Source organism: Hominisplanchenecus murintestinalis, from assembly GCF_943193015.1.
Classification (GTDB): Bacteria; Bacillota; Clostridia; order Lachnospirales; family Lachnospiraceae; genus Hominisplanchenecus_A; species Hominisplanchenecus_A murintestinalis.
The window spans coordinates 57,672-115,342 of sequence record NZ_CALPCM010000003.1 but is presented as its reverse complement, the minus strand read 5'-3'; the positions used below and the strand labels follow the sequence as shown (position 1 = coordinate 115,342).

51 protein-coding genes (2 of these 51 cut by a window edge) are annotated in these 57,671 nt (G+C 46.9%); 4 read left to right on the top strand and 47 right to left on the bottom strand.

What is annotated here, in order from left to right:
• The 5 genes from infB to rimP form a co-directional block, all read right to left on the bottom strand.
• Positions 1-2,525 carry the 5' portion of a translation initiation factor IF-2 gene (gene infB, locus NFR99_RS02395; RefSeq protein WP_251352529.1) on the bottom strand. 478 nt of this gene lie to the left of the window's left edge, so the window shows 2,525 of its 3,003 coding nt (coding positions 1-2,525); it begins with the start codon at positions 2,523-2,525; its stop codon lies beyond the left edge, outside the window.
• Positions 2,526-2,530: 5 nt separating this feature from the next.
• A complete protein-coding gene (locus NFR99_RS02390; protein WP_120482374.1) occupies positions 2,531-2,857 on the bottom strand; it encodes a L7Ae/L30e/S12e/Gadd45 family ribosomal protein in 327 nt (108 codons plus the stop codon).
• On the bottom strand, positions 2,838-3,116 hold the full coding sequence (gene rnpM, locus NFR99_RS02385) for an RNase P modulator RnpM (protein ID WP_251352526.1): 279 nt from the start codon (positions 3,114-3,116) through the stop codon (positions 2,838-2,840). Before rnpM ends, NFR99_RS02390 begins: the two co-directional genes overlap by 20 nt.
• Positions 3,117-3,177: 61 nt before the next feature.
• Positions 3,178-4,353, bottom strand: coding sequence for a transcription termination factor NusA (nusA, locus tag NFR99_RS02380; protein WP_120482378.1), 1,176 nt, complete (start codon positions 4,351-4,353; stop codon positions 3,178-3,180).
• Positions 4,354-4,382: 29 nt separating this feature from the next.
• Positions 4,383-4,850 carry a ribosome maturation factor RimP gene (gene rimP / locus NFR99_RS02375; protein ID WP_135974413.1) on the bottom strand — a complete coding sequence of 156 codons (468 nt, stop codon included), beginning with the start codon at positions 4,848-4,850 and terminating at the stop codon, positions 4,383-4,385.
• Positions 4,851-5,206: 356 nt separating this feature from the next.
• On the opposite strand from rimP, the gene NFR99_RS02370 reads away from it, so the two are divergent.
• Together NFR99_RS02370 and asnA are read left to right on the top strand one after the other, a co-directional pair.
• Positions 5,207-5,347, top strand: a complete 141-nt coding sequence (locus NFR99_RS02370) for a hypothetical protein (protein ID WP_158604814.1) — start codon at positions 5,207-5,209, stop codon at positions 5,345-5,347.
• A gap of 248 nt (positions 5,348-5,595) precedes the next feature.
• Entirely contained in the window at positions 5,596-6,606 is a 1,011-nt protein-coding gene (gene asnA / locus NFR99_RS02365) for an aspartate--ammonia ligase (RefSeq protein ID WP_120482382.1), read from the top strand.
• Positions 6,607-6,835: 229 nt separating this feature from the next.
• Here the strand turns inward: asnA and NFR99_RS02360 are convergent, their stop codons facing one another.
• The 3 genes from NFR99_RS02360 to NFR99_RS02350 are packed head-to-tail and all read right to left on the bottom strand — an operon-like array spanning position 6,836 to position 11,102.
• Positions 6,836-9,025 carry a DNA topoisomerase III gene (locus tag NFR99_RS02360; protein ID WP_251352524.1) on the bottom strand — a complete coding sequence of 730 codons (2,190 nt, stop codon included), beginning with the start codon at positions 9,023-9,025 and terminating at the stop codon, positions 6,836-6,838.
• A gap of 46 nt (positions 9,026-9,071) precedes the next feature.
• A complete protein-coding gene (locus tag NFR99_RS02355; RefSeq protein WP_120482386.1) occupies positions 9,072-9,698 on the bottom strand; it encodes a DUF4317 family protein in 627 nt (208 codons plus the stop codon).
• A 9-nt stretch (positions 9,699-9,707) separates the two neighbouring features.
• Positions 9,708-11,102, bottom strand: coding sequence for a DUF2130 domain-containing protein (locus tag NFR99_RS02350; protein ID WP_251352522.1), 1,395 nt, complete (start codon positions 11,100-11,102; stop codon positions 9,708-9,710).
• 231 nt (positions 11,103-11,333) lie between these two features.
• Between NFR99_RS02350 and NFR99_RS02345 the strand changes: the two genes are divergently transcribed.
• A complete protein-coding gene (locus NFR99_RS02345; protein ID WP_251352520.1) occupies positions 11,334-12,206 on the top strand; it encodes a shikimate dehydrogenase in 873 nt (290 codons plus the stop codon).
• A 63-nt stretch (positions 12,207-12,269) separates the two neighbouring features.
• On the opposite strand, the gene galE is transcribed toward NFR99_RS02345, so the two are convergent.
• The 8 genes from galE to NFR99_RS02305 form a co-directional block, all read right to left on the bottom strand.
• A complete protein-coding gene (galE, locus tag NFR99_RS02340) occupies positions 12,270-13,289 on the bottom strand; it encodes a UDP-glucose 4-epimerase GalE (protein WP_251352518.1) in 1,020 nt (339 codons plus the stop codon).
• A 65-nt stretch (positions 13,290-13,354) separates the two neighbouring features.
• On the bottom strand, positions 13,355-14,470 hold the full coding sequence (locus tag NFR99_RS02335; RefSeq protein ID WP_120482395.1) for a phosphotransferase enzyme family protein: 1,116 nt from the start codon (positions 14,468-14,470) through the stop codon (positions 13,355-13,357).
• A 1-nt stretch (position 14,471) separates the two neighbouring features.
• The gene (locus NFR99_RS02330) at positions 14,472-15,401 is read right to left on the bottom strand and encodes a nucleotidyltransferase family protein (protein WP_120482397.1); all 930 of its coding nucleotides are present in this window, start codon (positions 15,399-15,401) and stop codon (positions 14,472-14,474) included.
• A gap of 100 nt (positions 15,402-15,501) precedes the next feature.
• A complete protein-coding gene (gnpA, locus tag NFR99_RS02325; RefSeq protein WP_135974419.1) occupies positions 15,502-17,658 on the bottom strand; it encodes a 1,3-beta-galactosyl-N-acetylhexosamine phosphorylase in 2,157 nt (718 codons plus the stop codon).
• A gap of 29 nt (positions 17,659-17,687) precedes the next feature.
• On the bottom strand, positions 17,688-17,867 hold the full coding sequence (locus tag NFR99_RS02320; protein WP_120482400.1) for a DUF6903 family protein: 180 nt from the start codon (positions 17,865-17,867) through the stop codon (positions 17,688-17,690).
• Between the two features lie 12 nt (positions 17,868-17,879).
• A complete protein-coding gene (locus tag NFR99_RS02315) occupies positions 17,880-18,773 on the bottom strand; it encodes a carbohydrate ABC transporter permease (protein WP_120482402.1) in 894 nt (297 codons plus the stop codon).
• Positions 18,774-18,785: 12 nt separating this feature from the next.
• Positions 18,786-19,670, bottom strand: coding sequence for a carbohydrate ABC transporter permease (locus tag NFR99_RS02310; RefSeq protein WP_120482404.1), 885 nt, complete (start codon positions 19,668-19,670; stop codon positions 18,786-18,788).
• Between the two features lie 123 nt (positions 19,671-19,793).
• A complete protein-coding gene (locus NFR99_RS02305) occupies positions 19,794-21,248 on the bottom strand; it encodes a carbohydrate ABC transporter substrate-binding protein (protein WP_120482406.1) in 1,455 nt (484 codons plus the stop codon).
• Positions 21,249-21,600: 352 nt separating this feature from the next.
• Here NFR99_RS02305 and NFR99_RS02300 point away from each other — a divergent pair, with 352 nt between their 5' ends.
• Complete coding sequence (locus NFR99_RS02300; RefSeq protein WP_120482408.1) at positions 21,601-22,431, top strand: AraC family transcriptional regulator; 831 nt, start codon at positions 21,601-21,603, stop codon at positions 22,429-22,431.
• A 90-nt stretch (positions 22,432-22,521) separates the two neighbouring features.
• Here NFR99_RS02300 and ftsZ read toward each other — a convergent pair whose 3' ends face one another.
• The 31 genes from ftsZ to NFR99_RS02145 form a co-directional block, all read right to left on the bottom strand.
• The gene (ftsZ, locus tag NFR99_RS02295) at positions 22,522-23,688 is read right to left on the bottom strand and encodes a cell division protein FtsZ (protein ID WP_120482410.1); all 1,167 of its coding nucleotides are present in this window, start codon (positions 23,686-23,688) and stop codon (positions 22,522-22,524) included.
• A gap of 264 nt (positions 23,689-23,952) precedes the next feature.
• A complete protein-coding gene (locus tag NFR99_RS02290; RefSeq protein ID WP_251352517.1) occupies positions 23,953-25,089 on the bottom strand; it encodes a cell division protein FtsQ/DivIB in 1,137 nt (378 codons plus the stop codon).
• Between the two features lie 33 nt (positions 25,090-25,122).
• Positions 25,123-26,379, bottom strand: coding sequence for a UDP-N-acetylglucosamine 1-carboxyvinyltransferase (gene murA, locus NFR99_RS02285; protein ID WP_334301686.1), 1,257 nt, complete (start codon positions 26,377-26,379; stop codon positions 25,123-25,125).
• 46 nt (positions 26,380-26,425) lie between these two features.
• Positions 26,426-27,469, bottom strand: coding sequence for an FtsW/RodA/SpoVE family cell cycle protein (locus tag NFR99_RS02280; protein ID WP_120482501.1), 1,044 nt, complete (start codon positions 27,467-27,469; stop codon positions 26,426-26,428).
• Positions 27,470-27,576: 107 nt separating this feature from the next.
• Complete coding sequence (gene murD / locus NFR99_RS02275; protein ID WP_251352513.1) at positions 27,577-28,932, bottom strand: UDP-N-acetylmuramoyl-L-alanine--D-glutamate ligase; 1,356 nt, start codon at positions 28,930-28,932, stop codon at positions 27,577-27,579.
• Between the two features lie 22 nt (positions 28,933-28,954).
• On the bottom strand, positions 28,955-29,923 hold the full coding sequence (gene mraY / locus NFR99_RS02270) for a phospho-N-acetylmuramoyl-pentapeptide-transferase (protein WP_120482418.1): 969 nt from the start codon (positions 29,921-29,923) through the stop codon (positions 28,955-28,957).
• Between the two features lie 82 nt (positions 29,924-30,005).
• Positions 30,006-31,814 carry a peptidoglycan D,D-transpeptidase FtsI family protein gene (locus tag NFR99_RS02265; RefSeq protein WP_199735678.1) on the bottom strand — a complete coding sequence of 603 codons (1,809 nt, stop codon included), beginning with the start codon at positions 31,812-31,814 and terminating at the stop codon, positions 30,006-30,008.
• A gap of 67 nt (positions 31,815-31,881) precedes the next feature.
• Positions 31,882-34,242 (bottom strand): peptidoglycan D,D-transpeptidase FtsI family protein, encoded by a 2,361-nt coding sequence (locus NFR99_RS02260; protein WP_251352511.1) that lies wholly within the window; start codon positions 34,240-34,242, stop codon positions 31,882-31,884.
• A gap of 11 nt (positions 34,243-34,253) precedes the next feature.
• Positions 34,254-34,745, bottom strand: a complete 492-nt coding sequence (locus tag NFR99_RS02255) for a cell division protein FtsL (protein WP_135974425.1) — start codon at positions 34,743-34,745, stop codon at positions 34,254-34,256.
• 37 nt (positions 34,746-34,782) lie between these two features.
• Positions 34,783-35,733, bottom strand: coding sequence for a 16S rRNA (cytosine(1402)-N(4))-methyltransferase RsmH (rsmH, locus tag NFR99_RS02250; RefSeq protein ID WP_251352509.1), 951 nt, complete (start codon positions 35,731-35,733; stop codon positions 34,783-34,785).
• A 15-nt stretch (positions 35,734-35,748) separates the two neighbouring features.
• Positions 35,749-36,180, bottom strand: a complete 432-nt coding sequence (mraZ, locus tag NFR99_RS02245) for a division/cell wall cluster transcriptional repressor MraZ (RefSeq protein WP_120482426.1) — start codon at positions 36,178-36,180, stop codon at positions 35,749-35,751.
• Positions 36,181-36,371: 191 nt separating this feature from the next.
• Positions 36,372-36,524 carry a hypothetical protein gene (locus tag NFR99_RS02240; protein WP_160216366.1) on the bottom strand — a complete coding sequence of 51 codons (153 nt, stop codon included), beginning with the start codon at positions 36,522-36,524 and terminating at the stop codon, positions 36,372-36,374.
• The gene (gene lgt, locus NFR99_RS02235) at positions 36,511-37,398 is read right to left on the bottom strand and encodes a prolipoprotein diacylglyceryl transferase (protein ID WP_120482428.1); all 888 of its coding nucleotides are present in this window, start codon (positions 37,396-37,398) and stop codon (positions 36,511-36,513) included. Before lgt ends, NFR99_RS02240 begins: the two co-directional genes overlap by 14 nt.
• A 14-nt stretch (positions 37,399-37,412) precedes the next feature.
• Positions 37,413-38,510: a redox-regulated ATPase YchF gene (ychF, locus tag NFR99_RS02230; RefSeq protein WP_120482430.1), complete on the bottom strand. Its 1,098-nt coding sequence runs from the start codon at positions 38,508-38,510 to the stop codon at positions 37,413-37,415.
• Positions 38,511-38,693: 183 nt separating this feature from the next.
• A complete protein-coding gene (locus NFR99_RS02225) occupies positions 38,694-39,371 on the bottom strand; it encodes a thiamine diphosphokinase (protein WP_251352508.1) in 678 nt (225 codons plus the stop codon).
• On the bottom strand, positions 39,368-40,027 hold the full coding sequence (gene rpe, locus NFR99_RS02220) for a ribulose-phosphate 3-epimerase (protein WP_251352506.1): 660 nt from the start codon (positions 40,025-40,027) through the stop codon (positions 39,368-39,370). The genes NFR99_RS02225 and rpe overlap by 4 nt, the downstream gene beginning before the upstream one ends.
• A complete protein-coding gene (gene rsgA / locus NFR99_RS02215; protein WP_120482437.1) occupies positions 40,024-40,908 on the bottom strand; it encodes a ribosome small subunit-dependent GTPase A in 885 nt (294 codons plus the stop codon). Before rsgA ends, rpe begins: the two co-directional genes overlap by 4 nt.
• A 31-nt stretch (positions 40,909-40,939) precedes the next feature.
• The gene (gene pknB, locus NFR99_RS02210; RefSeq protein ID WP_251352504.1) at positions 40,940-43,126 is read right to left on the bottom strand and encodes a Stk1 family PASTA domain-containing Ser/Thr kinase; all 2,187 of its coding nucleotides are present in this window, start codon (positions 43,124-43,126) and stop codon (positions 40,940-40,942) included.
• Positions 43,120-43,866, bottom strand: a complete 747-nt coding sequence (locus NFR99_RS02205; RefSeq protein WP_251352502.1) for a Stp1/IreP family PP2C-type Ser/Thr phosphatase — start codon at positions 43,864-43,866, stop codon at positions 43,120-43,122. Before NFR99_RS02205 ends, pknB begins: the two co-directional genes overlap by 7 nt.
• A 30-nt stretch (positions 43,867-43,896) precedes the next feature.
• Positions 43,897-44,940, bottom strand: a complete 1,044-nt coding sequence (rlmN, locus tag NFR99_RS02200) for a dual-specificity RNA methyltransferase RlmN (RefSeq protein ID WP_251352500.1) — start codon at positions 44,938-44,940, stop codon at positions 43,897-43,899.
• Positions 44,940-46,295, bottom strand: coding sequence for a 16S rRNA (cytosine(967)-C(5))-methyltransferase RsmB (rsmB, locus tag NFR99_RS02195; protein ID WP_120482446.1), 1,356 nt, complete (start codon positions 46,293-46,295; stop codon positions 44,940-44,942). The genes rlmN and rsmB overlap by 1 nt, the downstream gene beginning before the upstream one ends.
• Positions 46,288-47,025: a zinc metallopeptidase gene (locus NFR99_RS02190; protein WP_243126561.1), complete on the bottom strand. Its 738-nt coding sequence runs from the start codon at positions 47,023-47,025 to the stop codon at positions 46,288-46,290. The genes rsmB and NFR99_RS02190 overlap by 8 nt, the downstream gene beginning before the upstream one ends.
• The gene (fmt, locus tag NFR99_RS02185) at positions 47,016-47,948 is read right to left on the bottom strand and encodes a methionyl-tRNA formyltransferase (RefSeq protein WP_120482448.1); all 933 of its coding nucleotides are present in this window, start codon (positions 47,946-47,948) and stop codon (positions 47,016-47,018) included. Before fmt ends, NFR99_RS02190 begins: the two co-directional genes overlap by 10 nt.
• Positions 47,949-47,952: 4 nt before the next feature.
• A complete protein-coding gene (gene def, locus NFR99_RS02180) occupies positions 47,953-48,438 on the bottom strand; it encodes a peptide deformylase (RefSeq protein ID WP_120482450.1) in 486 nt (161 codons plus the stop codon).
• Positions 48,439-48,467: 29 nt separating this feature from the next.
• Positions 48,468-50,687: a replication restart helicase PriA gene (gene priA, locus NFR99_RS02175; protein WP_251352493.1), complete on the bottom strand. Its 2,220-nt coding sequence runs from the start codon at positions 50,685-50,687 to the stop codon at positions 48,468-48,470.
• A gap of 28 nt (positions 50,688-50,715) precedes the next feature.
• Positions 50,716-52,188, bottom strand: a complete 1,473-nt coding sequence (locus NFR99_RS02170; RefSeq protein WP_120482454.1) for a UDP-N-acetylmuramoyl-L-alanyl-D-glutamate--2,6-diaminopimelate ligase — start codon at positions 52,186-52,188, stop codon at positions 50,716-50,718.
• 126 nt (positions 52,189-52,314) lie between these two features.
• Positions 52,315-54,054, bottom strand: a complete 1,740-nt coding sequence (locus tag NFR99_RS02165) for an ATP-binding response regulator (protein WP_251352491.1) — start codon at positions 54,052-54,054, stop codon at positions 52,315-52,317.
• A 179-nt stretch (positions 54,055-54,233) separates the two neighbouring features.
• Entirely contained in the window at positions 54,234-54,461 is a 228-nt protein-coding gene (locus NFR99_RS02160; protein WP_135974442.1) for a hypothetical protein, read from the bottom strand.
• A 112-nt stretch (positions 54,462-54,573) separates the two neighbouring features.
• A complete protein-coding gene (locus tag NFR99_RS02155) occupies positions 54,574-55,674 on the bottom strand; it encodes an SGNH/GDSL hydrolase family protein (protein ID WP_135974444.1) in 1,101 nt (366 codons plus the stop codon).
• Positions 55,675-55,819: 145 nt separating this feature from the next.
• Entirely contained in the window at positions 55,820-56,590 is a 771-nt protein-coding gene (locus NFR99_RS02150; protein ID WP_251352482.1) for a formate/nitrite transporter family protein, read from the bottom strand.
• 91 nt (positions 56,591-56,681) lie between these two features.
• Positions 56,682-57,671, bottom strand: the 3' portion of a protein-coding gene (locus NFR99_RS02145) for a formate--tetrahydrofolate ligase (RefSeq protein WP_120482463.1). 696 nt of this gene lie beyond the right edge of the window; only the last 990 of its 1,686 coding nucleotides appear in the window; its start codon lies beyond the right edge, outside the window; it ends in the stop codon at positions 56,682-56,684.

The window sequence follows — 57,671 nt, the reverse complement described above, 5'->3', positions numbered from 1 at the left end:
TTGATAGCGCCTACGCCGCCGTGGATAATCTTAACAACTACTTCTTCATTGGACAGTTTCAAAAGGCTCTGTTTTACTGCTTCTACAGACCCCTGTACGTCTGCCTTCACAATAAGCCCCAGCTCTTTTAAGCTTCCTTCTTTAATCTGATTAAAAATATCATTCAGCGACAGAGATTTCGACTTCGTTTCTTCCAAAAGCTTCTCCCTGCCCTGGCTGATGAATGTCTCTGCAAAGCTTCTTGCCTCTTTCTCATTCGGCATAGCCACAAAGATTTCTCCTGCGTTCGGAACATCTGAAAGCCCCAGGATTTCTACCGGAGTCGAAGGTCCTGCCTCTTTCACTCTCCGTCCTTTATCATCCATCATAGCGCGTACTTTGCCATAACAGGAACCTGCCGCTACCGGATCGCCGATGCGCAGTGTGCCTTTCTGTACAAGAACAGTAGCCACCGGGCCTTTCCCCTTATCCAGCTCTGCCTCGATAATCAGGCCTCTTGCCGCCCGCTTCGGATTCGCTTTCAGCTCACTCACTTCTGCCGTCAGAAGAATCATCTCCAGCAGAGAGTCGATTCCCTCCTGCGTATGTGCCGATACAGGAACGAAAATCGTGCTTCCGCCCCAATCTTCCGGGACAAGCTCATGCTCAGCCAGTTCCTGTTTTACTCTCTCAATGTTTGCGCTCGGTTTATCAATTTTGTTAATTGCTACGATAATTTCCGTCCCTGCTGCCTTCGCATGGTTGATGGCCTCCACAGTCTGCGGCATCACGCCGTCGTCCGCCGCTACTACCAGGATCGCAATATCCGTCGCGTTTGCTCCGCGCATACGCATAGCGGTAAATGCTTCGTGCCCCGGTGTATCCAGAAACGTAATCTTCTGCCCGTTAACGCTTACCACATAAGCTCCAATATGCTGGGTGATGCCTCCGGCTTCTTTTGCAATGACATGCGTATTACGGATTGCATCCAGGAGAGACGTTTTACCATGATCTACATGCCCCATAACGCATACGACAGGCGGTCTGGAAACCATCTTTGCCTCATCTTCCTCGTCTTCCCTAAGGAGCTCTTCGATTACATCTACCTTTTCCTCCATTTCAGCGATGCAATTATATTCCAGTGCAATCTCTTCTGCCTTATCATAATCAATCTCATGGTTTACCGTAACCATGATACCTTCCAAAAACAGCTTTTTAATAATCGTAGACGCCGGAATTTTCATCTTTTCCGCCAGTTCCCCTATCGTCAGGCTCTCCGGCAGAATAATGGTCTTAATCTCATCCGCCTTTTTCTCCTGAGGAGCTGCCTTTACCGGCGGCTTGACATTATTCTTACCGTTCCGCCCGTTATTATTCCTCTGGTTCGGCCTGTTACCGCCCTGGGAACGGCCTCCTTTTTCAAAACGGTCAAACTTATCCACACGCTCTTTCGCTTTGTCGTTCCTTGTCCTGGACTCTTTCGTCAGCGGCTTCATCTCAAGCGGTGCCTGTGCGCTTCCCTGAGAACGGCTTCCCTGGCCGCGTCCTCCCTGGGAACGGCTTCCCTGCGGCCTGTCGCCCTGGAAACGGTTTCCCTGAGATCTGTCGCCCTGCGGACGCCCTCCCTGTGGCCTGTCGCCCTGGAAACGCCCTCCCTGCAGCCTGTCGCCCTGCGGACGCCCTCCCTGTGGCCTATCTCCCTGAGAACGCCCTCCCTGCGGCCTGTCGCCCTGGAAACGGTTTCCCTGAGATCTGTCGCCCTGGAAACGCCCTCCCTGCAGCCTGTCGCCCTGGGAACGGCTTCCCTGCGGTCTTGCCTGTGATCTGCCCTGAAATTCCTGTTTCCTTGTCCCTTGCCTGTTCTGAGATTCCTGGGGTTTTGTCCCCTGTCTATTTTGAGGTTCCTGAGTTCTCATTCCCTGCCTGTTCTGAGACTCCTGAGTTCTTGCCTCCTGTCTGTTCTGAGAAGCCTGGGCTCTCGCTCCCTGCCCTCCCTGAGTTTCCTGAGACTTCACTATCGGTTTATTCTGGGGTTCCTGCAGTTTTCCCATCGGTTTTCCCTGACTTTCCTGGAGGGAAACCACCGGCTTATTCTGGAGTTCCTGAGCCTTTTCTTCCGGCTTATTCTGCGGCTCCTGCAGTCTTGCGCCCTGCACGTCTTTAATCGGCATTTTAGCGCCCAAACCATCCTGCGTTTTCACCGTCCTTGCCGCCTGGCCATCCTGGGAACGTGCTCCTCTGCCCTGGGGACGCTCTCCCTGCCTTGGCCTTTGTCCCGTTCTTCCTATCCCTGTCCTGCTGTTCTGGGGATGAAATACCTGGGTAATATTTTTCTTCTTAGGCGCTGATGCCGTTCCTTCCGCTTTTACAGTCTCTTCTTCTTTTTCTGCTTTTCCAAATTTCTTTTTTACCAATTCTATCTGTTCGTTTTCAATCGAACTCATATGGCTTTTTACCTCTATTCCTTTTTCTGCCAGGAAATTAAGGATATCTTTATTCTGCTTCCCTAACTCCTTAGCCAATTCATGAACTCTTATTTTCGACATACCGACTACCTCCGTTCTATTGTATCATCAAGCTGCTTTTTCAACGCGCTGCCAAACCCCTCATCCAATACGGCAAGTGACGCACGGAACTCCTTGCCCATAGCGCTTCCAAGCTCTTCTTTCGTCCCAAATACATACAGCGGAACTTTGTAATACGTGCACATATTATGGAACTTTTTCTTCGTATTATCAGAAGCCTCCTCCGAAACGATTACAAGCCCTGCCTGCCCGGACTTCACAGCTTTTTCTGTAGAAAACTCGCCGCTCACAGTCCTGCCCGCCTTTGTAGCCAGCCCGACCAGAGATAAAACCTTATTTTGCCTCAATAGCATCAATCTCCTTTTTTAAACTTTCATAGACTTCCCGGGGAATACTCATTTTTAACGACCTCTCCAGGGCTTTGTTCTTTGCAGCTTTTTCAAAACATTCCCTGGAAAGACAAATGTATGCGCCTCTCCCGTTTTTCTTTCCTGTAGTATCCAAAACCACCTCTTCTTCCGTGGTTTTTAAAATGCGCAGCATTTCTTTCTTGCTCTTCATTTCCTGACATCCGATACATTTACGCATCGGAACTTTCCTTATCTGTCCCATGATCCACCCCTAAAGCTGTTCTTTTCCGGTTTCCTGCCTGTTCGAACACATGAGGCCTGCTTTACGGCATGTCTGCGTCTGCTGCATATGCTTCTCCATAGCCTTCTTCCTCGTATTCTGTCTCATAGTTTTCCGCATAGGCATCATCGTATCCATCCTCGTCATAATCATCTTCCATATAGAAATCATCGAAATCACCGGACTCCCTCGCCTGCGTCTCACTCTTAATATCAATCTTAAATCCTGTCAGACGCGCTGCCAGACGCGCATTCTGCCCCTCTTTTCCAATCGCAAGAGAAAGCTGGTAATCCGGCACCACTACTTTAGCCGTTTTCTCATCATCATCTGCTATAACTGAAATCACCTTAGCAGGGCTTAAAGCATTCTCAATCAAAATGGCGGCATTCTCGCTCCAGTTCAGAATGTCAATTTTCTCCCCCCGCAGCTCCTCTACAATCGCATTGACTCTTGCTCCGTTCATTCCCACACAGGCGCCGACCGGATCCACATCCGGATTGTTTGACCATACTGCCATCTTCGTTCTGCTTCCGGCCTCGCGCGCAATGCACTTAATTTCCACTGTGCCGTCTTTTACTTCCGTTACTTCTGATTCAAAAAGACGCTTTACCAGTTCCGGATGTGTTCTGGAGACCAGAACTTTCGGTCCTTTTGATGTATCTTTTACCTCTACTACGTACACTTTAATGCGCTCCGTAGGATGGAACACCTCGCCTTTCACCATTTCATTTTCATTCAAAACTGCATCCACTTTTCCCAGATTGATGCTCACATTTTTCCCAATATATCTCTGGACAACTCCGGTCACGATATCCTTTTCCTTACTATAATACTGGTTGTACAGAATCTTACGCTCCTCCTCGCGGATTTTCTGGAGAATTACATTTTTGGCATTCTGGGTAGCGATGCGCCCAAACTCTTTAGACTTAATCTCCACATTTACGATATCCCCAACTTCATATTTAGAATCCACCAGCTTCGCATTCGCAAGGCTGATTTCCATAATCGGGTCCTCTACCTGCTCCACAACTGTTTTTTCCGCATGAACATTGAATTCACAACTGTTTGGGTTAATAAATACCTTTACATTATCTGCTTTTCCGAAATGATTCTTACATGCCTGAAGCAGAGACTGCTCAATTGCCTCTAAAAGAGTATCTTTACTGATATTCTTTTCTTTCTCCAAAAGGGTCAACGCCTCCAACAACTCGTTATTCATGATTCTAATTTCCTCCTTACTATATTTTATCAAAAGTCAAATGCGAGCCTGACCAAAGCTACATTACTCCTGTCAAAAACCAGTTTTTCACCTTCTTCTACCTCCAGGGTGATACTACTCTTATCATAAGCATCCAGGATTCCCCGGAACTCTTTCTGTTTCTCAATGGCACGGTACGTACGCAGCTCTACTTCCTGCCCCATGTTTCTCACGAAATCTTTCTCTTTTTTAAGCGGTCTTCCAAGTCCCGGGGAGCTCACCTCAAGAATATATGCCCCTTCTATAAAATCCTCTTCATCCAGCTTATCGCTCAAGCTGCGGCTAATCACTTCACAGTCGTCTACGGTAATTCCTCCCGGCTTATCAATATAAGCCCTCAAATACCAATTACCGCCTTCCTTAACATATTCCACATCCACCAGTTCAAACCCTTTATCCTCCACAAACGGAGTAATAAGTTCCTCTGTTTTCTGCTCATAAACCTCTCTCTTTGACATTTTATCACCTCTCTATCCTAATGCTGCATGGAAAACCCGCCCGCTTTCCTGCTTTACAAAAATATGAGTGGACTCACGTCCACCCATACTCAAGTAACATATAACCATTGACTAGACTATAACACTTTCTTCCAGACAATGCAAGACATTTTTTTGTCGACATTTTTTTTGTGTGCTTCTTATATTTCAGCATTTTTTTTAGCTTTTCTTCATCGTACTTTTATGTTATAATAATCTAAACATCGGTTGACCATCTCTGCTTGTCGATAAACCGAAAATTTTGTCATACTGTTTTGCTTTACATTTCTGTAACATCATTGTAATATGTTTGTACCATGCATAGAGGAGAAGGAAGAATGAATGAAAATACGCTGCAGGAATTACTTACCGAAAACGCAAGATTGAAACAAGACAATGAAAAGCTTTGGAAAATCATCCACGTACAACAAGAAACAATCGACAAGTTATGGGCAAGCTGCCATGTAGTTTCCAAGTAATGACTCATTTACCTTTATATGACGCGAGTATCTATCATTTACTGTACATGAACAGCACAGCATTACCAAAGCGCAGGGCGGCCAAAAGACCGCCCATTTTTCATTTAGAAATTCCCTGAAATTTATCCAAAAGGCATACTTTTTAAATGCTGTTGCCCTGCTGTTACGCAAACACACTCTTGCAGTCCTTTCTCCCAGGTGTTATACTACTCCTCGTGAAATCATTTCTATCAGTAAAGGAGTATTTTATGAAAAATCTGATGATACCGGAAAATTATAAATCTGATCTGAACCTGCATGATACGCAGGTGGCGATTAAAACCGTGAAAGACTTCTTCCAGAAGACTCTTTCTGAACGCCTGAACCTGCTTCGGGTATCCGCGCCGTTATTTGTAACGCCGGATTCCGGGCTGAATGACAACTTAAACGGCGTGGAACGCCCCGTGAGCTTCGGCATCAGAGAGCAAAATGACGCCCAGGCTGAAATTGTTCATTCGCTGGCAAAGTGGAAACGCTACGCCCTGAAAAAATACGGTTTCACTTACGGAGAAGGGCTGTACACAGATATGAGCGCCATCCGCAGGGACGAGGACACCGACAATATCCATTCTATCTATGTAGACCAGTGGGATTGGGAAAAAATTATCAAAAAAGAAGAACGTACCGTGGAAACCCTGCAGAATGTGGTCCGCACAGTATACAAAGCTCTGAAAAAGACTGAAAAGTACATGTCTATCGAATATGATTACATAGAAGAAATCCTTCCGAAAGAAATCTTCTTTATCACTACCCAGGAGCTGGAGGATATGTATCCCGGCTGTACGCCGAAGGAACGTGAATACAAGATTGCAAAATTGAAAGGCGCCGTATTCATCATGCAGATCGGCGGCGCTCTGGCATCCGGTGAAAAGCATGACGGCCGCGCTCCTGACTATGACGATTGGACATTAAACGGAGATATCATCGTTTACTATCCGGTGCTGGATATCGCTCTGGAGCTGTCCTCTATGGGAATCCGTGTGGATGAAAATGCGCTGCTGCGCCAGCTGGAAACTGCAGGCTGCCCGGAACGCGCAGAACTTCCGTTCCAGAAAGCAGTCCTGAACCACGAAGTCCCCTACACCATCGGCGGCGGCATCGGCCAGTCCCGTATTTGTATGTTCTATCTTCGGAAAGCACACATCGGCGAAGTACAGGCTTCTCTGTGGCCGGAAGATGTGATGAAGGAAGCGCTGGCAAACGGAATACAGTTACTGTAAAAATATGTTATCGTGACAAAGATAAAAACTCTATATCCAAAATGAACAGGAATTTGCCGAAAGAGAATGCCCTTATCATTTTTCACAATTCCTTCAAAACTTCTACATAGGTTTTTCACATTTTATAGATATACTAATAATCGAACAAGGCGCATACCTTTTCAAAAATCTTTTTCATAACTCGCCGGGGCTTACAAAGCCCCGGCTCTCCCTTTATTTAGAGTTATTTTTATTTCAGATTTAATTTTGCAAAGGCATCTGCAAAAGCATTATTCATCGGCGCTTCTGCTTCTTTTTTCTGTTTATTCAGATAACGCTGAACATCTTTTTTATTCACGCCTGCCCCTTCTTTTTCACGGCGTGATTTAAACGCAGACAGTTTTTCTTTGTAGCCGCAGGCACAGATAAATGTCTCCTCTTCACCTTTTACAAACATCTCCATTTTCTTATGGCATTTCGGGCACCGGGCATTTGTGATTCGAGATACTGTCTCCCTGTGTCCGCATTCCCGATCCTGGCACACTAGCATTTTACTGTTCTTTCCATTGACTGCCAACATCCGTTTGCCGCACACCGGGCATTTTTTATTTGTCAGATTTTCATGACGGAACGTACCGTCCCCTGTTTTAATCTCTCCCACGATTTCCTGCGTATATTCCCTGATATTTCTCAAGAAATTCTCTTTCTTCATCGTGCCTTTCGCAATACCGGACAGTTTCATTTCCCAGGATGCCGTCAGCTCCGGCTTCTTCAAATCCTCCGGCACCAGCTCTAGAAGCTGCTTTGCCTTAGAAGTGATAAAAATGTCCTTGCCTCTTTTTTCCATCAAAAAAGTATGGAAAAGTTTATCAATAATGTCCGCCCGGGTTGCCACGGTTCCCAAGCCTCCTGTTTCCCCCAGGGTTTTGATTGCTTTCGCATCCCTTGACTCCATATATTTTACCGGGTTTTCCATGGCAGACAGAAGCGTTGCCTCATTAAATGGAGCAGGCGGCTTCGTTTTTCCGCTTGTCAGTTTTATGCTCTCAATCGGAAAGCTGCTTCCTTTTTTCATTTCCGGCAAAGTCTGTTCTCTGACGTCAGATTCTTCCTCATCCTCTTCATCCACAGGGCTTTCGTAAGCAGCCTTCCAGCCCTGGTTCTTTACAATTTTCCCTTTCGCGGTGAAAGTCTCTCCCCCCGACTCTCCATACATCGTGGTCTGTTCATACTCAAAGGGCGGATAAAGTACCGCCAGGAACCGCCGCACTGCTAAATCATAGATTCTGCGCTCATCCACTGTCATATGGTCAAGCTGTACAAATTGCTCCGTAGGAATAATAGCGTGATGGTCGCTGACCTTTTTATTATCTACAAAAGAACTGTTTGTTCGAATCGGTTTCATAGCCAGGCTCCCCGCCATCTTACGGTAAGGGCCTACAGCGCACGCCTGCAGGCGTTCCCTCAAAGTCTCAGCCACATCAGAGCTGATATAGCGTGAATCCGTACGCGGATAGGTGAGCACTTTGTGGTTTTCGTAAAGCCGCTGCATGATATTCAGAGTTTCTTTCGCAGAATACCCAAACCTCTTATTGGCGTCTCTCTGCAGCTCCGTTAAATCATACAGCCCTGGCGCATAAGACTTTTTCGCCGCTTTTTCTACCGACAGAATTGTCAGCTTCTGCCCTCCCAGCTTTTTGCGCAGTTCTTCCATGCGTTCTTTCTGAAAGGTACGGGTTCCCCGGCTTTTTCTGTCCTGCCATGTCCAGCTCACTTTTCCTGCCTGAAGGTTCATGCCAAAATATTCCTCCGGTTTAAACTTCCTGATTTCCTCTTCCCGCTTCGCAATCATAGCGAGCGTAGGAGTCTGTACACGCCCACAGGAAAGCTGTGCATTATATTTGCAGGTAAGGGCGCGGGTCGCGTTGATTCCCACCAGCCAGTCGGCTTCTGCCCTGGCTACGGCTGCCGCATAAAGGTTATTATACTCTTTCCCATCTTTCAAATGGGCAAAACCTTCCCGAATCGCTTTGTCTGTAACAGAGGAAATCCACAGCCGTTTCACGGGCTTTCTGCAGTCTGCCTTTTCCAAAATCCAGCGCGCCACCAGCTCGCCTTCCCGACCTGCGTCCGTTGCGATAACGATTTGTCCGATATCTTTTCGAAAAAGCTGCGTCTTTACATCTTTAAATTGCTTTGCCGTCTGCTTAATCACCACAAGCTGCATTTTTTGCGGAAGCATAGGCAGTGCCTCCAGATTCCACTGGGCATATTTTTTATCATATTCCTCCGGATCCGCCAGGGTCACCAGATGTCCCAGCGCCCAGGTGACAACATATTGCTGCCCTTCCATAGCGCCTGGCAGCTTTTTCTGGCAATGCAGCACTCTGGCGATATCTCTCGCCACAGAAGGCTTTTCTGCGATAACTAATGATTTCATAAAATTCTCCTCTCTTGTGCGGCCTCTCATCAGGAAACAGCATTTATCATTTTAAATACAAAATCTTTTCCATAAGCTCCCTGTGCAAATGTCCCGGATCTGCCTGATAAACAGCCACATGATTCCAATCGCTGCTCCTGTCTTTAAAAGACGGAAATAAAAATCCGCATTCCGGTCTTCCCGGTTCATAGTCGCCTGTCAGCGGACAGATGGCGCAAATCAGGTATTCATACACCTCCTCCGATTCCCCCATCCGCTCTTTATCCGCCGCCTTCACCGGCACATCGTAACGGTCATGAAACACAAATACCGCATAGTCCTCGTCTGCCCGGTATTCTCTGCCCACCAGTTCATAAAAAGCATCCATTAATGCGTCATTTTTCAAACCGCAGGATTTCACTGCCGTCAGAAGCCGCCAGATTTCTTTTGACTTTTCATTTTCTGCCGGAAAGCGGTATTCCTTTAACTGTTCATTTGTTTCTGAAAAAGGTATTGTTTTTGCAACCGCCAGATTTTTTTCCTTCTCAGACGCAGACAGTTTCAGGAAATTTGTGTTGAAGCTGCCGTCTATTTCCCCATCCTTATCCATATATGCCCCGGCAATCCGGGTAAAAGAAGTCCGCTTTGGCGTCATCCGCCTTGTAAGCTCCAGCATATCCTCTCTTTGAATCATGACCGTCTCCTATTCTTCCCCTCTCTTTTTCTCTTCAAGCTCGGCAAATTTAGCCGCCATTGTTGGATTTTTGCGTGTCAGCCGTTTAATGCTCAGCTCTTCCGCTTTATTATTTGCCAGACGTAGATTGTTCTCAGACGAAAGCAGCGCCTCTTTCGTTTTCTGCAAATGGTCTATTGTCTTATCAATCTCTTTAATTGCCGTCTGGAATTTCTCACTTGCCAGCCTGTAATTCCTGGCAAACTTCTCTTTAAAATCGTTCATATCATCTTCAAACCGTGAAATATCAATATTCTGGTTCCTGATGACGGCAAGCTCCTGCCTGTACTTCAGCGAGTTCAATGCCGCATTCCGAAGCAAAGTAATCATCGGAATGAAAAACTGGGGGCGTATCACATACATTTTCTGATAGCGGTGGGACATATCCACAATCCCGGAATTGTACAACTCATTATCCGCTTCCAGAAGCGATACCAACACCGCATATTCGCATCCTTTCTCTTTCCTGTCTTTATCCAGTTCTTTCAGGAAATCCTCATTCTTTTTCTTCGTTGCGGTTTCATCCATCTCATTTTTCATCTCAAACATCACCGAAATAAATTCTGTCCCATCAGGGTCTGCTTCCCGGTAAATGAAATCGCCCTTGCTCCCTGTCCTCGCATCATTATCCTTCTCAAAATACGCACTGGGAAACGCCGTGGCACGAAGCCTGTTAAACTCTATTTCACAGTGCTGTTCCAGGCTTTCCCCTACCATCTTTGTCGACTGGCGTGCCTTGAAATCCTTATAATAGCTAATCTGTTCTTCCTTCATCTCCAGCTGCTTCTCGTAGCTCTCTTTCAGAGACTGCTCTTTCAGCTGTCTCTCCGTTTCCTGATTCTCAATCTTGCTTTTCAGCTCATAAATCCTCTTCTCTTTACTTGCAATCTCTTTCTCCTTTTCCGAAACTGCCTCCGCTACCGCCAATTTTTTTGCACTGCTCTCTGACTCTATTTTTGCCCGCAGTTCGGCAATTTCCTTTTCCTTTTTAGAAACTGCTTCGGCCACTGCCAGTTTCTTTGCACTTCCCTCCGCTTCTATCTTTGCCTGAAGCCTGGCGATTTCGCTTTCTTTTTCTGAAAGCGCCTTCGCTACCTCCAGTTTTTTTGCCTCATTCTCAGCCTGTACTTTTTTCTCAAGTTCTACAATCTTCCTTTCCTGCTCTGCAAACTTTTCCTGCAAAGTCTTTTCCGTTTCCGCCTGCGCCAGCTTTACAGCCGCTTCCCTCTCCGTCTTAAACTGCGCCTCACGCTCGCGTATTTCTTTTCCAAACTCCTTATCCCTGACCTGTTTCACAATCGCGGCATAGCCCGACTCATCCACCTGAAATAACTCGCCGCATTTGGGACATTTAATTTCCTGCATAAAAATTCCTCCCTGTATCTTATCCCGTGTATCCTTTATACACGGCATCCTTTTATCACAATGTTTTCATTTTACCATACCCGCCTGAATTTTCCCATACAAAGTAAACATTTTATACACAAATAGTTACAGTTCAGTCTTTGGCTTCACTGTAACCATTCATATACTATCCATTGACACCCTGTCCCCGCTGCTTTAAAATATCTGTAAATACAGGAGGTAAAGCATACAATGGAAATCACAGGACATACAAAACTCACAGGGCTGCTCGGAAGCCCTGTATCCCACAGCATTTCGCCGCTGATGCACAACAAGGCTTTCGGGCTTCTGGGACTTGATTATTCTTATCTCTGTTTTGACGTAGGAGTAGATTCACTGGCTGACGCCGTACACGGGCTGCGCACCCTCGGCGCCAGGGGATGGAACTGCACTATGCCGGATAAACAACGCATGTGTGAACTGTGCGACAGCCTTTCCCCAGCCGCACAGATGATTAGAGCGGTAAACACTGTTGTCAACGAAAACGGTATCCTGATTGGGCATAACACGGACGGCATCGGCTATATGATGTCCGTAAAAGAAGCAGGATTCGATATCATCGGAAAAGAAATGACGCTTTTGGGGGCAGGAGGCGCCTCTACCGCCATCGCTGTACAAGCTGCCCTGGACGGTGTAAAAACCCTGAATATCTTTAACCGGAATGGACGCTCCTGGGAACATGCCGTCAGGCTGGCCGACACCATCAATGCAAATACATCTTGCCGCACCAGGCTTTATGACCTGGCAGATTCCTCATCCCTCGAAAAGTGCCTGCGTGAAAGCGCCATTCTCACAAACGGTACTTCCGTAGGCATGGCTCCCCACGAATCTGAATGTATCCTTTCAGACGGTTCCCTGCTCCACCCGGAATTAATCGTATCGGATATCATTTACAATCCCCGAAAAACGCGGCTGCTGCAGATGGCGCAAGCCAAAGGCTGCCCCACTTTTAACGGACTGTACATGCTGCTCTTCCAGGGCGCCGAAGCTTTTCGTCTGTGGACCGGAAAAGAAATGCCGATAAACGCAATCAAACAGGCTTATTTTACTCCTTCTAATTTCTAATCTACACCCAAAAACAGGGAACCGCTTCATACACAGAAGCAGTTCCCCATTTTTACCCATCCTTTATTTTGTATTGTATCCGTCCGGATTCTGGCTCTGCCATCTCCAGGAATCCTCACACATCTCCTCAATGCCATACTCTGCCTCCCAGCCGAGTTCAGCCTTCGCTTTTGCAGGATCTGCATAACAGGTAGCGATATCTCCCGGGCGGCGCTCCTTAACTTCATAAGGAAGCTTCTTTCCGCAGGCTTTCTCAAACGCATGAAGCACATCCAGTACGCTGTAGCCGTTTCCTGTTCCCAGATTATAGATATATACGTTCGGCTCATCCTGGAATTTCTGCAGCGCTTTCACATGTCCTCTTGCCAGGTCTACGACATGGATATAATCACGCACGCCTGTACCATCATGGGTATCGTAATTATTTCCGAATACACCCAGGCATTCCCTCTTTCCGACTGCCACCTGCGCAATGTACGGAACCAGATTGTTCGGGATTCCTTTCGGGTCTTCGCCGATGGTGCCGCTCTTATGTGCCCCAATCGGGTTGAAGTAACGAAGCAGTACCACATTCCACTCAGGATCTGAAATATGAAGATCTGTCAATACCTGCTCCAGCATTCCCTTTGTCTGTCCGTATGGGTTTGTAATCTGCCCCTTCGGACATTCCTCTGTAATCGGAATAAACGCCGGATCACCATAAACAGTAGCGGAAGAGCTGAAAATGATTTTCTTCACGCCGTGGTTTCTCATCACATCACAGAGATTAAATGTTCCGGTCATATTGTTGTGGTAATACTCCAAAGGCTTAGCCACGGACTCACCAACAGCTTTCAGGCCTGCAAAATGAATAACGGAATCAATATCCTCTTTATCGAAAATCTCATTCATTGCTTCTTTATCAAGAATGTCTGCTTTATAGAAAGTCACTTTCTTTCCGGTAATCTGCTCTACACGCTCCAGCGCTTTCTCGCTGGAATTATAGAGGTTGTCCAGCACGACTACTTCATATCCTGCATTCAGCAGCTCGATACATGTATGGCTTCCAATATACCCTGCACCGCCTGTAACTAAAATTGACATCTGAAATCCTCCTTTAAAACCATAATCGTTTACGTCTGTAACGTTCCATTTTTACTATAACGCACTTACGCATACTTAGCAACAATTTCTTTCATTGTCTCCCATTTTGCTTCCATATCGGCTACCAATTTGAACTGGGTTCTTGCACGGTCTAAGTTATGGTTTTCTCTGTGTATTTTGAAGTATACATCGCCCTCCAGATAATCCGTCAGGAAGCGCATGCCGCACTCATAAGTCATAACTTTTGCGCCCATCGGAAGCATCTCAATTTCTTTTGCCGTAAGGCTTCCCTTACATCCCTCAATAAATCCTTTTGTGTAAATATCAAACAAGTCCATGCTGCAGGTTACTTTGTCCAAATCTATCTCATCCTCAGCAGCAGTGCTTGCACCAAAACGGATGCTGTCACCAAAGTCATTAATAGCCAATCCCGGCATAACAGTATCCAAATCGATAACGCACAGACCCTTTCCTGTCGCCTTATCAATCATGATATTGTTGAGCTTCGTGTCGTTGTGGGTTACACGCAGAGGAAGTTCCCCTGCCGCCTGCAGATCTCCCAATATATTTGCTGTCTCTTCATGGTCAAGTACAAACTGGATTTCTTTCTGTACGGAAGCCGCCCTTCCCATCACATCGGCTGCCAGCACTTCTTTAAATCTGGCAAATCTCTTCTTTGTGTCATGGAATCCCTCAATAGTCTCATGAAGCGTCTCAGCCGGATAGTCAGCCAGAAGGCTCTGAAAATCTCCAAATGCCAGCGCACTCGCATAGAAATCTTCCGGTTTTTCTACTGCATCATAGCTGAATGCATCTTCAATAAAGACATAAACTCTCCAATATTCTCCGATGCTGTCCACATAAAAGTTCTTTCCATCTTTTGTCAGGATGATGTTTAACGTTTCCCTCTCCGGATTTCCGCCTTTCTCAATGATAATTTTACGAAGGTAAGAAGTTACATTTACAACGTTTTCCATCAGTTCTACCGGTTTTGTAAAAATCTCTTTATTCATGCGCTGAAGGATATAATATTTCGTAGAACCATCTTCCAGGCGGCAGGTCACACGGTATGTATCATTGATATGCCCGCTTCCATACGGCTCATAAGTTTCCACGGTGCCTTCTAAAGCAAACTGCTGAACTGCCTCTTCAATCGCTTTGCATTTCTCATTTCTCTCCATTTTACTTTTCCTCCCATAAGTGCTGTGGATATAACCCACTGTCTTTCAATCCCTTAATTGCGTTTACGACAAACTCTTTATCCTCTTTGTAGGTCACGCCGTACCACCGATCCGCAGATTCTAACACTTCTACAGTAGCTTTTCCTTCATCCAACAGCTCATTTACGACCGAGGGAAGGAAAAATTCACATTTCAGCGGATTAGAAGCCATATTTGCTTCAAGGAACTTTGGAAATCTCTCTTTCAGTTCTTTTAAAAGGCTTGCAGAAAATCCCCAGAGATTCATAGATACGATACTGCCCGCCGGAATTGTCGTCCAGGTTGCCCCTTCATCTTCTGTATAGGCTGCCGTTCCGTCGGCTCTGCGCTCAATGCGTGTACGCTCGTTGATATCCGTCAGGAAGTTCTTCTCATCCGTCACACATACTCCCCTTGCCACATGCCCGTTGTCAGTCAATGTATTTTCCAGGATATATCCCACCATTGCATAGCGGTATTTGTCGTCATCCTCATGGTTTGCCAGATAATCGTAAATCATCTGATATGCGTTCTTTCCGTAATAATCATCTGCATTGATTACAGCAAACGGACCATCGATAGCATTCAGGCAGCTCAGGATTGCATGTCCTGTTCCATATGGTTTCACACGTCCTTCCGGCACGGAATATCCCTCTGGCAGATTCGTCAGCTCCTGATATACATATTCTACCTCTATATGCTTCTGCATCCTGTCGCCAATCACCGCTTTAAAGTCCGCTTCATTTTCTTTCTTAATAATAAACACGACTTTCTCAAATCCTGCCCGGATAGCATCATAAATGGAAAAGTCAATGATAATATGCCCTTCATTATCAATCGGGTCAATCTGCTTAAGCCCCCCGTAACGGCTTCCCATGCCTGCCGCCATAATCACTAACACTGGTTTCTTCATTTTTTCCCCCTTCTTAACGCATTGCCGCGTCGTCTTTTCTGTCTCTTCTACAAAGGGCAGGAACCGCAGTCCCTGCCCCCTTGTGGCTATTCAGCCTACGCTACATCTCATACCATATGATTTCGTTTGCTTCCATCTTCAATTCAAAACTGGAACCGTCGCCACGATAGACCGTTGTCTCCTGCGGCTCATACGTATTATTGACTACACAGTATTTCCCGTTTTCCACATAAGCATGAACTTCTACATTGTAATTTGAGCTGAACCACTTATACAGATGCTCCTCATCATGGGAACTCCACAGGATAGACCGATACAACATACGGCTGTTTTCAAAGCTGTAAGGCAGACCGCACATATATACGGCGCGTCCTTTTCCAAATTCATTTACAGCCAGGCGTACTCTCTTGCCTTTCTGTACCAGGATCTTCGCTCCCTCCAGTGCATAAATGCTCTTTAAGTTCTCGCCAAAATCAATCTCATCGCTGCTGTCTTCTGTGATAAAGTGCTCATGACTCTCCCAATTATACTTATCATACCCAAGTGTGAAACCTGTCTCTTCCTCCACGCCCAGCACATTTGCAAGCTGGAAGAAGTGGCCGTTTGCCTGATGTGCCGTCGGTTCACCGATACCGATAAAGCCGCCGCCGTTATAGACAAATTTCCGAACAGCTGCTGAAATTTCAGGATTTACCCACCATTCACCGCCTGTATGGGCTGTATCTGCATCGCCTACATTAATGATAACATCAATGTCATCCAAAAGCTTTGCATCATCCAGAATATCCTGGAAACTGATAAACTTCACATCAAACGGAGCGCCGGAAAGCGCCTCTACAACTCCCGCGTAGAAATAGTTCTCTTTCTGATAAAGCGCATGATGTACCATATGATTTCCCCAGGCGCGCATCTTACCCCAGCAGTTCAATACAGCTACTTTCTTCACACAATAAGGAACACATCCCTTAATATTGTCATACAGCGTACGGAACTCATCTGTGACAGATTTTACGTAATCAATAAATTCTGGGAAATCCAGCGCAAGTTTTAAGTATCCGCCGTATCCGATACGGTCAATTGGCTTACGCAGGATAGCCCGCCTTGCAGTTACCCAGTTAATCTTTGCCTCTTTTACCGGGTCTCCCCCTTCATGAAACACGTCCGGGAAGAAATACGGGAGAAGGCGTCCTTCGGTATATTTCACGCCCTTGATATCACTAATTAACCGAAGCGTAGAGCCATTCCCTACACTGCCCACAATAGCATCCAGTCCGATTTCTTCAAATCCCTCCAGGAATGGTTCTGTCCCAATCCAGTGATCACCCAGGAACATCATAGCCTCTTTCCCGCATTCATGGGTAATGTCCACCATCTCCTTAGCAATCCTCCGAACCTCCCGGCGCTGGAATGCCTGGAAATCCTGGAACTCTTTTGTCGGAACACGGTACTGGTTGTTATAATAGCCCTGGTCAATGATAAACTCAGGCCGGAATTTATATCCAACCTCTTTCTCAAACTGCTCCAGAATATATGGGCTGACCGACGCGGAATACCCATACCAGTCTACATATTTTTCCCTTGCCATCTCATCAAACAACAAAGTGAATTGGTGAAAAAATGTAGTAAAACGAAGCACATTCACATATGGATGATCCTCAATAAATTTACGAAGCCGTTTCATCGTATAATCATGAGTTTTCGGCTGGCGCACATCAAACGTAATCTGATGCTCCACACCCTGCCAGTCATTTGTCACTGCATTGTACATATGCACCGGATCCCACATGATATATGCCAGGAAACTGACTGTATATTCATGAAAAGCCTCCGTCTGAATGGTAACATCACCATCTTCCTCAGAATAGCTCCACTTTTCCACAGGCACTACTTCGCCTGTAGTACGGTCCACGACTTCCCACCAGCGCCTGATATCATCTCTGCTGTTCGGCGTGAGCATATCAGGATAAAGTCCCTTCATCAGATGAATTTTCAGTACATCGCCATCTGCTGTATAGAACGGCGTCATGACATACACCTGCTGTATCTCCTCGGGATTTTCCAATGCCCACTGATTATCTTTTCTGGTGGTATAATAAGTGGAATAAATTTTAGCATCTACATCACAGAGTTCTTTTGGAAAATCTGTACCGTCACAATCGCGGATAGCATCTGCTCCCCATTCCTCCATTAGTTCCAGAGTCTGTGGAATTACATCTAAGTCGGTGGGTATCGTTACCCTGCCTTTCTGCTGGTTCATATAAAATCCTCCTGTATATGGTTTCCCATTTACTTATATTGTCTATTGTAAAGTCCAAGCAGGACAAGCAGACCTGCAAGCCCGGCTAACATCATCAAAAGTCCGGTAGGACCAATATTCCTCTGTCCCACAACAACCAGTGCAACACATGCAATGAACACAACTGCTGCGAGGATTCCAATTAAAAGGTTCTTTGAATATTCACTCATACCGCATCCTCCTTATCCTTTCAGTCCGCCCACTGTCATACCTTCTGTCAACTGTTTCTGAACGCACATGTATAAAATCAATGTCGGCAGCATAACGAGAACCAGACCTGCATACATCCTTCCGTACTGCACTGCCGATTTCTGGGCAGCCATCAGATTCATCAAACCTACCGGAAGCGTCTTAAGCGTCGGTTTTGTCAGCATCGTCATGGAAATAATGTACTCATTCCAGAATGACAGGAAGTTAAACAGGATAATGGTGATAATACTTGGCTTTGCCATCGGGAAAATGACCTGAATCATTGTCCTGAAGTATCCTGCTCCGTCCACATAAGCTGCTTCTTCATAATCCTTTGCCAGAGATTTAAAATATCCGGACAGCAGATAAATGGTAAACGGAAGCGCTGTAGACGCATAAATCAGCGCCAGTATAAACAAGTTGTTCAAAAAGAACCCATGTCCAAGCGTACTCTGAAGAAAACTGTCTGCGTCAACAAGCATCAGGAAAATCGGCACAACAATGTAGTTCACATTGATAAACAACCCTGCCATAAAAAGAACATTCCAGAATCTGCTGGTTTTAAATTTAAATCTTGCCAAAACATAAGCCGCCGGAAGCGAAATAATAATCAACAGCCCGATCCCGAGCGCCGTTACAATTACAGAATTCAGCATATAAGAACCCATGTCCGCTTCCTGCCATGCCTGGACGAAGTTTTCAAAATGCAGCCCATTCGGAAGTGTCCAGGGACTGCCATAAAACTGCTCATTCTCCTTAAGTGAAGCCATAAATACCCAGGCGATAGGAACGATAATCGTAATAGCCAGAATGATTAATACGACATAAATACCGATTTTTCCCGCCTTCGACGTCTGTTTGATTGCTCCTGTATCTTTCTTGCTCATTCCCATCCCCCCTTAAAATTCAATCTCTTCACGCTTCGTAACAGCATTGATGATGCCTGCCAGTGCAAAGGAGAATATAAACACGACAGAACCAATCGCCATACCGTATCCGTAAGAGGAATTCGTATATGCTTCCAGATACATATAACTCAGAAATACATGAGAAGAACCATTTGGATTTCCCTGTGTCATGGCCTTTACGAAAAGGAAGCTCATGTTAATCGTACTGATAATGAAGAACGTCAGCGTCGTCCTGATATTTGTCCACACCAGCGGAAGAGTCAGTGAGAAAAACTGTTTGATTTTTCCTGCGCCTTCCAGACTGGCAGACTCATAAATGCTCTCAGATACATTCGCCATACTTGCCATATACATAACCATGTAATATCCGATTGCCTGCCAGATCATAGCAATCACAAGACTGTACATAACAACTTTAGAACTTCCCAGCCACTGGATTTCCTCGCCTCTGAAAAGATTCAAAAAAGAATTCAGCAGTCCGACCTCCGGCCTGTAAATAGCCGAGAAGATTGCACTGATAACAACTACGGAGAGAATATTCGGGATATAGAAAATAATCCTGAAAAAATTCTGTCCTTTGATTTTCTCCCTTGTCAAAATGGCCGCAAAGATAAGCGCCAGGGAAAATGTCACAATCGTTACAAGCACAATCAGAAGCACCGTATTCTGGAATGAGTTGTAGAATTTATCACTCTTAAACAGCGTCTGAAAATTCTGCAGTCCTACAAAAGTTTTATCCGCCGTGTAACCGCCCCATTTATACATAGACATACGGAACACATCTATTGTAGGATAAATCATAAAAATCAAAAACAAAATCACTGCGGGGGCAAGGCAAGTGACTATAAATCTCCCTCTACCTTTCGTTCGTTGCATTAACCCATCTCCAATCTTTCCTGATATTGTGTTTAAAGAAAAGCGGCCAGTGCATAAAGAGTTTATCCACCGGCCGCCTTACCGCCTTACTTCTGCCTTAAGGGCAGACAGTACACTATTTCATTACTCTTTTAAAGCGCCTCTTAATGCATCGCTGTCAGTCTTAATCTGCTCAACCCATGCGTCCTTTGTTGTATCTCCGGTTACCAGAGAGTTTACTGGGTCAAAGAATGATGTACGAACAGTGATACCCTCAACCGGATCTGTTGTAGCAAATGCGTCCATAACTGCAACTGCGCCTGTATCATAGATGCTGTAGTACAGCTTAGCGTCGCCTTCCAGTTTGTCAGACATACCTACGATTGGCTGAATAGCATTAGATGCTGCAAAGATATCTGCTGCTGCATCTGAGTACAGGAATGCGATAAATGCTTTACCTGCATCCTGGTTCTCGGAACCTGCCGGCATCCAAACCTGCTCGAAGAATGTGTAAGAAGCTCTCTCACCGCCTTCTGTAACTGCCGGAAGTGCTGTGAAGCCCCACTCAAAGCCGTCTGCACGAGGTGCCTCAGCCATCTCGCCAATTACCCAGTTTCCGTTCGGCATAAAGATTGCCTTGTCATCCAGAACTAACTGCTGATTCATCTGGAAGTCATTGTCATTTGCCTGTGAAGGTGTGCTTGCATGTGTGTAAGAAGCAAGCTTCTCAATGATATCAAATACCTGTTTTGCACCGTCAGTATCCCATACGCCCTCGCCATATTTCAGAGCGCTGTTGAATGTATCGGTGTCAGTTGCCTCATGAAGCAGTGCATAGAAGAATGCATCAAAGTATCCGGTTGTCGGATATGTAAACAGCGCGATATCTTCTGCTTTTGCTTTCTCTCCCAGTTCCCACATCTCATCCCATGTCTGAGGAACTTCCCAGCCTTTGGTCTTCAGCAGGTTTGCATCATAGAACAGTCCGCATGGGCTGTAGAACATCGGCATCAGATACACATTACCATCGCCGTATGGCTGTGTGATGGTGTTCTCTGTGAATCCCGGGAGAATCTTATCCCCAACTTTTACGTCCTCACCCGGTACTGTCATCTCCAGAACGTCTGTCAGATTTACAAGGTTGTTGTCCTTTGTAAATGTCTCTGTAAGTGCTGATTCAGCGCCAACAGAACGGCAGATTACGTCAGGATAATTGCCGGCTTTCATATCCGGTGTGATAACATCCTCAAGCTGCTTGTCAACTGTTAACTCAACAGTAACGCCCGGGTTAGCTGCTTCGAAAGCTGCCTTTACATCTTCCCACATCTGAGCGCCGTATGCAGTCTCAACAGCTGCAACTTTTACGGTTCCGCTTAACTCTGAAGCCGGAGCTTCTGTATCTGCAGGAGCTTCTGTATCAGCTGCTTCCTCTGTATCTGCTGCTTCCGTGTCAGCCGGAGCCTCTGTGTCAGCCGGAGCTTCCGTCCCCTCTGTAGCAGCCGGAGCCTCTGTCTCTTTCTTGCCGCTGTCACCGCAGGCAACAAGACCGAAAGCCATAACTCCTGCCATTGTTAAGCAAAGTACCTTTTTCAGTTTCATAGCATATCCTCCTTTTAAAATGAGGGGACAGGATGTCCCCTTTGGTATATATATATACAATACTCATTTTTCTCCTGCATTTCTAGCCTTATTTTGCTTATTTTTTTATATATATTGCTGTTTTGCTATTTTTGTGGTATTATACAAACTATGAAACCTGCTTTCGGGATTAAGAACGCGTTTTCCGTCATTTCTTTTAATTTGGGAACGGTTTTTGAGTTTTTTTATAGACGCTTTACCCAATCCCGGCAGCAACGGCAGGATATCTGCTTTGACTTTTTCACTACGATAATGGACATATGTATTTTTTCACACGACAAGATTACTAATAACGAAGAAAGGAAACGCATCTATGGGAAACCTGAAATACCAGTTAAAACAGATTCCGGGCAGCAGCGCTATCGTACATCTTCTTTACGTTACTTCATCAAAATATGAGGGTGACTGGCCCAGCCTGAAACATTCCCATTATTTTACAGAACTGTTTTATGTAAGGGACGGAAGCGGAGAATTTGTTGTTGAAAACGTGTCCTTCTCTATCAAAAAGGATGACCTTATCATTGTCAATCCCAACATCCTCCACACCGAGGTATCCCTCGGCTCCCCTCCCCTCGAATATATCACCTTAGGTGTAGACGGCCTGAGCTTTTCTTTTTCTGACAACAGGGATTACATGGTATTTAACTGCCGGGAACAAAAAAATGACTTGCTCTTTTATTTCAATTCCATGCTTTTTGAACTCGAACGCAAAGAAACAGGCTATCAGGAAATATGTAAAGACATGCTGGATATTCTGACGATCCGTCTGCAGCGTCTTACAAATTCGCCTTTTGAAATCATGGTTTCCCAACGCCCCAACAGGGAATGTGCCAAAATTAAACGCTACATTGATTCCAATTATCAGGACAATATCACCCTGGACAGCCTGGCTGCAATGGCCCACCTGAACAAATATTACTTTGTCCACACATTTACAAAATGCTATGGGCTTTCCCCTATCAATTATCTGAACGAGCGGCGAATTGAAGTAAGCAAGGCTCTCCTTGCCAGCACCGACCACTGCATCGCAGAAATCGCACAATTATCGGGATTTTCCTCCCAGAGCTATTTCGCGCAAAGTTTCAAAAAGAGCAGCGGCATGACAGCCGGTGCATACCGCAAACTTGTAAAAAGGAAAGACTGAGGGAGAATCTGCTGCCCGCAGATTCCCCCGGCCTTTCCTTTTTATTTTATACCTCAAAACCACTGCAAAGGTGTCTATTTTTATACTTATCTATTTCCGCCTCAGGAAATCCGGTATCTGTATCTCTCTCACCGGAACATTGCTCTCCGGCGTCTTAAGCTTCCCAAGAGATGGATTCATCGGCTTAACTGTCGGATTTACTGCATTGTTCCTCTGGAATATACTTCCCGTCGGCGTCTCCGGAACTACTGCTTCTGCAAATTCCGCTACTTTTTTCTTTGGAGATGCCATGCTGCCTACAGATGGCTGCGTCGCCGTAGCGGAATCCAGTCCTGTAGCAATTACTGTGATACTTGCCTCGTCGGTGTATGTATCATCATACATCGCGCCGAAAATAATATTTGCTTCATCGCCTGCCAGCTCTTGTACATAGCTTGCCGCGTCGTTTGCATCCATAAGAGAAATATCTCCCGAAATATTAATGATTACATGAGACGCACCCTCAATCGTAGTCTCCAGAAGCGGGCTGGAAACTGCCTGCTTCACTGCTTCCAGCGCCTTATCGTCGCCTTTGGCATGTCCGATTCCGATATGGGCGATACCCTTTCCGGTCATAACTGTCTGTACATCTGCAAAATCAAGATTGATAAGCGCCGGAAGGTTAATCAAATCCGTAATGCCCTGTACTGCCTGCTGCAGTACTTCATCTGCTTTTTTCAAAGCCTCCGGCATGGTTGTCCTGCGGTCTACGATTTCAAGAAGTTTATCATTCGGAATCACAATCAGGGTATCTACATTCTCTTTCAGCTTTTCAATCCCTGAGAGCGCATTATTCATACGCGTCCTTGATTCGAAACGGAACGGCTTCGTCACTACGCCTACTGTAAGAATACCCATTTCTTTCGCAATACCTGCAACTACAGGCGCCGCCCCGGTTCCGGTTCCGCCTCCCATACCGCATGTGACGAATACCATGTCAGCCCCCTGGACTACCTGCTTAATATCCTCTGCGCTTTCTTCTGCAGCCTGCTCTCCGACCTGGGGACGTGCGCCCGCGCCCAGCCCCTTCGTCAGCTTCTCGCCTATTTGGATTGTCGTGGGAGCTTTGCAGAGAGCCAACGCTTGTTTATCTGTATTTACGCCGACAAACTCTACTCCTCCGATTGTCTCGTCTACCATCCTATTTACTGCATTGTTGCCTGCACCGCCAACGCCAATTACTATAATTTTTGCGGCTGATTCGGCTTCATTCGTCATTATTTCTAACAAGAGTATTTCCTCCTTCTCACATCTGTATCAAATCCAAAGCTGTCTACAGCTCGGGCAGTAGAGGCCCCGGCATGTCAAGAACCCGCAAAAAAGCGCGGGAATTAACCACATTTCCTATATCATATAAGTTTTTCAAAAATTAATCAAGTCTATTTTATAAATTCATGGAAAATTCAAATCTCTGTAATGATTTAATTGCTATCCGCATAGACTGTACATTGACGGCATAACTCCATGTAGACAGCAAATTATTTATTTCAAAATATACGCTCCTGTATACGGGTCAATATAACCATAACCATCCGTAATCACTTTCCCATCCTCATCCGTATATTGATAACCATCCACGTTTGGCGTCGTATTACCATTTTTATCCGTATAAATCGGAGTTCCATCTGCATCTGTAGAAAATGTTCCGTCCGATTCAGAATACGCTGCTCCTGTACCCACGTCCCCACTCTCGGTCTCACTCTCAGACTCTCTCTCTGTTTCTGCCTCGTCTTCTTCCGGTTTTTTCGGTTTTTCCACCTCCAGTGTCTCCTCAGTCTCTCCCTTTTTAAATGTGACAGTCTGTGAATCTGAAGAATATCCTTCCATATGCAGGACTCCCTCTTTCTGTTTTACCTTTTCATATACGGATTTCAAAACCATAAGCTTGTCCTCCATATCCATATTCTTCCCCAGCTTCACCCGCATATTCTCAAAATACAGCGTAATTTCCTGCTTTTTATCAAATTTAATTTCCTTCGGCACCAGCTCATTTTTATTCAAAATCTTCGTAATATCCACTACCGCATCAAAGACTTCCTGGTTTGCAGCCTCCTCAGCCGTCATACCTGACGCCTCCATGCTTTTTTCACTTCCTGTCTCTGCCTCTTCTTTCTTACTGTCTGTTTCCGGCACATTCCCTGCCCTGACAGGTATCTTCTCATATTTTATTGGCTTCGTAATCGTCACACCGGTAATTTTCGGAATATTTTCACGCAGCTTTTTCGAAACTTCTACAATCAGTCCATCCCTGTCAAAATATATATAATCTGTACCGTTTAGAAAATATCCCACCTCTGGTTTTTCATATACCCGTATTTCTACTTCAGACGGCGAAAGCATTTCCACCTCCACAGAACTGAGAAACGGAAGCTCTTCTTCCACCCTGGAATCATCTTTATATTTCCACATAAGATACAATGTATTTTTGCACAGTCCATCCTGCATCACAGCATTCTGGATATCTGTGGATGAATATATGGAATTTCCACTAATCTTCATATGGCGAACCCTAAAAAGCCCAAAAACCACAAGCGCCGCCAGCACGGCAATCCCTGCCAGCGCGCCTATGATTTTTCCTATTCTTCTTCGCTTTTTTCCATAGGTGGTTATCTCTTTCATTTCTTCCTCTTTCTGACGCGCTTCACAGCACGCCTATATCATCCGGATATCCGCCCCCAGCGCCCTCATATCACGGCAGATGTCCTCGTATCCTCTCTGGATGTAATGGCAGCCCTCTATCCGTGTCCTGCCTTCAGCTGCAGCTCCTGCAATCACAAGCGCCGCTCCGCCCCTCAGCTCCGGCGCCGCCACTGTCTCTCCATGCAGCCTGACAGTGCCTTGTATCCTTGCTTCCTGCCCGCAGATACTAATATCTGCTCCCATCTTTGCCAATTCCCCCGCTGTACGGAAGCGTGCCTCAAACACGCTCTCCTGGATTCGGCTCTCCCCGTCTGCCAGACAGAGCGCCGCCATCACCTGCGATTGAAGATCTGTAGGAAACCCGGGATGAGGCGCCGTCCGAAGCATCGGAAGAGCTTTCACGGCCGCTCTTGCGTCAACCCGCATTCCTTCCGGCATCCGCTCTATCCTGGCGCCCATCCGCTCTGCTGCTGAAATCACATTTTCCATCTGCTCCTGGGGAGCCTCACGCAGCATACATCTTCCTCTGGAAGCAATTGCCGCCATCAGGTAAGTTCCCGTCACAATCCTATCCGGCATCAACACAAACTCACTATCCGAAAGTTCCCTGACTCCGTCAATCCTTATCCGCTCCGTGCCCGCACCCCGGATTTTCGCTCCCATACCATTCAGAAAGCGGCATAGTTCGATGATTTCCGGTTCTCTTGCCCCTCCCCTGATTTCTGTCGTTCCCTCCGCCAGCACTGCCGCTAAAATGACATTTTCGGTAGCGCCGACACTTGGAAACCGCAGGGAAATCCGGCTTCCGCAAAGCCTGCTGCTCTTTCCGGCCAGGCATCCGCAGCCTTCCTGAATCTCCGCCCGCATCTGGTGCAGCGCATCCACATGCATATCAATGGGCCGTTCTCCAATCGTACATCCTCCGGGATAAGGAATCTCCGCTCTGCCTTCCCTTCCTAAAAGCGCCCCCAGAAAAATTACCGAGCAGCGCATTTTCTCCCCCAGTTCCTCCGGAACACATGGCTTATTCAGCCCTTTTGCATCAATACACAGTGTATTCCCACTCTGTGAGACGCTGCATCCCATTTCTTCCAGAATTTTTATCATATGCATAACATCCGAAATCCTCGGACAGTTATGCAGCACTGTCGTGCCTCTGTGCAGAACCACACCGGCCAGAATCGGCAATGCCGCATTTTTTGAGCCCTGAATCACGACTTCGCCATCCAGGGGATGACCGCCATAAATTTCTATACAAGCCAAATGCATTTCCTCCGATAAATCAGCCCTTATAAATTATATCTATGCAGTGATTCTACTTTTGCCACCGGCTCACTGAAAGTACCAGTCCCATCTCTGAGAGCAGGAACAGTACCGAAGTTCCGCCGTAGCTGATAAACGGAAGGGTAATGCCTGTATTCGGAATCGTGTTTGTCACCACGGCCACGTTCAGCATGACCTGGATTGCGATATGTCCCATCACTCCCGCCGCAACCAGCGCGCCAAACAAATCCGATGCATGGGTGGCAACCACCATGAACCGCCAAATTAATATCATGAATACCAAAACGAGTATGGCAGCGCCTGCCAGCCCCAATTCTTCACAGATAATTGAAAAAATCATATCATTCTGCGCTTCCGGTACAAATCCCAGCTTCTGGATGCTGCCCCCCATTCCCTTGCCGAACAGCCCTCCCGAGCCAATAGCATACAACCCTTGTATAGTCTGAAAACCTTTTTCAAAATTCTCAGGATTCCTCCATATTTGCAGCCGCTCCAGACGATAGGACTCCAGGCTCAGAAAAATCCCGATAAATCCCACTCCGCTACATCCCATCCATACAAATGGCAGATACTTCGGATTGGATACAAATCCCATAATTGCAGCAATTCCCAGGATAATAATCGCTGTACTCAGATTGTTTGTTCCTACCAGTCCCACAATCGGAAGTACCATCCCAAGCACAATTCCCAAAGACAGGATGCTGTTCTTCCTCTGCTTCTGACGGCTCACCATATATGCAAGGAACAGAATCACCGCGAGCTTCGCAAACTCCGAAGGCTGGAACGAAAGCGGTCCCAGAGCAAGCCATCGCTTCGAACCATTGTAGGAACTGCCAGCCACCAACACCAGGCTTGAAAGAGCCAGAGACACCAGATATCCCGGAACTGCCAGCCCCGCCAGCATATGGTAATCCACGCAGGATAGGACATACATTGCCGCCACCCCAAGCACTGTGGCAAAAAGCTGTTTCTTTAAATAGTAGGCAGAATCATCAAATTTGACCTGCCCATTATAGGCACTTGTGCTATAGAGCATGACAAGCCCGAATCCCACCAGAAACAATACAAGTATCATCAGTGTATAATCCAGCCTTTTGGCTGTTCTATCCACAGAACCACCCCTTCCGGCCCTCTGAAACAGCAGGCCGCCGGGAGCTTTGCCACCGATACGGCTGCTGCTATTTACAGATTCCTCACATACTCTTTAAATTTTCTCCCCCGCACCTCATAGCTTGGGAACATATCCCAGCTTGCACATGCCGGTGAAAGAAGCACTGCATCGCCGCTCTCTGCACGTTCTGCGCAGATTTTCACGGCCTCTTCGAGCGTATCTGCAAATAAAATATTATCAAAGCCGCAAGTTCTTGCCGCCCTGGCAATCTTCTCCCTGGTTTCTCCTAAAAGAACCAGATATTTCACTTTTCCGTCAAAGGATAAAATCCATTCATCATAAGAGGATTCCTTATCATACCCTCCGCCAATTAGAAACGTCGGGCGGTCCATTGCCTGAATGCCTTTGATTGCCGCATCCGGGTTCGTCCCCTTAGAGTCATTATAATATACCACGCCATTTTTCTCCGTGACATATTCAATCCTGTGCTCCACTGCCTGAAACTGCTTCACTGCCATGCAGATTTCCTCCGCCGGAACTCCGTAACTAAGCGCCATTCCCGCCGCCGCCATCACGTTTTCATAATTGTGCCTTCCCGGCAGGTTCAGTTCGCTGACATGGCAGATCACTGTCTTTTTTTCACCGTTTCTGTATGTAATCCTGCCTTCCTCCAGATAAATCCCCTGTTCTAATGTACGCAGGCTGCTAAAGAATAATACCTGGCATTTCAGAGTTTTTCCAAACTCCCGGAGCGCCTCATCCTCATAGTTCAGGACGCAGGTATCCTCTTCTCCCTGGTTCTTTGCAATGCTTTCCTTTACCCGGATATATTCTTCCATCGTATGGTGCCTGTTCAAGTGATCCGGCGTGATATTCAAAATCGCGCTCACCTTCGGCCGGAAAGTATCTATCGTCTCCAGCTGGAAACTGCTGATTTCCGCCACTGTCACTGATTCCTCATCTGTCTCCAATGCCACTCCGGTATAGGGCGTCCCAATATTTCCCACCACAAACACCGATTCCTGATGCAGGCTCATGATTTCCCCCAACAGGCTTGTCGTGGTCGTTTTTCCGTTTGTCCCCGTTATCGCCAGCACATTCCCTTTACTGTTCGCATACGCCAGCTCTACCTCTCCCCAAATGGGAATTCCCCGGTCCCTCAACATATTTACTGCCGGAATATCTATCGGTACGCCAGGGCTTAATACTGCCAAATCCAACTCATCCAGCACCTCCTCCGGCAAATCGCCAATCAAGATCCTTGCTGGGATATCCTTCCCCAATTTTTCTTTTACCTGTTCCGGCTCTGTTTTCACATTTCCATCATATATCACCGGTTCCGCACCTTTTTTATACAGCAAAGCCGCTGCGCCGATTCCGCTCAGCCCTGTTCCGAATACCAGTACCTTTTTATCTTTTAATTCCATTTTTTCCCTCCTGTTTCCTGACTTAGTAGGACAATATCATAAGCCCCGCCATACACAGCAGCGCCGTAATCACGGTAAATACCGTCACGACCCTTGTCTCAGACCAACCGCAGAGTTCAAAATGATGATGAATAGGCGCCATTTTAAAGAATCTTTTTCCGCCTGTTTTCTTAAAATACGTCACCTGGATCATGACAGAAAGTACCTCGACCAGATAGATCAGCCCTACAATCACAATAATCCACGGAATCCTGAGGATATATGCGCTTCCGGCCACAAAACCTCCCAGAGCCAGGGAACCGGTATCACCCATAAACACCTGTGCCGGGTGCACATTAAAAAGCAAAAATCCTAGCAGCGCGCCCGTCACTGCAGCCGTAATCGGTTCGATCCCTCCCCCGAATACCGCAGAAACCACGGTGAAAAATACCGCCACCATCACCGTAACTCCGGTAGCCAGGCCATCCAGCCCGTCCGTAAAGTTTACGCCGTTCACAGTTCCGATTACTGCTATGTACACAAGCGGCACGGTAATCCACTTACAGTCAAAATACTCCCCGCCGCTAAATGGAATCAGCACGGTAAGAAAACTATCGTCCACCATCAGCATGTATGCCAGGAATACCGTCGTCACAACAATCTGCCCCGCCATCTTCTGCATCGGGTACAGCCCGTCTGAACGCTTCATTACGACTTTCAGATAGTCATCCAGAAAACCGATAATCCCAAACCCCACAGTCAGAAAGAGTACCGGAACAATATTGGGATACTGCCTGATAAAGAGCAGGGAGGTCACTACGATCACCATCAGGATAATCAGTCCGCCCATAGTCGGGGTCCCGGCCTTTTTCAGATGGGACTGTACTCCCTCCTTCCTCTCTGTCTGTCCTATCTTCAGTCTCCGCAGAAACGGAATCACAAAGGGACTCAATGCTACGCTGATTGCGAATGCTGTCAGCAATGGAATTACTACTTCTGTACCTAAAATCATTTCGCACCTCTTCGCTTTTTATTCAAGTGTGCCGTTTTTCTCCGCACATTTGGTATTAGTATAATTCTTTTCGCCCCATTAATCAACCATTATTTGCCTCAGTTTCCTCTTCAGTGCTTTCCGGAGCGTCATTTTCCACTCCCAGATAGGGAAGGATGTTCTTGTAAATATCCTGTATTACCGGCGCCGCAATAATTCCCCCATAATACAGCCCCTGTGGATTATTGATAACACACAGCCCGATTACCTGCGGATTTGATGCCGGTGCAAATCCTAAAAACGAGGATATATATTTGTTTGCGCTTCGCGGAAGTGTCTCTGAAGTAGCCGTTTTCCCTCCAATATGATACCCTTCAAGAAACGCATTTTTTCCCGAACCTCCATCCACTACCTGTTCCAATATGTAGCGCATAGTCTCTGAAGTCCCCTCTGATACAATCTGGTCTCCCAGCGGATACTGCAGCTTTTCATACAGGGTTCCCTCGTCATCCCTCACTTCCACACCAAAATGAGGCGTAATCCTCCGTCCTCCATTAATAATAGAACTTGCCGTAGTAATCAGCTGCATCGGAGTAATCTGGAACGACTGGCCAAAAGAAACTGTCGCCAGCTCTACCTGCCCCATATTTTCTTTCTTATGCATGATAGTAGCGGCCTCCCCCGGAAGGTCTACTCCTGTCTTTCCTTTCAGTCCAAACTTTTCAAAATAGTGATAATAGTTATCAATCCCCAATCGCAGCCCTACTTCGATAAATACCGGATTACAGGAGTTCATCGTCCCCTGTACAAAATCCTCCGCACCGTGTCCGCCGACTTTATGGCAGCGTATGCGCCTGTCCTCCACGATTTTAAAACCAGGACAGCTAAATCTGTCTTTTAAAGAAACCACGCCTTCCTCCAGCCCAGCGGCAGCCGTTATGATTTTAAACGTAGACCCCGGCTCATAAGTATCGTTAATGCAGCCATTCCGCCACATACGGTTCAGCGCATCCTGCTTTTCTTCCGCGCTCATACCGGAAGTGTCTGTATTTAATGTAAACGGATCATTTAAGTCAAACTCCGGCACATTCACCATCGCCAGGATTTCCCCATTGTATGGGCGCATCAGGATAATAGACACGGAGTCCGCCTGCTTCTGCTGCATCACCCGGTACGCCGCCTGTTCTACATACTTCTGGATATTTGCATCCAGGCTGATATGCAGGTTCTTGCCGTTTACCGGTTCCTGGCGGCTTTCGCCCGCATCCGGCAGCTCCACACCGCGGGCATCCGTCAATGTCAGGATTTTTCCCGGTTCTCCCTGCAGTACCTCATCATACTTTACCTCCAGCCCGACAATCCCCTGGTTATCGCTCCCTGTGAATCCCAAAACCTTCGAAGCCAGTGAACCATATGGATAATACCTTTTGAAGTCCTCATCTACCTTCACTCCTGCCAAATCATATTCCCGTATTCTGTCCCCTACTTCTTTTTCCACATTTGTTTTTACCCGTTCAATAGAGCTAACCTTTTCCACACGTTTTCTGACATCTTCTTCCGGAATCTCCAGTTCCTTTGCCAGTATCTGAATAATCTTTTCCGGCTCTTTTATCTGACTGTGGATAACCGAAATGGTACACACTGTCTTATTCGCCGCCAGCACATTCCCGCATGCATCAATAATTTTTCCCCTCGCCGCCTTAATGTCTCTTTCCCTCTCATGAAGCTGCTCTGCTTTCTCGCTGTAATACTCTGACTGCGTGAGCATCAGAAATCCCAGTCTTCCAATCAGAAACGACAGCACCGAAAAACAGATGAGAAAAACCACCAGGATTTTCTTTTTGTGGAATGTTTTCATCCTCTGCAGCGCGCCCTCTTCTGCTTTCTGCCTTGCAGAAAATGATAGTTTCATAAACAAAAACCTCATAAAAGCTTTGTTATAAGTATATCTCAGCTTTTATGAGGTTATGTATGCTTCTTTATTCCAGCCCTAAATCTTCACTTGTGACTCCTCCGGCTCCATCCATTCCTTCAGAATTCCCGTCGTTCTCCGGGGGCGGCGCAGCGATATCCGGATTATCGGCAGGCTGTTCTTCTGCCTGGATAGCGTTTCCGTTTTCGTCTGTCTCCGGTTCAGTTTCTATCACGTTTCCATTTTCGTCCGTCTCCGGCTCTGTTTCTATCACGTTTCCATTTTCGTCCGTCTCTGGCTCCTGTGTCTCCACCTGCCGTCCGATTTCGGCTTCTTCTCTTGTAATCCCGATGTTATTCAGCTCCTCGTCTGTTACTTCCTCTGTCGGATAAATATTCAGATACGGCAGGATTTCCTGCAGGATTTTTCGTGCGATGATATGGGCATATCCGCCGGTAGACTGGTCAGCCACATTCGGCTCATCCACAACTACATAAATAACCACCTGCGGATCATCTATTGGAACGCATCCGATGAAAGAAACCAGATATTTCCCTTCCCACCGCTTTCCTGTCTCCGGATTAATCTTTTCTGCCGTTCCTGTTTTTCCGCCTACCCGGTAGCCCGGAACTTTCGCCTTTCTTCCCGTACCTTCCCGCACTCCTGCCTCCAGTGCTTCCCTGAGTATCGAAGATGTCCTGGCTGAAATCGGCTGGAGCATCAGCAGCGGTTCCACACTTTTCGCCACTCCTCCATTTGCATCCAACACCTGCCTTACCAAATGCGGCTGATAATAGTAACCGCCGTTTACAACTGCTGAAAATGCTGCAAACTCCTGTACCATCGTACATGTAAATCCCTGTCCAAAACTGTTTGTAGCTAGCTCTACCTCATGCATCCCTTCCCTTGTATAAACATTCCCTGTGCTTTCGTTCGGAAGGTCTATTCCCGTAACACGCCCAAAATTGAACAGCCTCTGGTATTTGCAGAAATTTTCGACTCCCAGCCGAAACCCTATTTCCATCAACGCATCGTTACAGGAATTCTTAATAGCGTCAATCACAGTTTCTTCCCCATGTCCATAGATATTGTCGCACTTGATTTTCCAGTCTGCAACCTGTCTTCCGCCGTCACAGATAAACATTTCATCTCCGGTAAGCGCTCCTGTTTCCAACGCGGAAGATACCGTAATTGGTTTAAACGTAGAACCGGGTTCAAATGCATCTGACACACAGAAGTTGCTCCACATCTCATTCATAATCTGAGAACGGAACTCGTTCCTCTCCTTTTCAACCTTTTGCTCAGCAGTCAACTTTTTTCCGGTTTCTGCATCTGTTTCTGCGGCTGCTTCCGTCTCCGTTTCTGTTGTCTGTCCTTCCGATTCTGCTTTTTCCCTCTCTTCTGCCTTTTTTTCTTCTTCTGCCCTCTTCTTCTCAACCCTCTGATCTATTTCTGCCTCAAGTTCTTCCTTTGTATACAGCCTGCTCATATCCTGCGGATTATTCAAATCAAATCCATGATTACTGGCCATCGCATAAATTTCACCCGTATTCGGGTTACCTACGATAACCCCCGTATTCTTACTGCCCTTTCCCTCCAATTCCCCGGACGTATCTGACACATACTCTTCATCAAATTCCTGAATATACTTTTCCACGATTTCCTGAATATTCACATCCAGGGTAGTGACAATCGTATTTCCATGTTCCGGTTCAATTACTGTGCGTTTCAGCTCTGAGTCTTCGTTCAAATATCCGTACTCCCTGCCGTTGACACCGTTCAGTACATCAGAATAATATGCCTCTAGTCCACAAATACCGTCATTCGCATTATTAGAAAAACCTATGACATTGCTTGCCATTGTATTCATCGGATACTTCCGTATATAATACTCCTCAAACCAGACCCCCTGGATTTTCTGCCTTTTTTCGATTTCTTCCTTCGACAGCCCCGAATTTTCTCCTGGTGATGCATACTCCTCAAAGGCTTTCTTTTTTTCAAGAGTAATCCCCCGCGCCAAAACCTGGTACTGGCTTGTTTTCGTGTTCTCATCTGTCAGCCGCTTTCTGATATCCGCCTCGTCCAGTTCAAAAATCTCCACCAGTGCATGAACCGTGGGTTCCAGAAACCCTTTTCCGTTATTTAGTTCCAGGCAGTCCATAACTACGTTATAGACTTTCTCACTCTGAGCCAGCACATTTCCGTTGGTATCCTGGATATCTCCCCGGCGGTAAGGAATCGCCCGGCTGTCATATTGCTGCTGGGACAGTACCTGCTTCGTATAAGTATCGCCGCTCTTTGCTGTAATAAGCGCAATCTTAATATTTAACCCTACTAAAATGAATAAAATAAATGCAAACAAAACCATCAGCTTTATCTGCATTTTTTTTGTAAATTTCCTATCTTTTCTCTTTTTTCTTCCTGCCACATTCTCACCTGCTACTCTATGGGGACATCATCATACTGGCGGACATAATCACTGTCCTGCACATCATATGTAATAATCTGTCCCTGATTTGCATATATCATCCCAAACTTGCTAATCGCAATATTCTTTACTTCATCTAGGTCCACGGAAGCCGCCGCTTTTTCATAAGCAGCATCATTCTCCATTTTAAGCTTGGAAATCTGGCTCTCCAGAGCTGCAATCCTCTTCCTGTAAGCTGTATTATCAGCCTGAGGCTGCAGATACCCTACGCACACAAAGACAGTAACTGCAGCTGCTATAAAAAGAAAAAATACATATTTCAAATTCAGCTGCAATGCCTTTTCACGGTTTCTGCTCGTCTTTTTGCTCACGGAAGGTCTTGCTTTCTCCTTCCTCCGCGGAATATTTTCCTCTCTCTCCGGAACCCGTACAACGTTTCCTTCTATATAAGAATCCATTCTGTAATTATAGTCTTTCTTGCTGTATCCTGCTTTTCTCCCCATTTTTTACCTCCCCGGTTCTTCTTCTGCCTCATCCTGCCTATGCCTCCAGGGGCGCTCTCCGCTCAAACACACGCAGCTTTGAACTCTTTGCCCGCTTATTCTCCTCCAGCTCCGCCACTCCCGGTACAATAGGCTTCCTGGTAACTACCCTGCCCTTCGATGCTCTCCCACATACACACACCGGAAAATTTTTCGGACATATGCACGGATTTTCATTCCTGCGGAAACTGTTTTTCACGATTCTATCCTCCAGGGAATGGAACGTAATCACACAGATGCGTCCATTTTCCCTCAGCAACTCTATCATACCGTCCAGAGAATTTTCCAGAACCTCCAGTTCCCTGTTCAGTTCAATCCGTATCGCCTGGAATGTTTTTTTGGCCGGGTGTCCGCCTACCGCCCGGATTTTCATCGGTATTGCCGCTTTTATTATTTGAATTAACTCCCCAGTCGTTTCAATTTCTTTGTTCTGCCTCGCACTCACAATGTGCTTTGCAATATTCTTCGCAAACTTGTCCTCTCCGTAATCCCGGATAATCCGGTATAATTCTGTCTCACTGTATCCGTTCACGATATCTCTTGCAGTCATCTCCTGACGCTGATCCATCCGCATATCAAGCGGAGCGTCCTCCCTGTAAGTGAAGCCGCGGTCTGCCGTATCCAGTTGGTAGGAGGATACTCCCAAATCCAAAACAATTCCATCTACTGCCGCAATCCCCATCGCGGCTAACTCTTTTCGCATATCGCAGTAATTGCTGCGTATGACTGTTACTTTATCTCCAAACTCCCCTAAGCGCTTTTTTGCAGCCTCGATAGCCGCCGCGTCCTGGTCAATCCCTATCAGGCGTCCTTTATCAGACAGTCTCCTGCATATTTCATAAGAATGACCGCCGCCGCCCAGCGTTCCATCCACATAGATTCCATCCGGCCGGATATCCAGCGCCTCTATTGTCTCATCCAATAAGACAGATTTGTGTTCAAATCCCATACTTTCCTCCCCAGGTTATATGCCTAAACCTAAATCCGTCATCTGCTCTGCGATATCATCCATATCGTCGTAAGAACTGTTCTCGATCCATTTAGACTTACTCCAGATCTCAATCCGATTCAGCATGCCGGCAAGCACTACATCTTTTTCCAGACAAGCAAATCCCCTCAGCGTCTGCGGCAAGAGAACCCTCCCCTGCTTGTCCAACTCACACGGTGTAGCGCCCGATACAAAGAAACGTGAGAACTGCCTTGCGCTCTTGTTTGTAAGCGGTAATTTTTCCAGCTTTTCTTCAAAAGCAGCCCATCTGTCATTTGGGAACACAAACAGACAGCCGTCTAACCCTTTCGTGACTACAAATTCGTCGCCCAGTTCCTCGCGGAATCTGGAAGGGATGATTAGCCTGCCTTTGGTATCAATACTATGATTGTATTCTCCCATAAACATAACGACTCACCTGCTTTTGGGAAGATGCCCCCATTTGGCTCCACCTTCCTCCACTTTTCACCACTTATGTTACTATCATAGCATACTTTTCACAAAAAACAAGGAAAACTTTGCAAAATTATGCTGTCTCCGGGCACATAAAAAACAGGACGAACTCCCCTTTGGAGCCCGCCCTGTTTTTTATATTACATTTATTCATTTGTAAGTCCAATATACTCCGCAATCAAGGCATCTACCAAAAGGCTTTGTTGATATGCCTCATCTGCCTTCTTATCTTTTACCATCTGATTCAGGCTTGTACGCTCTTTTTCAATCCTTATCTTCAAATCTTCAATTCTTTTCACATTCATCACCTGTGCTTTCCACTATCTTTGCTTTTCTTCGTTTTACAGTGATTATAGCCGCTGAAACAACTACCAACACGACTGCCAGCACCTGCGAGACTGGTATTTCAGTTCCCGGAATCCAAAGCTGGTCAGTACGCAGTCCTTCAATCCAGGCACGCCCCAGCCCATATCCCAGCAGATACAGACAAAATACTTCTCCGTCGAACTTCTTGCGCTTTGTGTAAACTGCCAAAAGTACAAGAACCATGAGATTCCAAAGGGATTCATAAAGAAAGGTCGGATGTACCTGAATATACTGCACACCGCCGGCTGTCCTCAGATTCTCCATCATCTCTGGCGTCACATCCCAGGAATATACCGCGTCCAGCGGAAGCTGCATGGCAAACAAATTATCTGTATATCCCCCGAAAGCCTCTCTGTTAAAGAAATTGCCCCATCGCCCTATAATCTGCCCCAAAACCAGCCCCACACTCGCCGTATCTGCAAGCTGCAGAAATTTCTGCTTTTTCATCCTGGCAAACATATAGACTGCCACAGCCCCTCCAATCACACCGCCGTAAATCGCCAGGCCGCCATGTCGCAAATTAAAGATTTCCAGAAGGTTATTTTTATAATTCTCCCATGCAAAAACCACATAGTAAGCTCTCGCCCCAATCAGTGCACAGAAAATTGCCAGCATCCCCATATCGAAATACAGATCCGGATTCTGTCCTGTCTTTTTCGCTGTGCGCATAGCAATCCACAGCCCCGCAAGCATCGCGGCAGCAATCGTAATTCCATAAAAAGCGATTTCAAATCCGAAGATACTGATACTTTTCCCTACATTCTCAAGATAAATCCCCAAATGCGGGAAGTTAATATTTTTATTCATGCTTTATCCCGCCTTTATACATTGAATCTGAATAAGATAACATCCCCATCCTTTACCACATAGTCTTTTCCTTCCAAACCTACCAGCCCTTTTTCCTTCGCCGCGGAATACGCGCCGCAGTCCAAAAGATCCTGGTAATTCACCACCTCCGCACGGATAAACCCCCGCTCAAAATCTGAGTGTATTTTCCCTGCCGCCTGGGGCGCTTTCGTACCTTTTTGAATCGTCCATGCCCGTGTTTCTGTCTCGCCCGCCGTTAGATAACTAATTAACCCAAGCAGACTATAACTTGCTTTTATCAGCTTTTCAAGCCCGGACTCCTCCAGCCCCAAATCCTCCAGAAACATCTTCTTCTCATCTTCTTCCAGCTCGGCAATTTCCTGCTCAATCTGAGCGCAAATAACAAAAACTTCGCTCCTGTTCTCCGCTGCAAATCCACGTACCTGCTGTACATACGAATTTGATATTCCGTCGTCTGCCAAATCTCCTTCCTGCACATTTGCCGCAAAAATTACCGGCTTACCGGTCAGCAGATTATATGTAGGAAGCCATGCCTCCTCCTCTTCATCTTCTGTCTCAAAATTAATTGCCATCTTTCCTTCCTCCAGCCACTCCTTCAGCCGGTTCAGAAAGTTCAGCTCTTTCGCAAGGGTTTTGTCATTTCTCGCACCCCTTGCAGTCTTCGCAGCCCTCCTCTCCAGAATCTCAATATCCGAGAAAATCAACTCCAGATTGATTGTTTCTATGTCCCGCATAGGATTAATGCTTCCATCTACATGAATAATATTTGTATCCTCAAAACAACGTACCACATGAACAATAGCGTCCACTTCCCGGATATTAGCCAGGAACTGGTTTCCGAGCCCTTCACCTTTCGATGCGCCTTTGACAAGCCCTGCAATGTCCACGAACTCAATAACTGCCGGAGTCACCTTTGCAGAATTATATAAGTCCGCAAGCTGCTGCAGCCTTCCATCCGGTACGGCAACAACGCCTACATTGGGGTCAATCGTGCAAAACGGATAATTTGCCGATTCTGCTCCCGCTTTTGTCAAAGAATTAAATAATGTACTTTTTCCCACATTGGGTAATCCTACGATTCCTAATTTCATTTGTAATTTCCTTTCCGGTATTGAAAAATCATCTTGCCTGGCGCTTCCTGCGTCTTTCATCTAAAGACAAAAATACATCTGTCAGCGCTCGTTTCCCATTTCCTTAACTTTCCTGCATTTCTTTTTTTCGTTAATCAGTGTATCACAGAAACCGACAAAAAATCAACCCTTTCGCCGGGGAACTCATCGACAGGGTTCGCCACAAACTGCACTATCCCGACTTTCTGCGACAACAAGCAGCCCTTTTCGAAAAAAAATCTCCGCTTTTTCTCCTTTTATCTCATTACTGACCCCCATAGGATTATCTCCTGCCAGCTCATAGTCTACAAGCGGATATTTAAACCCTGTCAGCGTCAGACCCTCTACCTGTCCTCCCAGCGCAAACAAAGATACATACTGACCGATGAGTTCCTGCCTCGAAAGTATCAGCGGTTTATCAATCACCCGTATCCTGTTCCACGGATCTGCGAGAAAGCAGGGAATCCCTTTTCTTTCCGGAATCGCCAGTACTCTGATATTCGACAAAAGATGATCCACCCGGCTTCCGGTGCCTCCAAGAATATAAATTTCATCACTTTTAAGTTCTATCGCCAATTCTACCGCAATCTGCGTATCTGTCTCATCTTTTTCCGAGGGATACGTATAGACAGGCACCTGAACATTCTCTTTAAAATATTCCAAATCCCCTTCCGTCGAGGAATCAAAGTCCCCTACAATATGCGTGGGTATCTTCCCTGCTTTCCGCAGAAAATGGATTCCCCTATCCGCCCCAATCAAAAAACTATATGCTTTCTCGTTTAAAAAAGAAAGAGCGAAATCAAAATCGATATCGCCCCCGCTGACAATTATTGACCTTTTCATCTATATTTCCTCATCAAATCCACAAATTCCGCCGTCCGCCGGGCGGGTTCCCCTCCGAACACAGCCGAACCTGCCACCAGAATATCTGCCCCGGCTTCCAGGACCTCTTCTGCGGTAGAAAGATTAATCCCTCCGTCCACTTCTATCCTTGTGTCCAGCCCGCGCTCCTCAATCATTTTCCGCATCTGCCTGATTTTCTGCGTACAGTAAGGAATATATTTCTGCCCTCCAAACCCCGGGTTTACAGACATCAGAAGCACCATATCTACTTTCTCCAGAACATAATCTAAAACGCCAAGACCTGTCGCCGGATTCAGCGCCACTCCTGCCTTCTTCCCAAGACTGTGAATAAACTCCACTGTGCGATCCAAATGAAGACACGCCTCTGCGTGAACCGTAATAATATCCGCGCCGCATGCTGCAAAATCCCCTATGTACCTGTCCGGCTCCGAAATCATCAAATGCACATCAAATACCTTGTCCGTGACGTCCCGAACCGCTTTGATTACAGGCATTCCAAAAGATATACTGGGAACAAAAATACCGTCCATCACATCGATGTGGATATACTGTGCGCCTGCATCCACAACCGCTGCAATCTCTTCACCCAGCTTTTTAAAATCCGCCGATAAAATTGAAGGCGCTAATATTTTCATCTTCCATACCTCCTTTTCTCTTTCAATTCTCCGTAAAGCTCCAGATAGCTGTCATATCTGTCCCGGCTGAAACGCCCGGCTTCCAGCGCCTGCTTTACCCCACAGTCCGGCTCATGGATGTGCATACAGCCCCCGAACCGGCAAAACGGCTCATATTCCATAAATTCCGGAAAAAAATCTTTTAGTTCTTCCTTCTCCATCCCTTCCAGATAGAGCGAACTAAATCCCGGCGTATCCATAATATAGGTGCCTGAAGCCACAGCAATCAATTCTGAATGACGGGTCGTGTGCTTCCCCCTGTCTATCTTCTCGCTGATTTTCCCTGTCTCCATCCGGGCCTCCGGCTGCAGAATGTTAATCAAAGACGATTTACCCACACCGGAAGGTCCGGCCACCGCGGTAGTCTTTCCGCTCAGAAGTGCACGGAGCCTATCCAGGCCCTCTTCCGTATGCGCGCTCAAAAAAAGCAGACGGCAGCCGCTTTTTCCATAAATCTCTTCCAACCGTTCCTGTTCTTCCAAAGAAGCCAAATCTTTTTTGTTAAAACAGATAACCGTATCTGTCTGCTGCCGCTGCATCATAATCAGAAACCTATCCAGAAGCCCAAGATTTGGCTGCGGCTTACACATAGCAAAAATCACCAGCGCCTGGTCTACATTTGCTACCTCCGGACGCACCAGTTGGTTCTTACGCGGAAGCATTTGAATGATATTTCCCTTTTTCCCTGTTTCATCCAGTACATCCAGTTCCACATCGTCCCCCACTAATGGTTTCCTTTTATCTTTCCTGAAAATTCCTTTTGCTTTACACTCATAAATTCCGGATTCTGCTACATGAACGTAGTAGAATCCGGCAATTCCTTTCACTATCTTACCATACATCTATTCGACATCCCTCATCGTTCCTGCACATTCAGTCCAAAGGACGGAACGTGATATTGTCATAGCGTATTGTTGTATTCTTACCATCATCATATGTGATAACCACATATCCTGTCCCTGTACTTCCCGATTCGCTCTCCCATTCCAGAAGATATGGGAATTCTACAGGTTCATTATCCACGATTGTCGTTGTCTTTCCGTCCTGCTCAATGGTAATCTTTACCTTCTCGCCATTATAAGCCTTGGGAAGCCCTTCCGGCAAATCCATCTTCACCTTGCAGGCATATGCCGCTTCAGCTGTTCCCGCGCCGGAATCATGATCCGGCAAATCTCCGATGCTCACTTCCAGCTCAATCGTTCCGCCCGCTGCCATCTCTGTCCCTTCGCTCACGCTCTGGCGCATAATCTGCCCTTCCGGATATTCAGAACTGTAACTCTCTATAATCTTTACATAAAGGCCAAGCCCCTCCAGGATTTCCCTGGCTTTCTCTGCAGTCTCACCGAGAACGGAAGGAACCTCTACCATTTCGTCTCCTTCTTCCGTCTGCGGCCCTTTGCTGATTACCACAACGGCTTTATCCCCTCCTCTGACAGATGTTCCCGATTCCGGTCTGGTAGACACTACCTTTCCCTCCTCCACTTCACTGTCATAGGCATAATCTGTATCTACCTGCAGCCCCAAAGCCCTAAGCTCCTGCTGTGCCTCTGTCAGGGACTTCCCTGATACATCCGGCATAGGTACTGTCTCTTCACCTTTACTGATATATACCACAACTTCCGTATTTACCGCTACATCTTCTCCAGCCTCCGGGCTCTGTTCCATAACTTCACCCTCACCATACTTTGACGACTCTTTTTCTCCGCCAAATTTAAGTCCCAGCCCAAACCCGTTCAGCTCATCCAGCGCCTCTGCACGCGTCATACCTTTCACATCCGGCACCTTCACGGTTTCCGCGCTGTTCACTGTCTCGGACTCTGTAGAAACCTCCGTTCCTTTTTTCTTTCCGCCTGTCAGGAATCCTATATCAATAAAGCCTGCCGCGCTCCCCACCAGTGTCAGGAAAATAGCCAGAATCAAGATTCCAATAACAATGCTCCCCACTGTCAGGAACTTTTCTGCCTTTTTATTTACACCGCTGTTATCCTCATCCATATCCTGATGGTAGCCGCCCTGCCTGTGCCTGCCTCCGTAAGCCTCACCTCCCGGATAATCCCCGTCCGGCTTCTGTCCATAGTACGTATGCCCGCTTTCCTGATAGACTCCTCGTCCCGGCTCATTCTCAGGCGTATCATCTGCTTTCACAGCTTTTCCGCTTTTAATCTGCTCCAGCTCTTCTTTCGATACCACTATCGTCTGCGCATGGGTCGCCAGCGGTGCAATCTGCACAAAATCCCCGTCCGGATTCACCAGAGATTCCTTCAAATCCCGGATAAGCTCCGCCATATCGTCATAACGCCTGTCCGGACTTTTCTGTGTACATTTATAGATAATCTGTACGATGCTTTTCGGCAAATCCGGCACATATTTCCGCGGAGACTGCATTTCTTCCTGAAGATGCTTAATAGCAATCGCCACCGTAGTATCCCCATCAAAAGGCACATGCCCGGTAAGCATCTCATACATAGTGATACCCAGCGAATAAATATCACTCTTATAATCGCTGTATCCGCCCCGAGCCTGCTCCGGAGAACTGTAGTGGACAGACCCCATCACGTTAGAATTAATCGTATTCGAGGACGCAGCCCGGGCAATCCCGAAGTCTGCCACCTTTACTTTCCCATCTGTAGAAATAATAATATTCTGAGGCTTCACATCCCGATGTACGATACTGTTATGGTGGGCTGCCTCCAGCCCCATAGATACCTGGATTGCAATGCTTGTCGCTTCACGCACCGCCAGCCGTCCCTTTTTCTCTATATACTCTTTCAGCGTGATGCCCTCTACCAGCTCCATCACGATAAACTGCACTCCATTATCGTCTCCTACATCATAGACATTTACGATATTCGGATGCGCCAGTCCTGCCGCAGACTGGGCTTCTACACGGAATTTCGAAATAAACGCACTGTCTGCGCGAAACTCCGGTTTCAATACCTTCACTGCCACAAAGCGATTCAATTTATGGTCTTTCGCTTTGTATACATCCGCCATGCCTCCGGCGCCTATCCTGTTTATAATTTCATAACGCTCCTGAACAAACATTCCTTCTTTTAACATCCTTCCACCTCACATGCCAACGGCTCGATTAACACTACCGCGATATTATCCCTTCCGCCATTCTGATTGGCACGCCCAATCAGCTGCAGCGCAATCTCTGGCAGGTCATGGCTGCCTGTCCTGATGATTTCTTTTATCTCCTCGTCCTCAAGCATATTGCTGAGTCCGTCAGAACACATCAGCACAGTATCGTCCTTTTCCAGCTTCATGTCAAAAAAGTCAATTGACACCCTGCTCCTCACTCCGACTGCCCGGGTAATAATGTTTTTATCCGGATGGTTCCTTGCCTGCTCTCTGTTAATCTCTCCCATCCGTACCATCTCTTCCACAAGAGAATGGTCTCGTGTAATCTGCTGTATTTCATCCCTAATCAGATAAAGGCGGCTGTCTCCCACATTCGCCACATATATGTAGTTCTCCACGACTGTCGCCACTACCACTGTAGTTCCCATCCCGGCAAGATTCTCATCCGAATTTGCTTTCTCCAGTACTTTCATATTTGCCGTCTCAATCGCCATCCTGATAATCTTAATAGGATTCCTTTCTCTGTTTGCACGGATGCTTTTCTGAATGATTTCCACCGTGTATCTTGAGGCAAAGTCACCCGCCCTATGTCCGCCCATGCCGTCTGCCACCACAAACAGATTTGGAAGATTGCCCACCGGCTCCTCAGACGCATAGACGAAATCCTGATTCATCATCCTTTTTTGCCCTACATCTGTAACGCAGCACGATTTCATTCCTCTTCCTCTCTTTCTTTTCGTACCATATTATGAACTTCTGTCATCCATATATCTCTTTCTAAGCTGTCCGCAGGCACCGTCAATGTCCCTGCCCATTTCCCTTCTTATAGTAACATTATTTCCGTATTTTTCAAGTTTATTTTTAAAATCCGCGATAACTTTCTTCCCTGACTGCACAAAATCCCGCTCTTTTATAGGGTTTACAGGAATCAGGTTCACATGGCAGTTCATACCCTCCAGCAGCTCCGCCAGCGATTCCGCATCTTCTGTACTGTCATTTATCCCGCCGACCAGGCTATACTCAAACGTCGTCCTCCTGCCTGTTTTCTCAAAATAATACCTGCATGCTTCCAGAACCTCACCCAGCTCATATCTGCATGCGATAGGCATCAGTTTCTTCCGCTTTTCCTGACCGGATGCATGAAGCGATAACGCCAGAGTAATCTGCAGCCCCTCTCCCGCCAGCTCCCGCATCTTCGGGACAATCCCACAGGTAGACAGGGTAATGTTCCGCTGACTGATATTCAGCCCCTGCCCATCGCTCAGCATACGGATGAATTTCACCACATTCTCATAATTGTCCAACGGTTCCCCTGTCCCCATAAGCACTAAATTCGAAACCCGCTCCCCTGAAATCTTCTGGATGCGGTATACTTCGTCGAGCATTTCTGAGACCGTCAGCTGCCTGGTCAGACCTCCGAGGGTTGAAGCACAAAAACGGCATCCCATACGGCATCCCACCTGGGTAGATATGCACACTGAGTTTCCATGCTTATATTTCATCAGCACACTTTCCACCACATTGCCGTCTGCCAGGCGGAACAAATACTTTTGCGTTCCATCTATCCGTGAAGTCAGCACCTCTGCCGGAACCAGGCAAGTATAACTGCAGATAGCAGACAGCCTGTCCCGAAGGCTTTTCGGCAGGTTCGTCATCTCATCAAACCCGTTTGCCAGCTTCTCATGTATCCATTGATACACCTGTTTTGCACGGAAAGATTTCTCTCCCAGACTTTCAAAAAAATTCTGCAGTTCTGCATAGTCCAGTGATTTTATATCTATCTTTTCCATCAATCAATCCTCTTTAGGCGGGCAATAAAAAATCCGTCCGATTCATTCACCCCCGGCAAAAGCTGTAAATATCCCGCTTTCGTAGTCTTTCCTTTTAATTCATCGCAAAGATAAGGCTCAATGCTTTCCAGCCGGAACGGATAATTTTCCAGGAACCATTTCACATTGTACTGATTCTCAGCCGCTGCTATGGTGCATGTACTATAAATCAGTACCCCCCCCTTTTTCACATATGCCTGTACCGTATCCAGGATTTTCCTTTGGAGCTTTACAATCTCTGTCTGCTTTGCAGGAGTCATCTTATATTTAATATCTGCTTTCTTTCCCATAACTCCCAGCCCGGAACAGGGAACATCGGCAATCAGGATATCCGCTTTCTCAACGGATTCCGCGTCAAACACCGTTGCGTCCATCAGCACGGCAGACATATTGATATTCCCTATGCGCTCTATATTCTCCTGCATGAGCTTTACCTTATAGTCTGTCACATCCCGAGCCTCCACGTACCCGCTGCCCCTCAGCATATCCGCCAGATGCAGGCTCTTTCCGCCCGGCGCCGCGCACACATCGATACAATAGCTGCCCCATCCGGGCGCCGCGATTTCTGCTGCCAGCATGGAACTGACGTCCTGCACCTGGAGCCATCCTTTCTTAAATGCTTCCACGGCTTTTATATAATTATAACCTCCGATATCCAGCGCATATTTCAGATAGGGATTCTCTTTGACCGTAATCCCCTGTGCCTTTAAACTCTCTACAATCTCCTCTTTTGACGCCTTGTCCAGATTGCAGCGAACAGAAGTCATTTTCTCCTGATGAGTATCAAGGCAGATTTTTTCCACCGTATCAAAATCATAAACTTCCAGCCACTCTTTCAAAATCCACTCTGGCATAGAATACGTAATAGAAAGGTACTCCAGCGGCTGGGATTCTGCCTGAGGATATACCACCTTATCCATATTGCGTGCTACGCTCCGCAGCACGCCGTTCACAAATCCTTTCAGGCTGAAGAATCCTTTTCTCTGCGCCAGCTTCACCCCTTCATTGCAGACCGCCGAATCTGGAACGCTGTCCATAAATTTGAGCTGGTACACTGACATCCGCAGAATTGTACGGATTGCAGGCTTCATGTTGGCCACGCTGACTGTAGAAAACCGCTCAATAATATAATCAATCAATATGAGATTCTCCAGGGTTCCTTCCGACACCCTGGAAATAAAAGCCCGGTCCCTTTTATCCAGGTACTGGTATTTCTCCAATACCTCCTGGAGCACAATATGGCTGTACTGTTCCTCTTCGAGAATTTCCATCAGAGCCGCCAGTATAATCTCCCGTATATTTACCACATCAGTCATTACGCCGTCTTCCTCCTGCTAAAACAAGCAGCCTCAAAAGCTGCAATACCGAGGCCGCAAGGCTTGCCACATAAGTCAGCGCTGCGGCAGTCAGAACTTTCTTTACCCCTGAATTCTCCGTATGCCCCAGCACCCCTGTGTCCTCCAGCAGCCTTACCGCCCGCCGGGACGCGTTCAGCTCCACTGGAAGCGTCACCAGCTGGAACACAACTGCCAGGCCAAACAGGATAATTCCCACTGTCGTCAACATCGGCAAAGAAGCAATCATTCCTATAAAGAATACAGGCCACGCCAGAGACGAACCGATATTTGCCGCCGGAACCAGTGTGCTCCGGAGAACAAGCGGAGCATAACGCTTCTGGTGCTGGATAGCATGGCCGCACTCATGAGCGGCTACCCCCACTGCCGCCACTGAAGCAGAATTATACGTTGAATCCGACAAGCGCAGCGTCTTACTTCTGGGATCATAGTGATCCGTCAGGTTCCCCGCCACATGGGAAATATTTACATCATAAATCCCCGCGCTGTGTAAAATGCGTGAAGCCGCCTGCGCCCCGGTCATTCCCGACATACTCCGCACTTTTGAATATTTCGCAAACGTCCCTTTCACCAGTGCGGAAGCCAGCAGGGAAAGAGCCAGGCCGATAAGCACAAAAATCATCGTAGGATCATAAAACATTCCCATACCGTACCGGAATCCGCCATAATAATAACCATAACTTAAGAACATAGCCGTGTCCCCTCCTCAATCTGATAGCCCCGCAGGAATGCTCCGGCATCCATGCGTTTCTTTCCTTCCAGCTGCAGTTCCCGAACCGCAAGCACTCCTCTGCCCGTCTGGATATACAGGCCGTCTTTTCCTGCAGCCGTTACAGTTCCCGGCGCTTCTCTTGTATCTTCCGTCAGGACATCCGCCTGCCATATCTTTAATGTTCTCCCATTCAGATGCGTATATGCACTTGGCCACGGATTCAGCCCGCGCACCAGCCGCTCGATTTCTGCCGCGCTCTTCTTCCAGTCAATCAGTCCCATATCCTTTTTCAGCATCTGCGCATAAGCAGTTGGCGACTCTCCCTGTTTCTTTGGCACTGCCGTCCCGGCCTCCAGCGCGTCCAAAGTCTCAAGCAGCAACTCTGCCCCCGCGTCGCTCAATTTCTCAAACAGGCTCCCTCCAGTCTCTTTTTCCTCCAGCGGAATCACTGCTTTCAGCAGCATATCCCCGGTATCCAGCCCTTCGTCCATCTGCATCGTCGTCACGCCTGATTCCTTTTCCCCATCGATAACTGCCCACTGTACAGGAGCCGCCCCCCGGTATTTCGGCAGCAGCGAGCCATGAACATTGATACAGCCATATTTCTTCATTTCCAGAATTTCTTTCGGAATCAGCTGTCCAAAAGCCACTACTACTATTACATCTGCTTCTATGCCCCGCAAAGTTTCAAGAGCCTCGCTGTCTCTTACACGTCTCGGCTGGAATACCGGAATTCCCGCTTCCAGCGCTACTTCCTTTACCGGTGTGGGACTCAGGGCTTTTCCTCTTCCTTTCGGCTTATCCGGCTGAGTCACCACCCCCGTCACCTCATGTCCTGAAGAAATCAGACGTTTCAATGTCTGCACTGCAAAGTCCGGTGTTCCCATAAAAATCACTTTCATTCTGTCACTCCTCTTCTTCTGGCTCCTGTGCCTCTGCATCAAGCAGTTCCCCTTCTACATGCTCCACATACATAACTCCATCCAGATGCTCGCACTCATGGCAGATGCACCGTGCCAGCAGCCCTTCTCCTTCCAGTATGAACGGTTCCATATTTTCGTCCAACGCTTCACATTTTACATAATTCGGCCTGGTCACCTCACCCATCTTTCCCGGAAGGCTTAGACATGCTTCCCTTCCATGCTGTTCCCCAGCAGTTTCCAGAATCCTGGGATTAATCAGCAGATACGGATCATCGCCTGTGACATCTATCACTACAATGCGTTTCAGCACGCCCACCTGGGGAGCGGCCAGCCCTACGCCTGAAGCCCCGTACATTGTCTCAAACATATCATCAATTAAGTCCCTGGTTCTGTCCGTCATTTCTTTCACTTCCCGGCACTTTTTTGCCAACACCTTATCTCCCATAATCCTGATTTCCCGAACTGCCATTTTTCTTTATCCTCCTTATACTCCCAGGCTTATTCCATGTCAAACAGGACATGGACTGTGCTATAGCCTTCATTCATCTCAATATATTGTTCCACCTTATGTTTTATCATAGTCAATATTTTGCGGTCATGGTACTTTAAATAAATCACTTTCCGGTAGATGTCATTGATTTTTGCCACCTGTTCGTCTACCGGCCCCATCACCTGCACCCGGCTTCTCTTTACCAGTACATCTATAAATTTTTTCAGATAATCCATCGCAAGCGCCAGATGCGCTTCGGACTCCGCCGCCCCATGAATAACCAGCATCCCGTCCACCGGCGGATATCCCGCCAGTTTCCGAAATAAAATCTCCTGCTCATAAAATCCCCTGTAATCCTGTGCAGCCGCCGCCCGGATGCTGTAGTTCTCCGGGTCATAAGTCTGTATAACGACCTGTCCCGGAAGGTTTCCCCGCCCCGCCCGGCCTGCCGCCTGTGTCAGAAGCTGGAAGGTCTTTTCCCCACAGCGGTAGTCATTCGCATGAAGCGACAAATCTGCCGCCAGCACGCCTGCCAGAGTCACTTTGGGAAAATCATGCCCTTTTACAATCATCTGCGTTCCTATCAGAATATCCGCATCCCCTGCCGCAAACTTTTCTAAAATTTTCTGATGCCCATGCTTTTCCCGTGTCGTATCCAAATCCATGCGCAGGATACGCGCCTCGGGAAATTCCTTCTGTACCAGTTCCTCTACCTGCTGGGTTCCCACACGAAATCCTCTCAGATAAACCGAACCACAGTCCGGGCACGTCTCCGGCTTCTTTGTCTCATATCCGCAATAGTGGCAAACAAGACGCCCATCCATATGCAGGGAAAGGGATACATCACAGTGGGGACATTTTATTGGCTGCCCGCAAGCCCTGCAGGACAGCACGCCGGAATATCCCCTGCGGTTCAGAAACAGCATCATCTGTTCTCCCCTCCCCAGCCGCTCTTCCATCCTGGCTTTCATGCTCCGGCTCAGAATAGAGCGGTTCCCAGCCTGCAGCTCTCTGCGCATATCCACAATCTCTACTTCAGGCATATGGCTTTCTTTCGCCCTTTTATCAATCGTAAACAGCATATATTCTCCTGTTTTCGCCCGATAATACGCATTCACAGATGGCGTCGCGGAACCAAGAACCACCTTTGCTCCCTCCATCTCTCCGCGCCGTATTGCCGTCTCCCGGGCATGATACCGGGGCGTTATCTCGCTCCGGTAACTGTCCTCATGCTCCTCATCTATGATAATAATGCCAAGGTTCTGGAACGGAGTAAACAGCGCAGAACGGGGACCTATCATCACATCGATCAGCCCTTCCCGCGCACGCTGGAACTGATCAAAACGTTCCCCTGCCGAAAGCCTGGAGTTCATGATGGAAATCCTCTCCCCAAATCTTCGGTAAAAACGCATGACCGTCTGATACGTCAAAGCTATTTCCGGAATCAAAACAATCGCCTGCTGCCGCTGACGGATAGCATGAGCAATCAGCTCCATATAAACCTCTGTCTTTCCGCACCCGGTCACCCCATGAATCAGGTAAACCTCTGTTTTCTTTTCCCACTCTCCAACAACCGCATCTACCACTGCCTGCTGTGCCTCATTTAGCTTTACCTGCCCTTCCCGGCTTTTCATACCCTGGACCGGATTCCTGTACACCGTACGTTTGACACATTCCAGAACGCCCTGTTCTTCCAGCAATTTCACCGCTGATGACGACACATTCAGTTTTCCACTAACAAACTCCATCGGAACCTCGCCGCCCCCCAGCAGCGCCTCCAGCAGCCGTGCCCTTGCCGTCTGGTGTTTCTTCCTATAAAATGCCAGCTTCTCTTCCGCCTCCGCTCTGCCCAGCAGCAGACGGACGCTTTTTTTTTCTTTTGGCTTTATCTTTTGTTTGACCGGAATCACCGTCTTCAACGCCTGAATCATCGTAGAACCATAATAATCCCGCATCCATCCCGCCAGCGCTATCAGACGGGATTCTACCGGACTGGCGTCCGTAACCGTTTCCAGAATTTCCTTCATCTTCTCAGGAGGATACTCCGCTTTGTCTGTAATCTCAATCACATAACCTTTCATCCTGCGGCTGCCCATCCCAAAAGGAACAGCCACCACCATGCCTACTTCCAAACTCTCCCGCATACTCTCCGGAATCCGGTACTGAAAACTGCGATCCAGCTTTTCATGGGAAATATCCACGATGATGTTTGCGTAAAGCTTCTCCATGCCGCCTCCGTCCTGATTAAATACCGGCTCACGCCTGGCTCTTCCTATCCTCTTCCAGTATTTCCCGAATCAGCACCCTCTCATCCATCGGATACTTTTTCCCTCTAATTTCCTGGTAATCCTCATGCCCTTTTCCTGCCAGCACAATCACATCCCCAGGCTCCCCGTGGTGAATCGCATAGGCGATAGCCTCTTTCCTGTCAGGTATCTCCACATACTTTCCATCTGTTTTCTCAATTCCCGTCCGTATATCTGCAATAATGTCCTCAGGGTTCTCAAAACGGGGATTATCCGAAGTAATGATTGTTAAATCTGCCAGCCGTCCCGACACCTCGCCCATCTCATACCGCCTCGCCTTTGCCCGGTTTCCCCCACAGCCAAAAAGGCATATCAGACGCCTGGGATGATATTCCTGCAGAGTCGTCAGCAAGCTCTCCAGACTCATGGCGTTATGAGCATAATCAATCATCAGTGTAAACTCATCCGATACTTTCACCATCTCAATCCTGCCTTTAACCCTGGCCTTTTTCAAAGCTTCAATAATATCTGTCTGGCTTACACCAAAATGTCTGCAGATCGCAATCGCAGTAAGGGAATTGTACACGCTGAACGTTCCCGGGATATCAATTTCCACATCCATGTCCAAAAGCCCTGCCACATGATAATCGATGCCCAAATATCCCGGACGCGCCACCATACGCGTGCGCTCTGCCCGCAAATCCGCCTTCTCCGAAAATCCAAACGTCTCTACCTCGCAGGTATGCCCCTCAAGCACTTGTGTGAGATGAGAGTCATCCGCATTAACGATTCCAATCCTGCACTGGCGGAACAATAGCCCTTTACATCGCATATAATCCTCAAAGCTCTCATGTTCCGCAGGTCCAATATGATCTGGCTGTATATTTGTAAAAATCCCTATTTCAAAGGAAATTCCGGCCGTGCGGCGCAGCATCAGTCCCTGAGATGAAACCTCCATAACCACACAGTCACAGCCTGCATCTACCATTTTCGAAAAATATTCCTGAATCGTACAGGATTCCGGTGTAGTATTTGTAGCCGGAACCACTGTATCTCCGATAATTGCTTCAATCGTACCAATCAGCCCTACCTTATGCCCTGCGGATTCCAAGATGGATTTCACCATATAAGTGGTGGTCGTCTTTCCTTTCGTTCCTGTAATCCCAATAACTTTCAGCTTTTCCGCCGGATATCCGAACCATGCCGCTGAAATCACAGCCATAGCATAACGGCTGTCCTTCACCTTTATTACCGTCACGCCTTCAGGAACCGGCACGGCCTCCTCTGTTACCAACACCCGCACGCCCTTTTCCACCACTTCCGGTACATATTTATGTCCGTCAACAACAGCTCCCCGGATACAGAAGAACAGAAACCCCTCTTCCACATGCCTCGAATCATTAGCAATCCCATTCACTTCTGCATCCACGCTGCCGCTTACACATTCATATTCCAATCTTTCAAGCAAATCCATCAGTTTCATAGCGTTACCTCCAATTTTGATAACCCGATTCCGTCATCCTATACCATATCACATTTGCTGTGCATTTTCAAATAAAACCGCATCCTCAAAATGCAGACAGGCAGCAAAAGTTTCTGCTGCCTGTCTTTATCTGTCTCCATATAACGTTTTATGCCTCTGCAGCGCTTTCGCCATCGCTCCCACTACCTCGTCAATGTCCATAGGCTTTGTGAGATGCTCATCCATACCGCTCTCCAAAGACAGACGCCTGTCATTTTCAAACGCATCCGCTGACAGAGCAATAATAGGGATGTGCGCCAGCTCAGGATTCCCAAGTCCCCGAATAGCCTCTGCCGCCTCTCTTCCGTCCATAACCGGCATCTGGATATCCATCAAAACAAGCGCATATTCACCCGGTTCAGACTTCTTCACCTTTTCAACTGCTATGCTTCCATTTTCTGCTATCTCTATACAAAATCCGGCTTTCTCCAAAATCTCCGTTTCAATTTCGACGTTAATCTCATTATCTTCCACCAAAAGGATCTTCCCGCTATTTAAGCACACCGCCACATCTTCCGGTGAAACTGCTGATACCAACTGCGTTTCCTGTATCCGAAGCCGGATAGTCACCGTAAATGTACTTCCCTTGCCAATTGCGCTGTCAACTTCTATCGTCCCCCCCATTATTTTCACAATATTCCTGGTAATCGCCAATCCCAGGCCAGTTCCGTAAATGCCGCTAAACGTCGTATTATTTTCCCGTTCAAAAGGCTCAAAAATGTGTTCCTGAAACTCTTTGCTGATTCCAATACCATTATCCGACACCACAAGCCGATATACCGCATAATCATTTGCCAGCTGCTCCCCTTCCACAACAGCCACACGCACTCTGCCGCCTTTTCCCGTATATTCCACTGCATTCCCCGCCAAATACTGAACAATCTGGCGCAGTTTATCTCTGTCGCTGTAAACATCAAGATGTTTCACACCTGTCAAATCTGTTTCAAAAGTTATCTTCTTTCCCGAAAAGCGCGGACTCAGCGCTCTTTCCACACTTTGCAGAATCTCACACAAATTACACTCTGCTTCTTCCACATGAACATCTTTCGTCTCTGTCCAGGATATTTCCAGTACTTTATCAACCAAATCAAGAAGCTGGCCGCTTGCCTCACCAATCTTATCAAGATATCTCTGTACCTCATCCCTGTTATCTATATGGTTCTTTGCAAGCGATGTAAAACCAGTAATCGCATTTAACGGCGTTCGTATATCGTGGGACATATTAGACAAAAATTTATTTTTCGCCTGAATCGCCAGATTTGCATTATTCAGCGCCCTCTCAAGAATCTGCAGCTGACGGCTCCTCTTTTCTGTCGCATCTCCCAGAAATACATAAAAAATATCTCCTACCGTTTCACTGCGGATAAAATGCCCATAATCTTCTATCCAGCGTATCTCCCCATCTCTCCGTACAATGCGGTATTCTACATAATCCAAATCATACTGGCTGGCAGCAATCTGTTCTTTGATACTTTCCTCTATCTCATCCAAATCTTCCAAATATACAAGCCCCCGAAAAGAGTTCCCCGTCATTTCCCGGAATTCTTTCAGCGTACTGCACTGGAAAATCCGAAGAAGCGCTTTATTGGCATAAACAATATCTTCTGCTTCGTTTGCACGATAAATCAAAAAACCTCCCGGCATCTCGTCCATAAATTTAATAACTTCATAAACTGTCCTGATATTCTGGGAATCCATCAGCAAAGATTCTGCATCTTTTTCACATTCTTCCATCAGGTTTTCTATATTTCTGCCACTGTTTTCTGAGATACTCAACAGAGTTAAGATATCTTCAATCAGGTTATGTACTGTTTTCTGTCCAATCACATCCATGTCCTCCCCAAGTCCTTAAGACAAATTTTAACATAAAACAAAAGAGCTGTCACCACTCATTTTCTTTATTACATAGATTGTTCTTGTTTACTCCATTCACAGCAGCCATAGATTTCCGGGCGAAAAAAAGCGGCTGCCAAAAATGGCTGCCGCCCTTGTAACAATTTTGCCCCCTATTTTCCCCACAAGCCTTTGATTTTACGATACACCTTGTGGAGCAGAGCTCCCGTCGTATACCTTTCCATCTGCTTTACCTCTTTCAGCAGCTCTTTCAATTCAACAATCTGCCACTCCTGTTCGCTGAGCTTTTCTGTCATGAACTCCACAATACTGTGATAAGAAAGTTCTTCTCCATCCCTCTCGAGCGCCCACAAATCATTTGCCAAATCTTCCATTTCCATACTGCAGCATAACACCTTCGCCGCGCCATTAGCGCCACGTTGGATTTCCTCCTTATCCTGCCATCTCTCCGTAATTCTACGGTTCGATTATAGTATGGAATTTTGATGGAAATTAATTCGTCGAAGCAATTGCAAAATTATAAATTGCCTGATATACTGCCGCCGTATAATGGATACCATCTACGGTTCCCGCCCCTGCTTTCACATTCCGTATCAGATTCTGTGTCATCAGATACGTATAACAGTCCAGATATGCCCCCGGGAATGCTGCCTGCAGGCTGGCGTTAAATGCCTTGATTGTGTTATTATTCACTGCTGTGGTATTGTAACCCCTTGCTTTTGCCAGCTTTGCCTCTATGGGATTCACAGACATAAAGTAAAATCTTGCTCCGGGATACTGGACAATCAGATTCTGATAATATGCAATATAGCTGCCAATATTACCCAAATCATTCACGCCCAGGTTAATAATGACCTTGGACTGCGGAGCCGCTTTCAACGCTTTTTTCAAAGTCCTTATCCCTTTTGTAGAAAACCATTGGTATCCTTCCCCTACTTTTCCGATATAAACATGGTTTCCTCCCACCGTATTTTTCATTCCTACTGTCCTGGAGTCTCCCACAAAAATGTACTGAGACGTTTCTTCCTTTGGATCTCCATCCTCAAAATGAACCACCGTACGCTTTCCGTTTTCATCCACGTAGTAGCCGTCCACCATTGTGTCCCTTACCAGCGTGCCGTCCTGGCCTACATAATAATCACCCACCCAGCAGTTTTTCTGCTGGACGCCGTTTTCATTAAAGTAATAGCGTACTTTCTGAATCGTCTGCCAGCCTGTGAGCGCTGCGCCTGTCCTTGCCGAAAAATAATAAGTCTTCTTCCCAATTGTCTGCCAGCCGGAAGTCAGCGCCCCCCGCGAGTTCAGATAGTATTTTTTTCCTTTATATTTTTTCAGCCCTGTCACACGGTACGATTTACTGTTAAAATAGTAAATCCTTTTCTTAATGGGCAGCCATACGCTTCTGGCATATTTCCCGTTGTGTGTATAACGGTATCGGTAACCTTTATCGGTTTTCACCCATTTTCCTTTTATCGGCGTTTTTGCCGATACCTGCTTTACCAAATTGAACGAGGCGGCCTCCGTCCTTAGTGTACCTCCGCCCAGACACAGAAAACATAAGAAAACCAACAAGCTGATTCTGATTCGCTTCATACTTATCACCACATCCCTAACTGTTACCTTTCTTTTACATTTTTGTTTCTTTTCTGTTTCATTATAACACGCTCGGTCTGGAAAATACAAGTAAAATATTGAAAACAAAAGGACCTCTGCCAATAAGCAAAAGTCCTTTCTGCCACTATTTTTTCGATTTTGAAATCAGATAATAAGGAACCGCTACAAACAGGATGCCGCCAATCATATTTCCTACAGTGACGATCAGCAGGTTATACAGACATCCCCCCATATTTACAGCCGCGCCGTTCGGATTCAGCAGACCTATCGTAAAAAACGTCATATTTGCAATGCTGTGCTCAAATCCGCATGTTACAAAAGTAACCACGCCGGCAACCGCCATAGCAATTTTTCCGCCTTCTGTTTTCATCTTAATGCTGCACCATACAGCCAGACACACACAGATATTACACAAAATTGCTTTCGCAAAAAGCTGCATCGGTTCGCCTGCTATCTTTGCTGCGGCCGCATTCGCCAAAAACGCCCCCACATCTCCTGTCGCAAGCCCTGTCAGGGTGAAAAGGCCTCCCCCCACTACAGAACCTATCAAATTTCCCAGATAGCACACAATCCAAAGCATCACAGCCTTTCCCCAGCTTACCTCTTTCTTTAATGCGCCGCATGCCATTACAAAGTTATTTCCTGTAAAAAGCTCTGCTCCCGCCATGATTACAAAACACAGCCCCACTGAAAACACAAGCCCGCAGACCAGCTTTGTAGAATAAGCGCCTCCTGCCGTAAAAGTACCGCCTACCACTCCCATCAGGATGCTTCCAAATGCTATGTACAACCCAGCCATAATAGAGGACATGACATATCCCAGCGGATTTTTCTCTAAAAGTCCCAGCTTATTTTTCGCTGCATTGCCCGCCGCCTGAAATTCGTCGCCAAACATAATAATACCTACCTTTCTTTTAGGAATCCTGTAAAAAAAGCGGGCTGCAAAGCGTCAAACGGCTTTGCAGTCCGCCGCAGCCTTTCAAAATTTAGAACAGGCCTGTAATTTTACCACTCTCGTCTACATCAATCTTCTCAGCAGCCGGAACCTTCGGCAGTCCTGGCATCGTCATGATTTCTCCGGTCAGCGCTACAATAAATCCTGCGCCTGCAGAAATCTTCAGGTTACGCACAGTTACCTCAAAATCAGTCGGAGCGCCCAGTTTTGTCTGGTCGTCTGTCAGGCTGTACTGTGTCTTTGCCACACAGATTGGACAGTTTCCAAATCCAAGATCCTCTAACTGTTTTGCCTGTTTCTGGGCATTTGCTGTCAGGACAACTCTCTTGCCGCCGTAAATCTTCTGAACGATAGCATTCAGCTTATCCTCAATGCTGCCTTCCAGCTCATAAGAGAATGTGAAATCGTTTGGCTGCTCTACCAGTTCCAGAACTTTCTCTGCCAGAGCCTTTCCGCCCTCGCCGCCTTTTGCCCATACTTCAGACAACGCTACATTTACACCAAGCTCTTTACACTTCGCCTCAACCAGATCCAACTCTGCCTTTGTATCTGTCGGGAATGCATTGATAGCAACTACACATGGCAGTTTATATACGTTCTTGATATTGCTTACGTGTTTCAGAAGGTTTGGAAGTCCTTTCTCCAGCGCCTCCAGGTTCTCATTATTCAGGTCGGCTTTTGCCACGCCGCCATTGTACTTCAGTGCACGTACAGTAGCTACGATAACGACTGCATTCGGTTTCAGCCCTGCCATGCGGCACTTGATATCCAGGAATTTCTCAGCTCCCAAATCTGCGCCGAATCCTGCTTCTGTGATGGTATAATCAGCCAGCTTCATAGCCATCCTCGTTGCTGTCACGGAGTTACATCCGTGTGCAATATTTGCAAACGGGCCGCCGTGTACGATTGCCGGAACGTGCTCCAGGGTCTGCACCAGGTTTGGTTTCAATGCATCTTTCAGAAGAGCTGTCATAGCGCCCTCTGCATGTAAATCACCGGCAGTAACCGGCTTCTGCTCTGA

What these genes read in the sequence shown, in the direction of transcription:
- NFR99_RS02390 (WP_120482374.1), bottom strand. Translation starts at nt 2,857, where the DNA reads ATGCTATTGAGGCAAAATAAGGTTTTATCTCTGGTCGGGCTGGCTACA.
- rnpM (WP_251352526.1), bottom strand. Translation starts at nt 3,116, where the DNA reads ATGGGACAGATAAGGAAAGTTCCGATGCGTAAATGTATCGGATGTCAG.
- nusA (WP_120482378.1), bottom strand. Translation starts at nt 4,353, where the DNA reads ATGAATAACGAGTTGTTGGAGGCGTTGACCCTTTTGGAGAAAGAAAAG.
- rimP (WP_135974413.1), bottom strand. Translation starts at nt 4,850, where the DNA reads ATGTCAAAGAGAGAGGTTTATGAGCAGAAAACAGAGGAACTTATTACT.
- NFR99_RS02370 (WP_158604814.1), top strand. Translation starts at nt 5,207, where the DNA reads ATGAATGAAAATACGCTGCAGGAATTACTTACCGAAAACGCAAGATTG.
- asnA (WP_120482382.1), top strand. Translation starts at nt 5,596, where the DNA reads ATGAAAAATCTGATGATACCGGAAAATTATAAATCTGATCTGAACCTG.
- NFR99_RS02360 (WP_251352524.1), bottom strand. Translation starts at nt 9,025, where the DNA reads ATGAAATCATTAGTTATCGCAGAAAAGCCTTCTGTGGCGAGAGATATC.
- NFR99_RS02355 (WP_120482386.1), bottom strand. Translation starts at nt 9,698, where the DNA reads ATGATTCAAAGAGAGGATATGCTGGAGCTTACAAGGCGGATGACGCCA.
- NFR99_RS02350 (WP_251352522.1), bottom strand. Translation starts at nt 11,102, where the DNA reads ATGCAGGAAATTAAATGTCCCAAATGCGGCGAGTTATTTCAGGTGGAT.
- NFR99_RS02345 (WP_251352520.1), top strand. Translation starts at nt 11,334, where the DNA reads ATGGAAATCACAGGACATACAAAACTCACAGGGCTGCTCGGAAGCCCT.
- galE (WP_251352518.1), bottom strand. Translation starts at nt 13,289, where the DNA reads ATGTCAATTTTAGTTACAGGCGGTGCAGGGTATATTGGAAGCCATACA.
- NFR99_RS02335 (WP_120482395.1), bottom strand. Translation starts at nt 14,470, where the DNA reads ATGGAGAGAAATGAGAAATGCAAAGCGATTGAAGAGGCAGTTCAGCAG.
- NFR99_RS02330 (WP_120482397.1), bottom strand. Translation starts at nt 15,401, where the DNA reads ATGAAGAAACCAGTGTTAGTGATTATGGCGGCAGGCATGGGAAGCCGT.
- gnpA (WP_135974419.1), bottom strand. Translation starts at nt 17,658, where the DNA reads ATGAACCAGCAGAAAGGCAGGGTAACGATACCCACCGACTTAGATGTA.
- NFR99_RS02320 (WP_120482400.1), bottom strand. Translation starts at nt 17,867, where the DNA reads ATGAGTGAATATTCAAAGAACCTTTTAATTGGAATCCTCGCAGCAGTT.
- NFR99_RS02315 (WP_120482402.1), bottom strand. Translation starts at nt 18,773, where the DNA reads ATGAGCAAGAAAGATACAGGAGCAATCAAACAGACGTCGAAGGCGGGA.
- NFR99_RS02310 (WP_120482404.1), bottom strand. Translation starts at nt 19,670, where the DNA reads ATGCAACGAACGAAAGGTAGAGGGAGATTTATAGTCACTTGCCTTGCC.
- NFR99_RS02305 (WP_120482406.1), bottom strand. Translation starts at nt 21,248, where the DNA reads ATGAAACTGAAAAAGGTACTTTGCTTAACAATGGCAGGAGTTATGGCT.
- NFR99_RS02300 (WP_120482408.1), top strand. Translation starts at nt 21,601, where the DNA reads ATGGGAAACCTGAAATACCAGTTAAAACAGATTCCGGGCAGCAGCGCT.
- ftsZ (WP_120482410.1), bottom strand. Translation starts at nt 23,688, where the DNA reads ATGACGAATGAAGCCGAATCAGCCGCAAAAATTATAGTAATTGGCGTT.
- NFR99_RS02290 (WP_251352517.1), bottom strand. Translation starts at nt 25,089, where the DNA reads ATGAAAGAGATAACCACCTATGGAAAAAAGCGAAGAAGAATAGGAAAA.
- murA (WP_334301686.1), bottom strand. Translation starts at nt 26,379, where the DNA reads ATGCATTTGGCTTGTATAGAAATTTATGGCGGTCATCCCCTGGATGGC.
- NFR99_RS02280 (WP_120482501.1), bottom strand. Translation starts at nt 27,469, where the DNA reads ATGATACTTGTATTGTTTCTGGTGGGATTCGGGCTTGTCATGCTCTAT.
- murD (WP_251352513.1), bottom strand. Translation starts at nt 28,932, where the DNA reads ATGGAATTAAAAGATAAAAAGGTACTGGTATTCGGAACAGGGCTGAGC.
- mraY (WP_120482418.1), bottom strand. Translation starts at nt 29,923, where the DNA reads ATGATTTTAGGTACAGAAGTAGTAATTCCATTGCTGACAGCATTCGCA.
- NFR99_RS02265 (WP_199735678.1), bottom strand. Translation starts at nt 31,814, where the DNA reads ATGAAACTATCATTTTCTGCAAGGCAGAAAGCAGAAGAGGGCGCGCTG.
- NFR99_RS02255 (WP_135974425.1), bottom strand. Translation starts at nt 34,745, where the DNA reads ATGGGGAGAAAAGCAGGATACAGCAAGAAAGACTATAATTACAGAATG.
- rsmH (WP_251352509.1), bottom strand. Translation starts at nt 35,733, where the DNA reads ATGGGATTTGAACACAAATCTGTCTTATTGGATGAGACAATAGAGGCG.
- mraZ (WP_120482426.1), bottom strand. Translation starts at nt 36,180, where the DNA reads ATGTTTATGGGAGAATACAATCATAGTATTGATACCAAAGGCAGGCTA.
- lgt (WP_120482428.1), bottom strand. Translation starts at nt 37,398, where the DNA reads ATGAATAAAAATATTAACTTCCCGCATTTGGGGATTTATCTTGAGAAT.
- ychF (WP_120482430.1), bottom strand. Translation starts at nt 38,510, where the DNA reads ATGAAATTAGGAATCGTAGGATTACCCAATGTGGGAAAAAGTACATTA.
- NFR99_RS02225 (WP_251352508.1), bottom strand. Translation starts at nt 39,371, where the DNA reads ATGAAAAGGTCAATAATTGTCAGCGGGGGCGATATCGATTTTGATTTC.
- rpe (WP_251352506.1), bottom strand. Translation starts at nt 40,027, where the DNA reads ATGAAAATATTAGCGCCTTCAATTTTATCGGCGGATTTTAAAAAGCTG.
- rsgA (WP_120482437.1), bottom strand. Translation starts at nt 40,908, where the DNA reads ATGTATGGTAAGATAGTGAAAGGAATTGCCGGATTCTACTACGTTCAT.
- pknB (WP_251352504.1), bottom strand. Translation starts at nt 43,126, where the DNA reads ATGTTAAAAGAAGGAATGTTTGTTCAGGAGCGTTATGAAATTATAAAC.
- NFR99_RS02205 (WP_251352502.1), bottom strand. Translation starts at nt 43,866, where the DNA reads ATGAAATCGTGCTGCGTTACAGATGTAGGGCAAAAAAGGATGATGAAT.
- rlmN (WP_251352500.1), bottom strand. Translation starts at nt 44,940, where the DNA reads ATGGAAAAGATAGATATAAAATCACTGGACTATGCAGAACTGCAGAAT.
- rsmB (WP_120482446.1), bottom strand. Translation starts at nt 46,295, where the DNA reads ATGACTGATGTGGTAAATATACGGGAGATTATACTGGCGGCTCTGATG.
- NFR99_RS02190 (WP_243126561.1), bottom strand. Translation starts at nt 47,025, where the DNA reads ATGTTCTTAAGTTATGGTTATTATTATGGCGGATTCCGGTACGGTATG.
- fmt (WP_120482448.1), bottom strand. Translation starts at nt 47,948, where the DNA reads ATGAAAGTGATTTTTATGGGAACACCGGACTTTGCAGTGCAGACATTG.
- def (WP_120482450.1), bottom strand. Translation starts at nt 48,438, where the DNA reads ATGGCAGTTCGGGAAATCAGGATTATGGGAGATAAGGTGTTGGCAAAA.
- priA (WP_251352493.1), bottom strand. Translation starts at nt 50,687, where the DNA reads ATGGAGAAGCTTTACGCAAACATCATCGTGGATATTTCCCATGAAAAG.
- NFR99_RS02170 (WP_120482454.1), bottom strand. Translation starts at nt 52,188, where the DNA reads ATGAAACTGATGGATTTGCTTGAAAGATTGGAATATGAATGTGTAAGC.
- NFR99_RS02160 (WP_135974442.1), bottom strand. Translation starts at nt 54,461, where the DNA reads ATGGAAATGGAAGATTTGGCAAATGATTTGTGGGCGCTCGAGAGGGAT.
- NFR99_RS02155 (WP_135974444.1), bottom strand. Translation starts at nt 55,674, where the DNA reads ATGAAGCGAATCAGAATCAGCTTGTTGGTTTTCTTATGTTTTCTGTGT.
- NFR99_RS02150 (WP_251352482.1), bottom strand. Translation starts at nt 56,590, where the DNA reads ATGTTTGGCGACGAATTTCAGGCGGCGGGCAATGCAGCGAAAAATAAG.